This is a genomic window from Hoeflea sp. EC-HK425 (assembly GCF_902498795.1).
Lineage (GTDB): Bacteria > Pseudomonadota > Alphaproteobacteria > Rhizobiales > Rhizobiaceae > Hoeflea > Hoeflea alexandrii.
The window spans coordinates 1-57,671 of sequence record NZ_LR701571.1 but is presented as its reverse complement, the minus strand read 5'-3'; the positions used below and the strand labels follow the sequence as shown (position 1 = coordinate 57,671).

The window sequence follows — 57,671 nt, the reverse complement described above, 5'->3', positions numbered from 1 at the left end:
GTTCGGTATCTCGTCGCCGGTAGCTATTCTGAGGTCGAAGGCACCGAAGCCACGGCACTCGCTAAGCCAGAAGGCGTGTCGGAGGACGAACATGCGGCCCATCACGCCAAACCCGCAGCGGGGGCGATGCCCAAGGATGCCGCGATCAGCATTCTGACCATCCTCGACGCAAAGTCTGGTGAGATACTGCGTCGGATCGAAGTGCCCGGCGCGGTCCATCATACTGCTGTTTCGCCCGACGGTCGTTACGCTGCAGCTACTCATCCATCAGGTGACGGGATAAGCATAATCGATCTCGAAACCTTGGTTTTCAAGGCCTTTGTTCCAACTGGATCGGCACCGAATTATGCCGTATTTTCCGAAGACAGCGCTTCGGTTTTCGTAACGAATTCAGGCAACGGCACAATCAGTGAAGTCGATGTCGAGAAGGGATTTGTCAGACGCAATTTGCTTGTTGGTACAGCTCCCGAGCATGTGGTCATCTCCGACGACGGGGCAACGCTATATGTGGCCGACGCAGATATCGGCAAAATCCATGAGATTGCTGTGTCCGATGGTGCCATTCTCCGCTCATTCGAGATTGGAGGGGAGTTGCACGGGCTCGACTTGTCGGACGACGGAAGCATGCTCTTCGTCAGCGGAAAGAGCGAAGACAAGCTTGTCGCCATCGATCTGCAATCCGGTGCGATGCGAACCGCTTCATTGTCGCCCGCTCCGTATCATCTGACAACGATCGACGGCACTGGCAAGATTTACGTATCGAGCCGCGACGAACCCAAGATTTGGATCATCAACCAGATCGATCTCGCGGTTATCGGCGAAATCGCAGTTTCCGGCGAGGGCCATCAGATGGTTGTGCTGCCTTAATCCCTCACAAGGCCGTACTCAGGATAACATTCGAATTGGGAGAGCCGCCCGTTCTTCAGTACGGGCGGTGAATTCCTGACCAAGTGACGCCCCGAACTAGCAACGAGCCAGAAGGCTGGATGGCGAAAGACATTGCGGATCGGAGCGTGAGGATGCTGACAATGTCACCTGCCCACACAAAGCCAGTTATCGCAAACACGGACAGTGTCATACTGAAATCTATGACAGGGGCCAGATTAAAAGGCGCGACACCGATCAATTCTTCAACGACGTCATTGCCTATACGTTCGTTTGTTTTCGACGCTCGGAAAGGGCGCCGTATCCAAGCGTCGAGCAGGATGCGATGTGCATAACTGAGTGAACAAATTACCATCACCAGCCCAGAATTGGCCTACACCATGGGTTTTGTGCGTCGTACACAAACCCAAACACGACTACCTCAAAAGGAAATTGTATTGCTTCATCGCAGAACTCACCTTCTTGGATATTTTTCATCATGATGACGATTTACGATTTGATTGCAGTGTTCCTTGTGCTGACGGCAACGTTCGCTTGGATCAATCACCGCCTCATTCGTCTGCCGCACACGATCGGCCTGCTCGTCATGGGACTGGTAGCGTCGCTCGGTCTAATTTGTGTCGAACTCATTTTTCCCGGAGTGCTTCCATACGAAAATCTCGCAGGGATCATCCGGCAAATCGACTTTCAGAAAACGGTGCTGGACGGCATGCTAGCATTTCTGTTGTTTGCGGGCGCTTTGCATGTCGATCTCGGTCAGCTGCGTGACCGTGCCTGGGTTGTTGGCTCGATGGCAACGGTGGGGGTCTTGGTCTCCACAGGGATTATCGGTGTCGGCTTCTGGTTTGCAGCAGGGGCGCTTGGCGTTCCCATTGCCCTTTCGTGGGCCTTGGTGTTTGGCGCACTTATCAGTCCAACCGATCCGGTGGCGGTCCTGTCAACTCTTAAGACAGTTCGTGTTCCCGAGATACTCAAGGCAGAAATGATCGGCGAATCGCTGTTCAACGATGGAGTCGGAGTCGTAATATTTACCGTCCTCATGGCGACCGCAATCGGAGCCGCCGGCGGCGGTGTCGATGTCATTGAGATCAGCGAACTTTTCTTCATCGAGGCATTGGGAGGCGCTGTGCTCGGGCTTGCCACCGGCTACATTGCCTACAGGGCAATGCGTGCGATCGACGATTATCCGATCGAAGTCCTGATCTCGCTTGCGCTGGTAGCCGGCACTTATACACTTGCGGCCAAACTTCAAATGAGCGGTCCCATTGCAGTCGTCGTGGCCGGTGTCCTTATTGGCAATCGCGGCCCACAAGATGCGATGAGCGACCAGACAAAGCAGTATCTCTTTGGGTTCTGGACGCTCATCGATGAGATACTCAATTCGGTGCTTTTTCTTCTTATCGGCCTTGAAGTGCTCGTTCTCCGCCTCGACCCGTCTTTCAGTTGGTTGGTCGCGTTGGCGGTACCACTCGTCCTGTGTGCTCGCCTGCTAGCCGTAGCCATTCCGGTGATTGCATTGAGTGCGAACTATACTTTCATACGGGGTACAATTCCTGTTCTGACGTGGGGAGGGTTGCGGGGTGGCATTTCCATTGCACTCGCGCTTTCAATTCCGGAGGTCGCCGAAAAATCCGTCATTCTCGCCGCCACATATGCACTCGTTCTCTTTACCGTCGTCATTCAAGGCTTGAGCCTACGCGCTGTTGTCGAGCGCGTCGTAAAATCACTAGGCGTTTGATCCCATGGTTTGATGGTGCGATCCTTTCGAAGGAATGGAAGGAAGCGTTATGTGACAAGTTCGTCACGGGAGCGCCACGACCACGCACGCCGTCAGAGCTGCAATACAGCGATCGCAAACTTCGCGCGCTCAGCTGAGCCGGGAGCTGGGGATTAACCCCAAGACCGTTGCGAAATGGCGGAAGCGGACGACGATTGAGGATATGAAGACTGGCCCGAAAGAACCTCGCTCAACGGTCCTGACCGAAGCCGAAGAAGCGGCAATCGTGGCGTTCCGTCGCCAAACGCTGTTACCGCTGGACGATTGTTATTACGCCCTGTAGTCGTCGATCCCGCATCTGACGCGATCGGCGCTGCATCCATGGCCCGGCAGGCAAGTGTAGCGCCGCCGAGAGGGGCTGCCTGCAGCGGCATGGCATCTCTCGCCTGCCTGAAATCGAGGGGGACAAGCCGAAGCGCCAGAAGTTTAAGCGCTACCCCATCGGCTTCTTTCACATTGATACTGCTGAAGTCCAAAAAAGATTTTGACGGATGTTGCGCATGCTGCGGTCGGAAATCTCAAAGGCATTTACCACGCCACACAGGTCACCAGACATCAGGACGACGTCGGCTGGTTCGATCGCAACGTCTGTACCTGTACCGATGACGAAGCCCACGTCCGCATGGGACAATACCGGTGCATCGTTGATACCGTCCCCGACAAAGGTAACCCGCATCTTGGCGCCGCCTAGCTCGTCTAACGTTTCCACCTTGCCGTCGGGCAACACCCCCGGCGATTACGCGGTCTCACGCTTGTCCCCGGTTATCATGGCGACTTTCACAGCCAGTTTGTGCAGGTTGACTACAAAGTTACTGCCAGCCAAGCAAAAATGTCTTGAACGGCATCCAGACTCCCATCAACATCATCATAAGATTTTCGGTCAGCGATACGAAGCCTAGCGGCACATTGCTGCTCCCTCCTACACAGGCACATTTGAGTTCACGCCGGTCGAAATAGACCGCTTTGATGACAGATACTGCGCCAACTGTTCCGATAAACAACGCCGCAGGAGCTGACAGCCAGATTAGGGTACCGGCTAGCATCAGAATTCCGGCAACTGCTTCTACGAATGGATAGATGTACCCGTACCGGACCCAGCGACGAGCGAGCAGGTCGTAGTTGAGGAACATCGTTGAGAAGCTTTCGACATCCTGCAGTTTCTGGATTGCTAGGAGGCACATCGAGATCGCGAGGAACCATTCCAGTGCACGCAATGTCAGTATCGAACCGAACATGGCCCAACTCAGACCAAGCGCCATCAGGAAGGCCACCGAAAAGATTGCGATAACAGGTCGGTAACTGGTCTCGTCTTGGTCTGTCCGCCCCTTCCCGAAGTATTCACGCAGGTCGTCGTATCCGCCAATCCGCTGATTCTCGATCCATGTCTGGGGGGTCGTCCCGACGCCTTCCTTATTCAAGAACGCATCGGTTTCGTCGCGGGTGGTCAGATGATGGTCCGCTACTCTATATCCTTTTCGCTCCAACAGGTCCTTCGATTTGAGACCGTAGGGGCAGATATGCCCGGGCATTACCATGCGGTAAAGAACTGCCGTCTCCGCTGTAGTGTAGGCCATATCTCACGCCTCCTTCGATGTCGATTATTTATCGCAACTGTAGAAGCCACGGTAGCCTGCGGTCAGACCGGTTTCGAGTTCCAGAGACATGTCAGCTTCGGCAGGCTCCGCTCCAATAGAGCCGAGTGGGGCCGGGTTGTCTCCAGCGGCGTCGATGCGAATCGCCATACCTTCCATACTGAACTCAGTGGGTGAAGCTGCGTCTATGCTGACCAGATCACCGCTGAGCTTAACTAGGCCGACGGTTTGTCCATCTACTTCCCCTATGGCAAACGCAGGCGGGCTTCCGGTAGTGTAATTGAATGTGCAAGCTGGTCCGTTCGGGAACAATGCCGCAATCTCGGTATCGAACAGGAAACCGGGATCGATCACCGCGACATCTGCTGTTGAAAGCGCCCGTTCAAGGCTGACAAGTTGAGCGCGTGACTGCTGCTCCTGTTCAGGAACATCGCCAGATGTCTCAATACTGTTGATCAGATAGCGCATCTCCGCGATTTCTTTGTCCTGCGCATAAATAATTTCGTCAGCGAGCTTGCGAACACGTGAATCAGAGATGTTTGCGCGGCTCGAAGTCATGATCGCGATCGAGTGGTGAGGGATCATTGCGCGCATATAGCTGGTATCGCCAACCGTCACCTGGCTACGAACCAGCCATAGAGAGGCGGAGAACGCGATGACCGCAGCACCGAAGATTGCGGCATTGATCACTTTTCTGGAGTACATCGACAGCATGAAACCCAGCATGATGATCGCCATTGCCGCGCCCATCAAAAGCGCCATGTAGGCGCGGGTCTCTGACCAGAAAATGTGGGAGACAAGGTAGGTGTTGAGGTACATTAATCCGAACATCACGACCGTCGAGGTCGCGATCATCGCGGCGAATCTCCAATATGACATAGCTCACTCCTTCAACTAGGTTGTCAAAAAGGTAGTGAATAAACGACCTTCCAGCGCTGGAAGGTTCCAAAAAAAAGCCAACAAACGTTGCCTTCTTAATCTGCATCTCTCGTGACGACGTGAAAGATGGTGGAAGCCGAGCAACTAATCAGCAGGAAGCCGTTCAGTGCTTCAATGCCTGCAAGAAAACGCAAATGACCCGTGGGATAAATATCTCCAAGCCCCAATGACGAGTAATTGACAACGGAGAAATAGAAGACATCCATAAAAGAACCGACATTCCCTTGAGCAAAACCACCGATGCCTATGATCTCGCCCAAGTTGAACCCAACAGCGTAGAGTCCTGCTTCAAGGATGTGGGCAGTCGCCAGAGAATATAGGGCAAATAGAAGATTGCCAGACCGCGAAAGAGAGATTTGTTTGGTGACCGCCATCACGAGGCTCATAGCGCGAACATGGACGAGCCCGCTCAATCCGAATAGCAGTACTGCGAAAACGACAACCCAAGCCAACTTTGCTGACCCCTTTTAAGCTTATTGGTTTGGTTGTTCCTCGTCGCTTTGTTTCATAGCCAGGTCGGCTAGTATTGGACAATCCGGACGATGATCACCCGTGCAGGCGTCAACAAGAAACGAAAGCGTCACCCGCATTTCCGTCAGTTCTGCGATCTTTTTGTCGATCCGTTGGAGATGCTGCTCGGCGATCTCCTTGACCTCGGCACTGGCGCGTTTCTCATCTCCATAAAGTGCGAGCAAACTACGGCAATCTTCTATACTGAATCCAAGCGCACGCGCGCGGCCCAGGAAGGCCAACCTGTGTGCATCTCTTTCGCAGAAGGTGCGATAGCCGTTCGAACTGCGCAAGGGCTTCACGAGACCTATATCCTCGTAATAGCGGATCGTCTTGGCAGGCAGCCCCGACAGGATAGCGACATCTCCGATATTCATTGCACCTTTCCTCCGTATTCAGCGACAACGAGGGTAGCGGGGACAGCCCTCTCAACACCTGAATCTACTAAATTGGATTCATCCATTGCCGGCCTGACCCAACGCAAGCGCAGAGCGTTCGTCAGCACGAAGATCGAGCTGAGAGCCATCGCCCCGGCAGCCAGCACCGGCGACAGCATCAAGCCAAAGACGGGAAATAGCGCTCCTGCTGCTAAGGGAATGAGGGCAACATTGTATCCAAAAGCCCAAAACAGATTCTGACGGATGTTGCGCATGGTGCGGTCGGAAATCTCAAAGGCATTGACCACGCCACGCAGGTCACCTGACATCAGGACGACGTCGGCTGACTCGATCGCAACGTCTGTACCTGTACCGATGGCGATGCCCACGTCCGCATGGGCCAATGCCGGCGCATCGTTGATACCGTCCCCGACAAAGGCAATCCGCATCTTGGCGCCGCGTAGCTCGTCCAACGCTTCCACCTTACCGTCGGGCAACACCCCGGCGATTACGTGATCGATGCCAGTCTCGCGGGCAATGACTTCTGCTGTCTCGCGCTTGTCACCGGTTATCATGGCGACTTTCAGGCCCAGATTGTGGAGGGCGGCGACTGCTGCACGGCTGGCCGGTTTAACAGGGTCCGCAACTCCGATCACGGCGGCGACCAGCCCGTCCACCGCGACGTACAGTGCCGTTCGCCCACTAACGGCAAGGCGCGTTTCGGCATCCGCGAGTGCGCCAACGGAAAGCCCCTCCCGGGTCATCAGCCGATCCGCACCGACCAGAATCTCCCGACCGGCAACACGTGCCCGCACACCATAGCCCGTGATGGACTCGAAGCCTTGGACGTCCTGCGAAACAGACCCTTCGGCACGCCCAGCGCGTACGATCGCTTCAGCGATAGGATGTTCCGAGCGTGCCTCGACCGCCGCGACCAATGCCAACACCTCTCCGTGTTCGAAGCCATCGGCCAACACGAGGTCGGTCAATTCCGGGCGGCCCTCGGTCACCGTGCCGGTCTTGTCGAGCGCGACCACGTCCACGCCGGTCAATTGTTGCAATGCATCGCCCTTGCGGAACAGCACTCCCATTTCCGCCGCGCGGCCGGTTCCAACCATGATCGAGGTTGGCGTGGCCAGGCCCATCGCGCAGGGACAGGCGATGATCAGCACAGACACGCCTGCCACCAGTGCGTAGGAAAGTGCGGGCGAGGGCCCGACGACCATCCAGACCAGCACCGTGAACGCTGCGAGCGCCATCACCGCAGGTACGAACCAAAGTGTGATCCGATCCACCATGCCCTGAATCGGCAGTTTGGCCCCCTGGGCCTCCTCGACCATTCGAATGATCTGCGCCAGCGTCGTGTCGGCACCAACGCGTGTGGCGCGGAACTGAAAGCTGCCGGCACCGTTGACTGTTCCACCAGTGACGGGATCGCCGGGTACTTTGCTTGCAGGAACCGGCTCCCCGGTGATCATGCTTTCATCCACATGGGCACTGCCTTGGGTCACCTCGCCGTCCACTGCGATGCGTTCACCGGGGCGCACCACAAGAATGTCACCGGTTCGAATCCTCTCGATGGGCACGTCCTGCGGTTCGCCGTCCACAAGAGCCCGCGCTGTCCGTGCCTGCAACCCCATTAGCTTCTGGATGGCAGCACCGGTTCGGCCCTTGGCGCGCGCCTCCATCCATCGTCCCAGTAGGATCAGCACCACTATCACCGCTGCCGCCTCAAAATAGACGGCCCGCGTGCCATCGGGCAGCAAAGAGGGGGCAAAGAGTGCGACGATGGAATAGAGATAGGCTGCCCCAGTTCCCATTGCGACGAGGCTGTTCATGTCTGGTGCGCCCTTCAGGAGGGCTGGAAAACCTGCTGTGTAGAAATGGCGGCCAGGCCATGCAAGTACGATAGTAGTCAGAACGAATTGGATCATCCAGCTGGTTTGATGCCCGATCGTTCGCCCGATAAGTTCGTGCATGCCCGGCACAATATGCGCACCCATTTCCAGCAAGAAGACGGGAAGCGCGATTGCCGCAGCGAACGCTGTCCTTTTGGCAAACTCCCGCGCCTCGCTTTCCTTGCGGGTGCTGCGGTCCTCGATCACCGAGTCGTCTGCGCTCTGGGCAGGGTAGCCTGCATCTGCGGCCGCCTTCAGCAAGTCTGACAATTCGACCACACCCTCTGCAACGGTCACTTTCGCGGTCTCCGTCGCGAGATTGACGTTTACGTTGAGCACACCAGACACTGCCGCAAGTGCTTGGTCCACACGTCCCACGCACGACGCGCAGGACATGGACGACACATTCAGGCGGATGCTCCGGGTCCGGGCGGGATAACCAGCTCGTTCCAGCGCCTCGACAACATCTGGGATGACCGCGGAAGAACCAAGCCGGATCAGTGCAGTCTCGGTCGCCAGGTTCACATCAACCTCTTCAACACCGGGGATAGCCAATAGCGTGCGCTCGACTCGCCCGACGCAGGATGCGCATGACATGTTCTGGACAGAAAGCCGCAGATTTTGTGTAGCGGGCATGAAGATCTCCTCATAGCTCGCAACATAGCTAGAGCTTCCACTCGCTGGAAGGTCAAGCCTGTCAGATTGTTTTTGTTTGGCCCTTGACCTTCCCGTACTGGAAGCCCTCATGTGAAGGGTTGAATGAAGGAGAAAGACATGACGAGCTATTATATCCCAAGCATGAGTTGTGGACACTGCACTGCAGCAATCGAAAATGCGATAAAGGCAATTGACCCAACAGCAAGCGTTTTGTGCGAGGTGGCTTCGCACACTGTTTCGGTAGAAAGCTTTCTAACCGACCGTGCGATCTCGGTGGCGATCCGCGATGCGGGTTATGAAGTTGTCGCCCCTCCGCCTTCCTGACGTAGAAACAGCATCGGTCGAACACGGGTCTATAATAGTGGGCTGTGCCAGTCCGCCTATCCTACCGTTCAACCTGTCTATCAATAGATGACGTAGCCCTGCCGAATCCGACTAATTGTGGCTAGAAATTTCCATTTATGATCCCGTGAACGGGAGAAGGAGAACTCCATCAAAGCATCGAAGTTCAGCAAGGTGCCTGTTGCGTTTGACTTGGGTCATTGTGTGTAACCGTCATGTGCAATCATATTTCGCGGTGTAAATCGGAGTCGTAACAAGCCTCAAAATACGAAAGACGGTATTGTAATGGTCAAAAAGGAAAAAGCCAAGACATTGAACCTGGATGCAGGACCTGAGCATTCTTTGCTGGAAGGGCGGAGTGCATTCTTCGGTTTTTTGATGAAACGTCTCGGCAATCGGGCCGATGCGGAGGACGTCTTGCAAGAGTTTTCCATTCGGGTGCTCACTCGCAAAGATCAACTGCGCGAAGCAGACCGTATGGATGCTTGGCTCTATGCCATTTTGCGCTCGACCCTGAACGATCACTACCGGAGGTCGAAACGGCTGAACCGCTTGACCGACGCTGTCGCCCGCGAGCCCGCGGCGTGGATACAAGAGGCCCCCGAACAATTGGGCAAACTTTGCACTTGCCCGGGTGGATTGATCTCGGATCTCCGCCCCACCGACGCCCAATTGATCCAGCGGGTCGACTTTGGTGAGGATGATCGCATTGCTGTCGCTGCAGATTTGAAGATTAGCCGTAACGCGCTGGGCGTGCGCTTGCACCGGGCCCGTATGGCGCTACGCGAAGCACTCGTCGTACATTGCGGCACGTGTTGCGAAACTTCCCGCAACGACTGTTATTGCGCGCCAGAAGGCTGCGAGAACGAAGAACACGGCTCGAGTTGCGTTACAGAAATCAAGTCGTCCGACCATATCCGCCCAACCGTGTAAGAATAGTCGCTCTGCGACGTCTCCCTATGTGAACCTGCCCTTTGGGTGACAACGCAGGAGTATTCGATGGGACAGAAGACAGAGGCTCGGATTCGGCAACGAGGCAGTTTGCGTGCGACCGATGCGGAACTATCTGCGCTTGTAAGCCAGATGGCGTGCCGATGTGCGAAATGCACGAATTATGACGATGCACCCCTGGCACGGGCGATGTTTCAAAGCGTTGAGGAACGCGGCCAGACCTTGGACGCCGCTGCCGGATCGCTTGGGATCGATGTGGGGGACGGTGCCTATTTGCTGGCTGGATTGCGCCAAGACGTTGCGGTCGATTTCGCGTTGACACTACTGACTGGTCGAAAACCGGACCTTCTGAACCGGCAGGAGGAGCCTGTCTGATGTGCGCTCGAAACTCTCCCGCTAGAAGGCGCCTTCAAGGATGCTTCGGGCGCATGACGGCTTGTCCTTAAAGCTACAAGAGGCATTTTGGACCGCAATCGTCGCGGAGCGCCCCAAAAAGTAACGAAGTCCGGCTCGGATGCAGTGTGCCCTGTCCCCGCCCGCGCTGATAACGGTGGGGAATACCGCCGCCGCGAACTTGAAAAGGAAATTCCACATGCTCGCAAAAGACATCATGACAACGACGGTGATCTCGCTCTCATCCAATGAAACTGTTGAGGAGGCAGTGCGTCTGATGCTCGCTCATCACGTCAGCGCCTTACCTGTGCTGGATGCTGAGGGAGAGGTGATCGGCCTCATTAGCGAGGGGGATCTGATGCGAAGGGTCCGCAATACGGGCGACGTACGCCGATCGTGGTGGCTCGAGATTTTCGCTCGAGCGTCTGAAAACGTCGAGGAATTCGTCAAACTGCGTAGTCAACACGTCGCGGACGTCATGACGCGAAAAGTCTTATCGGTAGATGAAGAAACGCCAGTCAGTGAAATTGCGAAACTCCTTGAGACACATCGAATCAAGCGCGTCCCGGTGTTGCGTGGAGGCCTGCTGGTCGGAATAGTGAGCCGCGCAAACCTGCTCCACGCCCTGTCCAGGGCTGACCAACGCGGACTTCCTGAGCCGTCAGACGATGATCGTGAATTGCGTATCAGAATTGACGCTGCGCTGAAGGAAGTGCCAGTCGCGTGGTCCAATCTCATTAACTATTCGGTTGAAAACGGAAAAGTATCCGTGAGTGGCTTGGTAGACAGTCGGGCAGAAGAAAACGCGATCCGTGTTGCCATCGAGAATGTGCAGGGAGTGCAAAATGTGCACCTGCAGTTGGGGCTTGCACCTACCTGGGCTTATTATGGGATCTGAGAACGGGCCGTGTGCCGGCGCCAACTACAATCGAAGACGGGTGGGAGCTACAACCCGGTCCTGAAGACGTCGGCGGTGTTTTTCTAAGGAGTGCCCAATTGACCTGGATCACAAGAACGATCCTGCCTGAACTGTTTGCATGAAGAGACAGAAAAGGCGTCTCTTGTCGAAAGCTTGTCTGAACAATATTGCCTTTTTGTCACGGGCATGTTCGCTCTGGCACCGCAGTGCCGATGTTTGTGCTTTCGGCGGAATTCGACTTTCGTTTGAAACGATGGCGTCCCGTACGCACAAGCTCTTGGGATTGTGCAGACTGGTGAGGCCGGTATTGCGGCGGTCAGTTCCGACCAAGACTGGGTCAATCATTGCCAGTCAATTCCTGGCCGCCATACTGCGCTTTTGCCGGTATGGGAAACGGTTCTTTGGGTTTGCATCATTGAATGAACCGTTTGAAATAGCCCCTGACTGGTTTGCGTCATCACGAACGTCTGGTTTGCTCCGTCCCCGCGCAAACCGCCTGTCGCAGGCCTAGCCGCTTTCAGAGGTCGGCAGCATTCCCCTTGTTACCGCTCTGAGAGCGGGCCAACGAACGATTGCGGTCAATCTGTAATGGTTTGCCACCAGCAACGTCTAAAGCGTGAAACCCACAGCAAAGGAGGTCATCATGGATCTGAAACCTGCGAACTAAACCGAACACGGTTCCAAGGAAAAATTGGACGGACATTGCAACAGCACAGGCCGATCACAGCCAAGGTGCGCAGTAGCAGACATCAACGGATCGTCAGCAGAAGGCCAATTAGGTTTGAGGAGCGATGATTCAAACGAAACAATGGGTGATGACGGGAACCAAATTATGAGCGGCTAAACTCGACCTTTGGCCAGCACCTATCCAAAATGGACAGACAATCATTATGGCCTTGTCGATTAGATTTTACAGTAATTAGAATATTATTGCCTTTTTTTCGACGATTCTTCGCGATTAATCATGAAGATTCCATATTACAAATACGGCATGCAATAGCTATCTAAATATTTCACCAATTTAATATTGAGATAATTATAGTTAAAGACTACATAATAACTCTAACAGAATTTGCAAAATTGCTTGATCATTCGCATTTTTAACAGTGCGTATAGTTAAAGAAAGAGGAAAACGGGTATGTCCACAATTTGGGACGACAAAGCAAAATCGAGCAGACGTGATTTTCTCTATGTGGCGACCGGAACTGCGGGTGTAGTTGGTGTAGTTGCGGCGATGTGGCCATTTATCGATAGCCTAAACCCATCGGCCGACGTCCTGGGGCAAGCTAGCATTGAAGTATCGCTAGGGTCTATCGAGGTGGGACAGCGCGTAACTGTCAAATGGCGCGGCCAACCAATTTTTATCGACCGACGTACACCTTCCCAGATTGCTTCCGCCGTTGCAGATGATTCAGCCGAATTGCGCGACCCGCAAACGGACAGCGAAAGGGTCCAAGACGCTGAATGGTTAATCGTTGTTGGTATTTGCACGCATTTGGGGTGTGTGCCTTTAGGGCAACGGAAGGGTGATCCGCAAGGTCAGTGGGGTGGTTGGTTTTGTCCCTGTCACGGGTCTCATTATGATACATCCGGACGCATTCGAAAGGGTCCAGCGCCAAAAAACCTGGTTGTCCCGCCCTATCGATTGGCGTCATCCGGTACGGTTATCATTGGGTAGCGTTGCATCGAAGAGGACCAAGATGATGTCAGCAAACTATAAGAAATCGCTTCGTTTCCTCGGTGCTGCAGGGACCGTCACTGGCTCGCGGTATCTGGTCGAAGCGGGGAAGCGCCGCATTCTTGTCGATTGCGGATTGTTTCAAGGCTTCAAGTCTCTTCGAGATCGCAATCGCAAACCGTTTCCGGTACGTCCCGCGTCGATCGACACCGTTCTTCTCACTCATGCTCATCTGGATCATTCCGGCTATCTTCCAGCACTTGTTCGTGCTGGCTTTTCCGGAAAGGTTCATTGTACTCAGGCTACCGAAGACCTGTGCGGTCTGATCCTGCCTGACAGCGGACATATCCAGGAAGAAGAGGCGCGCTACGCGAAACGCAAAGGATACGCCAAACATAAAAACCCGACCCCTCTTTATACGCTGAACGATGCTAAAGCCGCACTCAAAAGACTGACCCCGCACCCTTTCGGACGGCGGATCGATCTTGGTGACGGCATCACTGCCACTTTTATCCCTGCTGGCCATCTGCTTGGTGCCGCACAGATCCGGTTGGAACTTGGCGACAGAATTGTGCACTTCAGTGGCGACCTTGGTCGCCAAGCCGATCCGATGATGGCCCCCCCCGAGCCTTTTCACGGTGCAGATGTACTGGTTTGCGAGTCAACTTATGGCAACCGGGCTCACGCGAAAATCGACGCGGAAGCCGAACTCGCCCCATTTCTAAAGCGCACTTTTGCCCGCGGGGGTACGGTGCTGATTCCCGCTTTCGCTGTCGGACGCGCTCAGGGAATTCTCTATCATGTAGCCCGGCTGATGAAACGCGGTGAAATCCCCCACGTTCCGGTCTTCCTGAATAGTCCGATGTCGGTTAACGCCACTGCCATCTACCACCGTCACCACGAAGAGCATCATGTCACATGGGAAGATTGCAAGGCGATGTTCGATATCGCCGAGCGAGTTAACTCGGTCGAGCAATCAAAGGAACTGAACACCCGCCAGGGACCAATGATCATCGTTTCTGCCAGCGGAATGCTGACTGGAGGGCGCATTTTGCATCATATCGCAAGCTTCGGCGGCGACCGGCGCAACGCAATCTTGCTCTCAGGCTTTCAAGCGGGCGGTACGCGTGGCGCTGCGCTAGCCGAGGGTGCCAAGACGCTTAAAATGTTTGGGCGTGAATTCGCAATTGAAGCTGAAGTGGTTCAGTTGACTGCGTTCTCAGGCCACGCTGATGTAGGTGAAATACTTGACTGGATGCGCCACGCTGACCGTCCGCCTCAAATGACCTATCTGACGCACGGGGAACCATCCGCGTCGGATACCTTGCGATCGCGCGTTCAAGACGAACTGAGCTGGAAAGTGCGTGCCCCGGAACACCTAGAAACCGTCAATCTGGATCGACCCCGATGACCAACACCCTGTCACTCATCCCATCGGGTATTGATACGTATCGTCAGGCAGTCGTTTACATGAACGAGGATTGCCATATTTGCCGTGCGGAGGGCTTCTCAGCCCAAGCACGTATTCGTATTGATCTGAGTGACCGCTGGATAATCGCGACGTTGAATGTGGTGGCGCGAGGCGGGTGGTTGGCGGTCGACGAGGCTGCGCTCTCAACTTCGGGCTGGGAGGCGCTGGGCGCGCAGCTGGGTGCCCGCGGGCATTTTTCCCATGCCGACGTGCCTTTTTCTGCCTCGTCCATACGCGCCAAGGCTTACGGCCGCCGTCTTGATCAGAACAGCTTTTCTGCCATCATCCAAGACACACTCGACAATCGGCTTTCGGATCTTCACCTTGCCGCTTTCATCACCTCTTGTGCAGGTGACCGCCTGAGTGAGAGCGAGACAGTAGCTTTGACCCGTGCCATGCAGACTGCAGGCGAAACGCTTGACTGGGGCGGAGCAGTGGTTCTTGATAAGCATTGCGTGGGCGGCCTGCCAGGAAATCGGACGACGCCCATTGTCGTTGCCATAATAGCCGCAGCAGGGCAGCTTATTCCAAAAACCTCGAGCCGTGCGATTACGTCACCTGCCGGAACCGCAGATACGATGGAGGTAATGGCGCCCGTGGCGCTCGACGCCGACGCTTTGCGAAAGGTAGTAGAGCTCGAAGGTGGATGCATCGTATGGGGGGGCGGGTTGAACCTCAGTCCTGCCGATGATCATTTCATTCGCATCGAACGGCCACTCGATTTCGATAGCACCGGACAAATGGTTGCGAGTGTGTTGTCCAAAAAGGCGGCAGTCGGCGCAACGCACGTGCTTATCGACATGCCGGTGGGTCCAACAGCCAAGGTCCGCTCAACCGAGGCCGCCGCGGCGCTGGGCGTAAGACTGAAATTGGTGGGAGCGGCAATCGGCCTCAATGTTACGCTGCATCAAAGTGACGGCTCCTCCCCGGTTGGACGTGGCATCGGCCCTTCGCTCGAAGCACGGGACGTGTTGGCTGTACTCAGGCGCGCGCAGGAAGCGCCGCTGGATTTGCGCGGACGCGCGCTAGATTTGGCAGGCAAACTCCTCGATCTAGCACCCGGTGCCCGCGCCGGGCGGGGCCGTAGAGAGGCAGAAGCGCTTCTTGATAGCGGGGCCGCAGAAGCTAAGTTCTTGGCTATCTGTACCGCGCAAGGTGGATTCCGCGAACCTGACGCTGCAGCGCAGCGCATCGAAATAACCGCAGGGGTATCGGGGCAACTTATCGCTATCGACAACCGCCTGATTGCCCGGATCGCAAAACTGGCCGGCGCACCCCGCCAAAAGAGCGCTGGTGTTCGGTTGCTTGCACGAACTGGCGACCAGGTCATCAAGGGGCAACCGCTCTATGAAATCCATGCCGAGACACCCGGCGAACTTGCTTATTCGGCCGGCTATGCGGAAAGCCACTCCAATGTCCTGACGCTTTCGGAGGCGGCAAAATGATCCTGATCCCCTTCCCTGAGATGTTGTCGCTCGCGCAAGCGCTTGCACCAGAACTTGGCGGCGAGTTACGTCATCTCGACTGGCACCGTTTCCCCGATGGCGAGAGCCTCTTGACCCTGCCAGGTGATCTGGATGGAAGCGATATTGCGCTGCTCGCCACCCTCCGCGACCCTGACCGGTTGGCATTACCGCTGCGCTTTGCCGCGACAACAGCGCGGGAAATGGGCGCACGTCGTGTCGGGCTAATCGCGCCCTATCTCGGTTACATGCGTCAGGATCGCCGATTTCAAGTTGGTCAAGCAGTCAGTGCGCAACTCTTCGCAAAGTTTCTCGGCGAAAGTTTCGATTGGCTGATGACAGTCGATCCGCATCTACATCGTATCGCTCGGCTCGACGAAGTGTTTCCGATGCCAACGGTCCGTGTGGCCTCAGCTCCACTGCTCGCAGACTGGATCAGGGCGAACCTGCCTGACGCCGTTCTTTTAGGCCCCGATAGTGAAAGCCAGCAATGGGTGGCTGAGGTGGCGAGGCTGGCCGATCGGCCCTACGAAGTCTTGCGCAAGACTCGAACGGGCGACAAGAGTGTTGAAGTCAGTGTGCCGAGGAGTATCACGCTGAATCAGGGTACACCGGTTATCCTGGACGATATTGCCTCTTCGGGCCGGACCATTGTGCGCGCCATCGAACGGCTTGCTGCTACAGGCACCCGCCCACCGGTTTGCATCATCATTCACGCGGTATTTGCAGGCAGCGCATATGAAGACATTCTTGCTGCGGGTGCCGCCCAAGTGGTTACTACCGACACCATACCGCACCCGTCAAACGGTGTATCGGTCGCAACATTAGTGGCGCACGAGATGCAATCGATACTTAGCACATCTATAACGGAGCAGAACTCTTGAAGAAATCAAGCAATATGGCGAGAAACCTGGTTCTCGGGTTCTTCGGTATCGCCGCAGTGGTCGGGCTATACAAGACATTCGCGCCGTCAAGTGCCCCTATGTCTGGATCGATTGCCAGTCAATTTGTCGAGCCAACGTTGTCAGCGGCCGCGCAGGAAGGGGAGGCCCTGTTCAACAAAACCTGCGCCGCCTGTCATGGGCAAAACGCCCTTGGTACCGAAAAAGGGCCACCCTTTATTCATGACATATATAATCCAGGCCACCATTCCGACGACGCTTTTTTCTTTGCGGTCCAAAACGGGGTGCGTCAGCATCATTGGCCCTATGGCGATATGCCCGCCCAGGCGCAAGTCAGTCGGGATGATGTCGCGAAAATCGTAACATATGTCCGGGAACTGCAGTCCGCTAACGGTATCGCTTACCGTCAACACAAAATGTAGGTGCTTCCATGCCAGATCATCATCCCACCGCTGCGGCCGCCGCCCATTCTTCACCTGCAGGCTCTCCGAAGTGGTTCGTCTGCCCGATGCATCCTGAAGTCAGGCAGGCAGGCCCCGGCGACTGCCCGAAATGCGGCATGCACCTTGTGCCAGAGGAGGAGGTTGCGGGGTCTTCCGGCCATCATCATAATCACATTGATCAACATTCCCAGCACGCGCATACGCACCGCCCTGCCGCCATGAACGGGAAGTATGACACAGTGCCTGCGAACCATTCTGGCGCGGTCTATACATGTCCCATGCACGCACAGGTACGTCAAACCCGTCCCGGCTCGTGCCCGATTTGCGGTATGGGACTGGAATTGGAAACTGCGGCGATGGCCGAGGACGGGCCTAACCCTGAGCTGGTGGATTTCACTCGTCGGTTCTGGGTTGGTACCGTTTTGACGATCCCGTTGCTGGTTTTTACGATGGGACCCTATCTGGGGTTCGGCAGCGTGCGCGACATCTTTGGCGAGCGCATGACACTGTGGATCGAGCTAGTGCTCGGGACGCCAGTTGTCCTGTGGTGCGGCTGGCCCTTCCTGGTGCGCGGTTGGAATTCCTTCCGCCACATGAACCTCAATATGTTCTCGCTAATCAGCATGGGAGTGCTCGCGGCCTGGCTTTTCAGCATCGTGGCAGTGCTGTTCCCTTCCATTTTCCCCGAGGGGTTCCGAGACAGCGAAGGCCATGTTGGAGTCTATTTCGAGGCGGCGGCAGTAATCGTCACACTCGTATTGCTAGGTCAGATAATGGAGCTCCGTGCGCGTGAGGGCACCGGCAAAGCAATCCGTGCTCTTCTGGATATGGCAGCGAAGACTGCGAGGGTGATCCGCAAGGACGGATCTGAAGAGGAGATACCACTTGAAGATGTGCAAGTTGGAGACCGCTTGCGCGTTAGGCCCGGCGACAAAGTACCTGTGGACGGTGTCGTTGTGGATGGGCGCTCGTCGGTTGATGAAAGCATGATTTCCGGGGAACCGGTACCGGTGGAAAAAACACTCGGCGATATGCTGACCGGAGCCACGATTAATGGCACTGGCAGCATGATCATGGAGGCCAAACGTGTCGGTTCAGATACTATGCTCAGCCAGATCGTCCAAATGGTCTCAAATGCACAACGTTCGCGCGCGCCAATACAAAAATATGCAGACCAAGTAGCGGGCTTCTTCGTCCCGGTGGTCATTGGCATCGCTGTTCTGTCATTTATCGCCTGGGCGATCTGGGGACCCGCGCCGGCATTGTCCTACGCGCTGATCGCGGCTGTGGCAGTACTGATCATTGCATGCCCCTGTGCGCTAGGCCTCGCCACGCCCATGTCCATTATGACTGCGACGGGGCGCGGCGCTCAGGCGGGTGTCCTAATCAAGAATGCTGAGGCGCTGGAGCTGTTTGAAAAGGTGGACACGCTCATCGTCGACAAGACGGGGACGCTAACAGAGGGTAAGCCGAAGCTGGTCGCAGTCCTGCCGGAAGTCGGCCACGATGAAGCGGAAGTGCTCAGACTTGCGGCATCGCTCGAACGGGGTTCAGAACATCCGCTTGCCGAGGCTATCGTTCGCGGTGCCGTGGAACGAAATGTTAACATGACCGATGCGACCGACTTTGAGGCGGTGACGGGCAAGGGTGTAAAGGGAAAGGTTGACGGCAGGTCTGTTGCCCTGGGCAACCTCGCCCTGATTTCCGACATGGGGTTGGACGGCGGTGACCTTGCAGTAAAGGCCAATGCCCGTAGAGACGCAGGTGAAACAGTTATGTTTGTGGTGCTGGACGATGCAGTCGCCGGACTTGTCAGCGTCGCCGATCCAGTCAAGGAGACGACCCGAGAGGCGCTCAAAGCGTTGCGTATGCTCGGATTTCGCATCATCATGGCGACCGGCGACAACGAGCGGACCGCGAAAGCAATCGGAGCGCAGCTCGGAATTGACGAAATACGCGCCGATGTACTTCCCGAGGACAAGGCGCGAATCATAAAAGAGTTGCAGGCTCAGGGTCGTAAAGTCGCCATGGCTGGCGACGGCGTGAACGATGCGCCGGCACTCGCACAGGCGGATGTCGGGATAGCGATGGGCACAGGCGCTGATGTCGCTATAGAGAGTGCCGGCATCACCTTGGTCAAGGGTAATCTCGATGGTATCGTGCGTGCCCGCCGCCTCGCACGCGCCACTATGGGAAATATCCGCCAGAATCTCTTCTTCGCGCTCGTCTACAACGCTTCCGGGGTCCCTGTAGCAGCCGGTCTGTTGTTTCCATTTTTCGGCATTTTGATCAGCCCGATGTTTGCGGCCTTTGCAATGAGCGCTTCATCAATTTCGGTAGTGCTTAATGCGCTCAGACTACGTAGTGCAAAAATCTGAAGGAGCGATTCACAAAATGAAATGTATCTGAGGACATTAGATGGCCGATACCCGTAATCGCTTCGGAGATACTGGGGACTGTCGCGCCCATCGAGTGCCCGCTTTCCTGCAGGCCATGAGACGTTAGATGCATCCGGTTTATTCAGACTCAAACTAAACCAAAATGGAGGCAACCCAATGAAACTTGCAACTCTACTGATGATCACGGCTACTGTATTGGCAGGTATGTCGACGGCCAATGCACAGCAAGCTGAACGGGACATGTCGATGATGTCCGGCGGACTGCTCTTGCCCCGGATGGACGCACCGGGCGCAAACTGTTTGCTTCCAAAGGCTGCGTTGTCTGCCACTCGGTCAACGGCGTGGGCGGCGAAGACGCCGCAGCACTGGATGCCGAATTCATGGAATTGCCGATGAACCCCTTTGATTTTGTTGCCAGAATGTGGCTCGGCGCCCCAGCGATGATTGAAGCGCAGCGGAATGAGCTCGGTGAGCAGATCGTGTTTACCGGCGAGGAACTGGCCAACATCATCGCTTTCGTTCACGATTCCGAGGAGCAGCGCCTGTTCTCAAAGGACGATGTTCCCAAACAGATCGCCGAGATAATGGAACATATGGGAGCAGAAGGTGATGCCCATTCCAAATGAGCCACAAATTACACCAAAGGGGCAAAGAAGGGCTGGCCCTGAAATCTGGCTAATTGGGGGAGCGGGTGATGTTGGCAGCCGTCTGACCTCGCTCCTTTTGGACCGTACGAAGGCTGCAATTACTATCATCTCCCGCTCGGATAGAAATTCCGATGGTCAGAATCCGGATCGCCTTTGCTTTCGTACTGTCGATATCCGAACCAAAGGTGCGGCAAGGATGATCCCTCCCAAAGCGCTGGTGGTTAACCTTACGGAGGCAACACCGCCGGAACTTGTGGCCGAAATGGTCGCAAATGGCTGTACATTTCTCGAGACTTCGGCCTCTCCTGCTTATGTAAACGCCCTCCGCGACGGTATTCGAGGCCGCGATGTCGGCGGCGTTTTGATTACCTGCGTTGGCATGGCGCCGGGCCTGATCGACTTGATGGCTGAGTTTATTGCGCGGAACGAACATATTAACGCCGTTGATATCGGAATCGAGATGGGATTGGGCCGGCATTATGGAGCGGCGGCGACAGAGTGGTTTCTAGCAACCGCGGGCACGAATTATTTGCTTTTCCACAATGGAAGCCTGGTGCAGACGCCTGCGGGAGCCTTGCAACGGCTCTTCGTCTTTGATGCTTCTGAAAGTGGGCGCCTTGCCCTTGGTTTCGGTTTCGCCGGACGGGAGATATTGACGGGAAAACCAGCGGGTGCCTTATCAGGTAGGAGGTATTTTGTGGCTATTGACCCACCTCTTGTTACCCGTTCGCTGAGTTGGGCACTTAGCCTCGGGCTTGGGCCTTGGATTGCCCGCAATGCTCAATGGCTATCCCGGCAATTGTCACGGTTTCCAGGAATTGGGCAAATCCGCACGCGTATGATTGTGGAAGGTTTGTGTGACGATGGAATGCCAACTGCGTATGCGCGCGTGACGACTGGCGATCAGGCTGACGCAACGGCGACAATGATTCTGGCTACCCTCAACACAATCATGAGTGGCAACGTATCGCGAGTCGGTCTAGCAACAATTATAGACTATCTGACGCTGGCGGACTCTATTGCCGCTCTTAAAGAAATATTACCGGAAACCCGTATGGACATTTCCGGCATTGAGGCCAAAGCATCGTGACTGATCTTGTCCTCGATTATCTGTTGGGTCTTTGGAGAAGTCCGGCGCGGGCTATTGTATGGAACAGTTCATCACATTCCGTGCAGGCCATGAAATCCGCCAGTCACAACGATCGGTACGAGGAATATAGCCGAAATTGCCAGGGTCAACGCCTTTTCCCACAGGCGTCGCAATCGAAATACCAGCATTATTGTCAAGACGAAAACGAGCAGCGCCTCGAGCGGCGCAACAATACTTCCAAAATATGCCGGATCCCAATATGAAAATGGGCTCGCAAATTTCCAGTCGGTGAAGGGCCACAATTGCTGTCGCGCATCGTCGTGGTGGGTCAGAAAATCCACAGCCGCATGCGCAAGTCCCGATCCGGCAAAGGCGGTCAGTGTAAACACGCGAAGCAGATACCCGGCAGCCAAGACAAGTCCCCAAACCAAGAAGCTGTGATCGATGGCAAATACTCGTTGCCACCCATCAGAGAAATAAAGGATACCGTACACGTCCTGTTCCGGCACTCCCGTCACTTTGGTCGCAAAGAGTACCATGGCGATCATGGGCAGGTCGGGGGCAAGGCCTCCCGCAAAAGCAGCGATCAGCGATCCTGGCCGATCTTGTTTTGCCCAAAGTGCACCGCCGATGATCATATGTGTAGGCGTATTCATCTTGCGGGACTCACATCTTCCTCAGATAACTCGTGTCGCAATCATAGCCAGGTCTACAAAGGTGGCAATTGAGATGACCATTTACTCAGGCACCCCTCGACTCGTAGAAATCCTAGCATCTTTGATCCGGGAAATACGCGCTCTTTGGCGCTATGACCCTTTAGTCGATGATCATCGCGCTTCGGAGCCGTTCGCGCGAGAACACGTGACACTCATTACCAAATTCGGGCAGGTCTAAGCACCCGGCGGGGGGCTTTTTGCCGCGACATTTATCGGCTGATTGGCAGAACGTGCGTCCATTGGTGAAGTCGTCACTGACGAATGCCAGGCTCCGACCGTTCGTTGGCTCGTAATGGGCCGAGCATGCAATAACATTGAATCCGGATCACACCTCGGAGGCAGGCCAAGCCGAATCAGCGTATTCTTACAATTAAATTCTAAGTGACATGAAGAATCGTGTCCATCCTGTCGTGATGGTAGTTGAGTGGATTGTGAATTCGAATGACACAGAAAGCATAAAGAACTTGTCGGTGATTTCGCCGATGCCCGAAAATCGCGGCCGCGACAATGCTCGCCCTTTCCTTCGAAGCAGAGGTATTCAGCGTTGCGTTGGATAATTTGACGCCATCGCCGGCCTTGGGCGCCGCTTGCTCAGGGCTTCGAACCCAGCGATGATGTCGAGAAGTTCAGTTGTGATTTCGGATTGCCGAACTGATCTGGTCTCTGCTTTCAGTTCCTCAAGCCTGTCATCGATCGATTGTTCGGCCTGTTGCATCAAGGCAAGCCGGGCGGCGTTCTCGGTCACCATTGCCTCGGCCGAGGCGCGGAAGAGGCTTGAGAAAAGATGCCCAATAACCAGTTCGGCAAGCAGATCCGAGGCAGGCATCGTGAAGCAAGGCAGGGACCTCGAAACCCATGGTTGATCCACAAGGTCCGCAATCATTTTCGAATCGAGGGGTAGCAGCCTTCGTAATACAGGTTCTTGCGAAGAACCCGCGGTCCGCTCTGTAAAGGCAAGATCGACTGCGATTGGATCCGGCCCTGATTGGCGCGTGATGTCCTCAATTTGGGTGGCAAGAATGCCGGCAAGCCGGCCAATGCCATCGGCCGACGCGGGTGGCAACGATGTTTGCTCTGTCAAAATGCCCCGCGCGACCAGCGCATCTTTCATCCGTGTGCCGACACACAAAACACGAGCAGGGATCGCATCAGGGCCATGCCTTTCGAGCTGCTTGAACAATTCGTCAGCCAGCCGTTCATTGTAGCCTCCGCACAGGCCGTGATCGGAACCGAACACAACAACCGCGCGCTTCGCTGGTATTTTCGTGGAAAGCAATAGCGCACTGTTGTGGTGAACAAACGCCCGGAAGCCTTCCAGAATGGTCCGATGATACACTTCGATGGCCTGGGCGGCATGTTCGTAAGGCAAAGCGTTGATGGCGGACAGGGTCTTCATCGTGTGAACGATCCCGCGAATGCTGGTCAGCGTGTCCGTGCGGTGTGAAAGGATCTCAAGCGTCTGGGCCATCTCCGCCTCCGATCGTCTCGCCCGCCCCGCGCGCAAGTTCGATGATCCGCTCGCGGTCTTCGTCACGCAGGGGTTCATTGGCAGCGATCCGCGTTGCAATATCGCCAAGCGCGCCTGCTGCAGCCGCTCTCACACGTCCCATCGCGGCAATTGCTTCGGCCTCTGGCAGACCATCAAACAGCCCCTCCATAGCCGCGATCAGAACCGCCAATTGTTCAGCAGCCGCAATCGGATCGCGCTCGGGCTGCCTGAGGGCTGCGCGGACTGCGGCACCGCGTGCCAGGCGCGCCGTTGTCGCATCGTCGAGCCGCGTACCGAACCGGGCAAAGTCCTCCAGCTCTTCAAATTGTGAAAGCGTGACCCGCAGGTTGCCAGCCACGTCCCGAAACGCGCGCAATTGCGCCTTGCCGCCGACACGCGACACCGACACCCCCAGATCGACCGCGGGAAACTGGTTCTTCCGCACCAGTCGCGGCGACAGATAGATTTGGCCGTCGGTAATAGAGATTAGGTTAGTGGGGATGTAAGCGGACAGATTCTCGGCTTGGGTTTCGACCACCGGTAGCGCCGTGATCGAGCCGCCGCCCGCCTGTTCCGTGAAATTTCCGGCACGCTCCAGGAGCCGGGCATGCAAATAGAAAATGTCGCCGGGAAAGGCTTCGCGCCCTGGCGGACGCCGCAGCAGCAGCGACAGTTCACGATAAGAACGCGCGTGATGGGTCAGGTCGTCCATCACCACAAGAACATCGCGGCCCTGATCGGCGAAATACTCAGCCATGGTCATGGCGGCGAAAGGCGCGATGAACGATAGGCCCGGCGGATCCTCGTCCCCAGCAGAAATAACGATGGTGTTCTGCGTCATGTCGCCAGCCTTGATGGCCCCGATGACCTTGGCCACCGCATCGCCGCGTTGACCGATGGCACAATAGATGCAGATGACACCGGTTTTCTGCTGATTGAGGATCGCGTCCACGGCGATCGACGTCTTGCCGGTTTGCCGGTCACCAACGATCAGTTCGCGTTGGCCCAAGCCCACAGGCACCGCCGCGTCAATCGCCTTTATCCCTGTTGCCAGCGGGCGTGTGATGGCGGAACGGTTGAGGATTTCGGTAGCTTCCGCCTCGATCGGGCGCCTTGCAACGGCGGTGATCAGGCCGTCACCGTCACGGGCCCGGCCAAGCGCATCGACGACACGGCCCAACAGAGCCGGTCCCACCGGCACGCTGACAACGTGCCGTGTACGCCGTACACCTTCGCCGACTGTTATTCGGTCGGAAGCGCCAAGCAAGACAACCCCCAGACGGTCGGGTTCGAGATCAAAGACGACCCCGCGCACACCGGACGCGAATTCCAGCAATTCATCGGACAGCGCACGGGCAAGGCCGGTCACGATGGCAATCCCGTCGCCCACCTCGCTGACCCGGCCGATTTCGGTCAGCACAGGCGTCGGAGAGGGCCCGTCCAGCAGCGCCTTCAGCAGGATGTCGTGATCTGTGTTGGTATAGGTACTTTCAATGCCCATCGCTATCCACCTTCACGATGGGATCTTGGACCAGTCGTTCTTCCAGCATGGTGTCCAACTCCTCGATGTAGCTGTCCACGGTCCATGCGACATGCACGGCACCCATGCGCAAGACCAGGCCGGCTGACTGCGCAGGGTCGGTTTCAAACTGCAACTTCTGACCCGGAATCAAGCCCTTCATATTCGCCACCAGCTTCGCGCGGGCAGCATCGGGCAGGACGTAGCGTGTCGTCACAACAGCCGGAGTGCCGGCATCAGCCGCCTTGCGCAAATCTGCCGCCATTGGCTTCAACTGACGCGCAACATGGGTGACAACGCGTTCCTCCAGCGTCTCATCGGCCAGATCATGCAGCGCCTTTCCGGTCAGCGACACCAGCAACGCCGCCCCTGACCGATGCAGATGCGCGATATATTTGCTCTTTTCCTGGGCCAGATGCGCTTCCCAGTCTTTTCTCTCTTGTTCCAGCCTCGCGCGCGCCTCCGCTATAAGGGTATCCCGTTCCGCCTCGGCTTTTTGGCGCTGGTTGTCGATCAGCGTGGCCTCGTTGGTGCGAAAAGTGGCCGCCAAGTCGTTGTAGCGGGTTTCCGCGGCTTCGGCCTTTTCCCTTGCTCTGGACGCTTCCAACATCCGTTCGGCGATCTCGGTCTCACGGGCATCGATGCCACTCAGGATTGGGCGGTACAGAAACCGCTTCAACAGCCACACCAGCACCAGAAAATTGATGAGCTGGGCGGCAATGGTGATCCAGTCAATAGACATGGCCTATTGACCTGCGGTCTTTGCAAGTTCGAGCGCCGCGTTCCAGAACGGGTTGGCGAAGATCAGGATCATGGCCACCACAAAGCAATAGATAGCGGTCGATTCGATCATCGCGAGACTGACAAACAACGTCCGCGAAAGCGTTGGCCCGGCGTCTGGCTGCTGCGCAATTGCGCTCAGCGCCTGAGCCGCCGCACGGCCCTCACCCAGCGCGGGGCCGATCGCGCCGAATGCAACAGTAAGTCCGGCAGTGAAAATCGAAATGGCGGCAATAATGGCAAGATCGGTCATTGGGTTTTCTTTTCTGTCTTGGATGTGCTCGGGTCCGCCGTCGCCGAAGAAATGTAGACCGTCGCGAGGATGGCAAAGATGTAGGCCTGGATCAGCCCGGTCAGCAGGCCCAGCACGTCCATCACCACGGGGAAGAAAAACGGCGCCACGCTGAGCAGGATTGCCGCGATGACTGCACCGCTCATGATATTTCCATAAAGCCGGATGGCGAGCGATATGCCACGGGAAAACTCGCTGATGATGTTGAAGGGCAGCATGATGACCGAAGGTTGCATGTAGGTCTTCAGATACCCGCCGACGCCCCGGCTTGTCATACCAAAAAGCGGAACCGCAATCAGGACTGAGAACGCAAGTGCTGCCGTTGTCGAAAGCGAAGCGGTCGGCGGATCAAAGCCTGGCATCACGAGCATCAGGTTCGATGTGGCGATGAACAGGAAAAGCGTGCCTACGAAGTAAAGCAGGTTGCGCGACGGCCGTCTGGAAATTTCCTCGATCTGGCTCTGGATACCCTGCACGATGACTTCCAGGATGGTGCGCCATCGGTTCGGCGGCACATCCGGGCGCAGCTTGCGGGTGATCAACATGGATATGCCGGTTAGCACCGCCATGATAATCCAGGTGTTGACGATCGTGGCATTGACGGGAATTCCCCATGCTTCAAAGACAATCGTGCTATCGGGTGTCAATTCCATCCCTTAGGCTCCATAGGCAGGCGGCGGGCCAAGGTCACGACGACAAGGCGCACAATGAGGAATGCCAGCGCATAGCCGACAAGGGTCCATGTACCGGTCTGTCCGACCGCCCAGCCAGCGGCTAACAAAAGTGCGATCCGCATCGCCGCGCTGAGCATCAGGGTCGTCGTTGGCCCTGCCGAAGCAAGGGCTACCCGCATGCCAAAGGCCAGCCCGACAAAGTAGAACGCACCCATCGCCGCCCCGATGGCCAGCCCGGTCGTCAACGCTCCCCAGTCCATACCCGTCATTCGCCGTCTCCCTCCTTTTCGATCCATGTCCATGCGATCAGACCGCCCACAACGACTCCGCAAAGGATCAGTGCGATGGTCCACGAGAAATCCTGTGGTGCCACACGGTCCAGCCAAATGCCCAGAAACGCGCCTCCGACCGTCGGAACGGCGACCGACCAGCCGATCATGCCGAACGCACCGAGCCCACGCAGCGGGCTGGGCGCCGGATGATCGCGCGTGTTTTTCATCCTCTTAGCCCGCCGCGCGATGTCTTCTGCTGTCTTGTCGGGTTTTTCAATCATGGTTGCGGCCTCCGTAGATCGGCAAAACGGCGTACGATATTGGCCTCAAGCCGCGACAGTGCAGTGCGCGCCACACGCTCATCCTCATCGATCTGGACGAACGTGTTTTCAACGGTTTCGCGTAGCGTCTCGAGGCTTTCACCCTGAACACCGCGCCGAATCGCGACATCAACCGAATGCCCTTTCTTGACCAATAGCCCCTCATCGATCCCAAAAAACAGTTCCTCTCCGCCCGGTACCGTCAACGTCAGCACAGAGGGCACCAGCGCCGTCACGAAATCCGTGTGGTTCGGCAACATCCCGAAGGCCCCGTCTTGTGCCACCGCGGCCAGTTCTATTGCACGCCCGTCGAACAAGGTCCGCGTCGGCAATCGCAAGGTAACCTGCATATCCGCGGCCATGCTCATGATACGGCCTCCAGATCCTGAAGTCCGCCAATCATGTAATAGGCGCTTTCGGGGAGGTTGAACTCGGTCTGATTCAATATCGTTTCGCAACCATCCAGCGTGTCCGTGACTGACACCAGCTTGCCGTCCTTGCCAGAGAACGACGCCGTCGTGAAGAACGGCTGTGTCAGAAAACGCTCCAACCTTCTGGCGCGTGCGACGGTGGCGCGGTCAGCCGTCGAAAGCTCCTCCATCCCGAGCATCGCGATGATGTCGCGCAGCTCTTCGTATTCGGCCAGCGTCCGGCGCACGGCGCGCGCAATGTCGTAGTGGCGCTGCCCAACCACCGCAGGGGTCAACATGACCGAGGCTGAGGTCAGCGGATCAACCGCGGGGTAAAGCCCTTCGCTTGCCCGTTTGCGCGATAACACGACCGTTGCGGAAAGATGCGAGAAGATATGCGCCGCCGCAGGGTCAGTGAAATCGTCGGCAGGAACATAGACCGCCTGGATCGAGGTGATGGCACCCCGACGGGTCGAGGCGATACGCTCCTGCAAAGCGGCCAGCTCGGTAGCCAGGGTTGGCTGGTAGCCAACACTCGACGGCATCCGCCCCAACAAACCCGAAACTTCCGCGCCCGCCTGAACGAAGCGAAAGATATTGTCGATCAACAGCAGCACGTCCTGCCCCAGGTCATCGCGAAAATACTCGGCCATTGTCAGTGCAGTGTTGCCCACCAAAAAGCGCACGCCGGGCGCTTCGTTCATCTGGCCAAACAACATCACCGTCTTGTCGCGCACGCCGGCATCGCCCATTTCGCGGTACAGTTCTTCGGCCTCGCGGGATCGCTCGCCGATGCCGCAAAACAGACTGACACCCTTGTGATGCTGCACCGTGTTGTTGATCAGTTCGGTGATCAGCACGGTCTTTCCGACGCCCGCGCCACCAAACAGCCCGGTCTTTCCGCCGCGCTCGATGGGTGACAATAGATCAATGGCCTTGATCCCAGTTTCCAGCATCTCGGCGCGCAACACGCGGTCTTCAAGCACGGGCGGGGCTTGATGGATCGACCTGCGGTCGACTGCTACGGGTGCCGGCATTCCGTCGATTGGCGCGCCAAAGACGTTCAACATCCGACCCAGCATCGTGTCACCAACCGGCACTTCGATCGGGGTGCCGGTGGCACGGACTGGCATTCCCAACCCGAGGCCACGGACCGGAGCCAGCGCGATGGACCGTACGACCCCATCGCCCACCAGCGCCGCGACTTCGAGCGCGACTTGGCCTGCAAAAAGCAATTCGTGGATCTGCGGCACCGGATCCGGGAAGAATGCATCGACCACTCCGCCGCGAATGGTGACAATCTTGCCTTCGCTACCGGCGACTTTATCTGGCTTCGGGACCTCCACCGTGTTCATGACCTATCCATTCTCTTGCTCAAAACTTCTGATCGGGAAACCAAGATTTGGCGTTTATTGCCATCCGGGTGAGACGCTCCGGGCAAGACGTTTCGATAGTGAGGGCAGAGCGCACATCTCCTTGTTTGGATAAGACGCTTGCCGCGGGCAAAGATTACAGCCATCGTTGGCAAATCGGCTGCTTGTGCCGCACGCATTGGTGTCAGAATGCACATGCTTTCTGGCTATGGCGCTAAAATCCAAAGACGAATCTCTCCGCGCTATGTGAGCCCCTGAGCATTCCTACCTACTCAAAGGCAGTGAACCATTTCTCTGGTGGGCTTGATAACTTGCAATCTTGGGCGAGATTTATTGCCCCGGGATTGTAATGCTTCCCGGCACAGCGCGTCTACAGAGATAGAAAATACGTGCGAGACAGCTAAAGAACGCGGGGATCAAATCATGCCGCAGGAACACGAACTTACCGGCTCAATGGGCGTCACCGCCGGGCGACTATCGATCTATGCAGTTGGGATGAGCACGGGGATATTCCTCGCGATATCCTTCGTCTTGTGCGTCGGCTTCGGCCTGATCTTTCCTTCGATGACGATGTATCAGGCCTGGGTCCCACTTCTTCCTGGCTTTGTTTGGATCAGCCTGTCGGGCTTTGTCATCGGGCTGGCCGAGGCCTTCGCCTACGGCTGGTTTATCGCGATCGTATTCGTGCCGCTGTTCAACTACTTTTCCCAAAGGGCTGCCAAATGAATGATGTTCACCACATGCACGCTGCGAGACCGAAGGCGTCGACCATGGACAAACCACCGGTCGTCTCACCGACAGCGCCCGTAGGATCGTCAGTTTCCTACCACCAGGATCTCTGGGAGCGTTCGATCCTGTTCTTTGACACTCTGCGGCAGCGCGCCGACAACATGCGCGACCATGAACGGGCCGGAATGCCACCGTTGCTGGATTTCAAGTATGAGACTGTGCTGGATGCGCGCCGGTTTGACACTCCGGCGAACTATGCCCTGCTGAAGATCACCGAGATCGATGACGACTGTCTTGTCGACTGTCTCGACCCCGAAAAACCACCGGTAATCATCATCGATCCGCGCGCCGGGCATGGTCCCGGCATTGGCGGCTTCAAACGCGACAGCGAAGTAGGCATGGCGATGCACGAAGGCCACCCGGTCTATTTCGTAGTGTTCTTTCCCGAACCGATGCCCGGCCAGACGCTGGCGGACGTGTTGCACGCGTCGCGCCGCTTCGTTGAGGAAGTCGCCAAGCTTCACCCTGGAAAGCCGCCTGTACTCTACGGCAACTGTCAGGCGGGCTGGGCGGTAACACTGCTGGCCGCCGATTGCGAAGGCTTGGCGGGACCGGTGGTTCTGAACGGCGCGCCGCTGTCCTATTGGGCGGGCGAAGATGGCGTGAACCCGATGCGCATATCCGGTGGCCTGCTGGGCGGTGCCTGGCTGACGCACCTGATGGGCGATCTGGGCGATGGAAGGTTCGATGGCGCCTGGCTGGCGCAGAATTTCGAAAGCCTGAAGCCGGAAAAAGCGATCTGGGAAAAACACGCCAATCTTTTGGCCAATATCGACACCGAAGCCGAACGCTTTCTGGATTTCGAACGCTGGTGGGGTGGCTATTACACGCTGAGCAGCCCGGAAATGATGTCGATTGTCAAAAACCTGTTCATCGGCAACAAGCTGGAGCGGGGTACGATGGAAATCTGCGACGGCTGCACCGTGGATTTGCGGCAGATCACCAGCCCTATCATCGTCTTTGCGTCTTACGGCGACAATATTACTCCACCGGCGCAAGCGCTGGGATGGGTTGCCGAAGTTTATGTCGATACCGCCGACCTGATCGCGGCGGGACAGCGAATCGTCTATCTGACCAACCCCCATGTCGGGCATCTGGGCATATTCGTCTCGGCCAGCGTGGCAAAGCTGGAGCATCGGGCCATCCTGGAAAGTCTGGACGAGATCGAGGCGCTGGCGCCGGGCCTTTACGAAATGAAGATCGAAAACCCCACAGGCGATCCCGACTGCCACAAGTCCGATCTGATCGTGACCTATGAGCCGCGCGAAGTGTCTGGTCTGAAGGCGGCTTATCCGCACGAAGCGTTCGAAAAGGTAGCCGAAGTCTCGACGACGCTTGACAGCTTCTACAGCGCCTTCGTCAGCCCCTGGGTGCTGGCGATGATCACGCCGGCCAGTGCCGACTTGCTGAAATCACTGCATCCAATGCGGACAAGCCGGTACATGTTTTCCGAGGCGTATAATCCATGGATGCGCGGTGTGCGGATGATGGCGGATTCCCTGCGCGACACCCGCCAGCCATTGCCCGCCGATCATCCAGGGATCGTCGCGGAACGCAAGGTGATGTCCAATGTGGGGCAGATGATTAAAGGCGCACGCGAACGCCGTGACGCAACCTACGAACAAGTCTTCCGGCTGCTCTATGGTGGCGGCTCCAAACCTGCCCAAACGCCGCCGACTGTGTCTGGTGCAGTCAAATCAAAGGCCAGCCCGAATAACTCCAAACCTGGCAAAGAAAAACGCCATGCTGTCGGGAAGTGAGGTTGTGTTGAGCGTCTTCATCGGCAGTCGCTTGCCGGCCATGTCGCTGTTCTCGCGTCTGCGCAAATACCCAACCGTTCTGGCTTTCGGGACGCCCGTGATCAATCAGAAAGTTTGCCCGGATGTCAGATAGCGCCGTCCTGACTCTCAACGCCGGCTCATCCAGTCTGAAGTTCGCGATCTTTACCAATGTCGAACGGCCTCGCCGGCTCTGGTCGGGCGCGATTGAGCGCATCGGACTGCCGGGCGCCCGGTTTCGACTTTCGGATGCCCGAGGCGCGGTTTTTCGGGAAGAGACCGGAACCATCGCCGACCATGATACCGCTCTGAAACGGCTGCTCCTCGCCATTGAACATGAGGCAAGCGGAGTCAAACTGGTTGCCGTCGGTCACCGGATTGCGCATGGCGGACCTGACTGCGACTGCCCCGAACAAGTGACGCCCACACTACGGGCGCGATTGCAACAGCTGACGGCGCTTGCCCCCCTGCATCTTCCCGCCAATATTGCCGGGATCGATGCGGTGCGGATCGCGCGACCCGATCTCACTCAGATCGCCTGCTTTGACACGTCTTTCCATCGTGATTTGCCGCCCATTGCCCGCCTGTCGGGCTTGCCGCGTGCGCTTCAAGATGAAGGGCTTCGACGCTTTGGTTTCCACGGGTTGTCCTACGAATACATCGTCAAAGCGCTGCGCGACGCTGGTGTAGCTGTAGATGCCGAACGGATCGTCGTGGCGCATCTTGGCAACGGTGCGTCGATGTGTGCGATCCGCGATGGAAAGAGCCTCGAGACGACGATGGGGTTCTCGACGATCGCTGGGTTGCCGATGGGTACGAGGTCGGGCGATGTAGACCCCGGACTGCTGTTACACCTCCTGATCGACAAGGAGATGACGCCTGAGGCGGTTTCTCAGATGCTCTACGCCGAAAGCGGTCTTCTTGGCCTATCCGGCATCAGCCGCAACATGCAGGAATTGCTGCAACGCCCTGATGACGCTGCAGCAGAGGCTGTGGCGTATTTCTGCTACCATGCCCGGCGGCATCTGGCGGGCCTGACTGCGACCTTGGGTGGGGTCGACCGTTTGGTGTTTACCGGCGGCATAGGTGCCAATGCGCCGCAGGTTCGGGCCGGGATTTGCGACCGCCTCGGCTATCTCGGCATTGAGCTGAACAAATCCGCAAATCTTCGCGGCGATCTGGTGATTTCGACCGGGTCAGTGGGTGTTACGGTCGAGATTCGTCAGATTGATGAGGAAGCAATAATCGCTGGCCATGCCCACCAATTCATGGCCAGCCAACCGATGGCGCGGGAGGCATGAGCAATGAAAGATAACTTCGAACCGTTTGAAGCCCTGGCCACGGCGGCGTGCAAGGCAGGCCCGGTCCGCGTTGCGGTTGCCGATGCCGCTCAGACAGTGGTGCTGGAAACGCTGCGCGATGCCGAACGTGCCGGTCTGGTTACGCCGCTCTTGGTCGGCGACCCGAATGCCATCCGCACAATCGCCGCAGATCTGGGCTGGACGGTTGCGGAGGACGCGATTATCGCTGTGGCCGACGATGCTGAGGCGGCGGCCCGTGTGGTCGCTCTGGTGCATGAGGGCCGAGCAGACGTGGTGATGAAGGGCAACCTGCATACCGATATCTTCATGCGCGCGCTTCTCGACAAGACCCTCGGACTGCGACTTCCGGGACGACGCGTCAGCCATGTCTTTGTAGTGGCGCTGCCCAGTCATGACCGACTGCTCGGTATCACCGACGCAGCAATCAACATTGCGCCCGAACTCACCGCCAAGGCGCAGATTTGCCAGAATGCGGTCGATCTGTTCCGTATGTTGGGGGTGGTGAGGCCAAAGGTTGCAGTGCTGTCGGCAGTAGAGACCGTGACGGTCGATATCGCCTCGACGCTGGATGCCGCCTCTCTCATTCTAATGTCCCGACGCGGCCAGATCACTGGGGCCGAGATGGATGGGCCGCTGGCGCTCGACAATGCCATCTCGGCGCGCACTGCAACCGAGAAAGGTGTTTTGTCTGACGTCGCAGGCTCTGCCGATATCTTGCTGGTGCCAGATCTTGTCTCGGGCAATATTCTGGCCAAGACGCTGGAATATTTTGCCGGGGGCGTTGCGGCGGGGATTGCGATCGGGTTGGCAGCGCCAGTGGTACTGACTTCGCGCGCTGACCCGGCACCGGCGAGACTGGCGGCCCTGGCGATTGCTGCCCTGATGTACCACAGCAGACCGCAGGTTGAACCGCGACCGGGTCCCGCTGAAAGCAGCATTGCCACCGCACCGCAACTGGAAGATGCCTGCTGTCCCCTTCCCGTCGTGTTAAACCTGCAACCAGTTTCGGTCGGCACCCAGCCACAATTCGAGGTAGCCGCGCAATGACCATTTCCGTCAGACCGATCAATCCGGCTGAAGCGCTCGACCTTTCAGCAAAGAAGGGTCTTGTCGTGGGCATCGCCAATGAACACAGCCTCGCCTGGGCCGCCGCACAGAATTTCCACGCTGCCGGCGCTGACCTGGCCCTGACCTACTTCAACAACAAGGCCCTGGCCTATGTCGAACCTCTGGCAAAGTGTGTCGCCGCGCCGATTTTCATGCCCTGTGATGTAACGCAGGAGGGTTCATTGGAAGCGGTTTTCGCAACCATAGAGAAAACATGGGGCCGTCTTGATTTCCTCCTGCACTCGATCGCTTGGGCACCGGCAGAGGATCTGCACGGTCGATTGACGGACAGTTCAAGCGCAGGGTTCGCCCAATCAATGCTGGTCTCGTGCCATTCATTCATCCGGATGGCCAAATTGGCCGAGCCGCTTATGACCAAAGGCGGCAGTCTGATAACGCTCAGCTTTCTAGGTGCCGAAAAGGTTGTGGACCACTACAACGTCATGGGGCCGGTCAAAGCAGCCCTTGAATCATCAGTGCGTTATCTTGCGCACGAACTTGGCCCAAAAGCGATCCGGGTCAACGCTATTTCTGCTGGCGCCATACGGACGCGGGCATCATCTGGAATCGAACATTTCGACGAACTGATCGACGAAACCATCAAAAAAGCTCCCTTGCGGCGAACAGTGACACCGGATGAGGTTGGCCGCGCAGCCCTGCTACTGGCCAGCGACTACACGACGGGCACGACAGGCGAAGTTATGCATGTTGACGCAGGATTCCACGTTGCCAGCATGGTGTTTCATTAGGCATCCCAACAAGGAAACTCTATTAACTGCAGAAGTGACATCTTAATCACAAAGCTGCGCTTGAATACAATGTTGCGTTCGGAGCAGACCGACAGACGGCACTCGGGAGCAATCCGACGACACCGGGAGGTCAGTATTCGGAACTGCGAGCCAATATCTGTAATATCCGAAGCGGACCTGCGTCTAGATTCCTGCAACACGTCACCAAGGGAATGGCAAGCATCAGGTGCCAGCGTTGAATTCCTTGGCTCCTGCAGTCCGCGATTACTGAAAATCAAAGCTCTAGATGTCGGCTGTAGAGGCTGAAACACCATTGACGAGATAGCCTAACGCCCAAGGTCGAAGACCGCCAAAGGAACAGATGATGAAAACAAGCGTGATCAAAGTTGATGACATGTTGTCGGTATGGAGCCTTGATGAAGTGGAGCGTCGGATCGGCGAAGTACCCGGCGTTGAAAGCGTTACGGTGAATTTCGCCGCGAAGAACGCCACCGTCCGCTATGACGAAACCCGGGTTGCGGTTTCCGATATCAAATCAACCGTGCACGAGCTTGGATTGCAATCCAACAGACCCGCTGAGGATGAACCTGCCGAGGATCATCAAGGCCACATAGACGAGAGCGAGCCGGCCGCCGCATCCGCCGCGCCGAAGTCAAAATCAGACGTCCCTGCCGCCACGCATGACGCGCATGCAGGACATGAACAACACGACGGCACGGTGCCGGATGCGTCGAAGTCCTCATCTGGCAGTCAGACCGACACTCCGGAACCCTCATCCGACCATGCGGGTCACGATAGCCATGACAAACATCAGGGCCATTCTCCTGAGAAATTCCGGGACCGGTTTTGGCTGTCGCTCGCTGTCACCATTCCGGTTGTCATCTGGTCTGCCCCCATCCAGGATTTGCTTGGCTATCAGGCTCCGGCTTTTCCCGGATCGGATTGGATGGCACCAGTGCTCTCAACGGCCGTCTTCCTCTACGGCGGTCTGGTTTTCCTACAAGGTGCGTGGCGCGAGCTCAGAGACCGGCTGCCGGGGATGATGACCCTCATCTCACTCGCCATCACGGTCGCCTTCATCTTCTCCTGGGTGGTTCAGCTTGGGTTGATCGACTCGATGCCACTGTGGTGGGAGCTGGCAACGCTAGTCGCGATCATGCTGCTCGGCCACTGGATAGAAATGCGGTCCATCAATCAGGCTCAGGGTGCTTTGAAGGAACTGGCGAAGCTTTTGCCAGACACGGCAACGCGGATCACCGATACGGGTGAGGAAACGGTCGACATCAGCGCCTTGCGCAATGGCGACCTGTTGCTGGTGCGCCCTGGTGAAAGCGTTCCTGCGGACGGCGTCGTGCGCAAGGGCATGAGCGCCATTGACGAGGCGATGATCACCGGTGAATCGCGACCCGTGAAAAAGGGCGAAGGCGATGAAGTGATCGCCGCCACGATCAACGGAGAAGGATCCCTGCGCATTGAGGTCACCGGAACGGGCGACAAGACCAAGCTGTCCGGCATCATGCGGCTGGTGGCCGATGCGCAGACCTCCAAATCGAGATCTCAGCACCTGGCGGATCGCGCAGCCCGGATGCTTACCGTCGCAGCGATTGGCGCGGCGGTGCTAACATTTGTGGCGTGGCAATTGCTTGGCGCTGAGCTGGATTTTGCCGTGGTGCGAATGGTGACGGTTCTGGTGATCGCCTGCCCTCATGCCCTCGGGCTGGCGGTGCCGCTGGTGGTGGCCATCTCCACGACTCTGGGCGCTCGTAACGGCCTTCTTGTCCGGGACCGCCGTGGGCTCGAGGAGGCCCGCAATCTTGACACCGTAATTTTCGACAAGACCGGAACATTGACGCTGGGCGAGTTCCGGATCGTTGCCAGTTCCGTCGCGGAAGGCCTGCAGGAGGACGAGGCCCTTCGCATCGCGTCTGGTATTGAAGCTGAATCCCAGCATCCTATCGCCCGGGGGATCGTCAAAACTGCGGAAGACAAAGGCATCGCGGTCCCATCAGCCGACGGATTCCGCGCGATCACCGGCAAGGGCGTTGCAGCCACAATTGACGGGGTCGAGTACCATATGGGAGGGCCGGCGCTGCTCAAGGCGGAAAACGTCGATGTTCCACCAGCGCTTCAGGCTGCCTCCGAAGCCGCAGCCAGCAATGGCCAAGCAGCGATCTATCTCGTCCAGGCGGGCAAGGCGCTGGCTGTCTATGCCGTGGCGGATGCGATACGCGAGGAAAGCCGTGAAGCCATCGCGGCGCTGCATGAACGGGGCATTGAGGTTGCCATGTTGACGGGCGACGCACAGGCGGTGGCCGATGCGGTTGCAAAAGAGCTTGGCATCGATACAGTTTTCGCTGAAGTGCTGCCCGATGACAAAGCGTCCAAGGTCCGCGAGTTGCAGGCCCAAGGCAAGAAGGTGGCTATGATTGGAGATGGGGTGAATGACGCACCCGCCCTTGCCACCGCAGACATCGGGATTGCGATTGGCGCCGGAGCCGACGTGGCCGTCGAGGCAGGGCATATCGTGTTGGTGCGATCGGACCCCCGCGACATCCCCCGCATCATCACGCTGAGCCGGGTCACATATCGCAAGATGAAACAGAACCTCTGGCTGGCAGCAGGCTACAACATCTTTGCCATTCCGCTTGCCGCAGGAGTGCTTGCGCCTTGGGGTATCCTGCTCACGCCCGCCGTGGGTGCAATACTCATGTCGGCGAGCACGGTCTTGGTGGCGATCAACGCGCAACTCTTGAAGCGAGTAAAACTTTGAACGTGTCAGCGGCCAGTCGCATCGCCTCCTGCGGCGCAATCGTCTGTCTTGTCAGGAACAGCCCGATCCTCCGCGGTGTCTTTCGGGGTCTAGATGCGCGACCTGCGCCTCATGAATTGAAAGGGTTTGGGTGCCTGCAATGAGCAAGAAAACGAAAAGGAAGGCCGCACCGGAGCCCGAAGGCTACAAGCAAACCCTCCACAGCCTTCAGGTTGAGCTGGTGAAACTGCAGCGACACCTGATCAAAAACGATCTCCGCATCCTGATCCTGCTCGAAGGTCGTGATGCTTCAGGAAAGGACGGCGTGATCAAGCGCCTTACCGCGCATCTCAGCCCGCGCGACACCCGGGTTGTTGCTCTCGGCAAACCCTCCGACCGCGACCACAACAGCTGGTACTTCAAGCGCTATGTCGCCAGCCTGCCTGCCAGCCAAGAAATGGTCGTCATGAACCGCAGCTGGTACAACCGGGCCGGCGTCGAAAAGGTGATGGGGTTCTGCACGGATGCAGAACACGAGGAGTTCATGCGCTCCGTTTTGCCATTCGAGCGCATGCTCACTGGCTCCGGAACGCAGCTTTTCAAATATTATCTCGACATATCGAAATCCGAACAGAAGAAAAGACTGGCAGATCGGCGGATTGATCCGCTCAAGCAATGGAAGATCAGCCCCATTGACAAGAGCGCGCTGCGGCGCTGGGACGATTACAGCGACGCGCGCAACGAAATGCTCACTCGGACCCATAGCGAAGACCTGCCCTGGCACGTCGTGCGGGCCGATGACAAGAAGCAGGCCCGGCTCAATGTCATCCGCCACCTCATGGCCCGCGTCGACTGCCCGGACAAGGATGCACACCTGGCCCAACCGGATCCGGATATCGTGTTCGACTTTGCAGAGGAGCAAATCCAAAGCGGCAGGATCGCACCATGAGTTCCAAGCTTGAAGCAGCGTTTACACCCCCTGCAGGACACTTCGATGAATAGGCCTGTGAACAGCCCGCTTTCGCTCGACCTCATCCAGAAGATGGACGCCTATTGGCGTGCAGCCAACTATCTCTCGGTTGGCCAGATCTATCTGTATGATAACCCGTTGCTCAAAATTCCCTTGAGTCTTGAGCACTTGAAGCCACGACTGCTCGGCCACTGGGGTACCACGCCGGGGTTGAACTTCATCTATGTCCATTTGAACCGCATTATCAACGAGCATGACCTGAACATGATGTATGTCACCGGCCCCGGGCACGGCGGCCCGGGTCTCGTGGCCAACACCTATCTCGAAGGCAGCTATAGCGAGCTCTATCCGGACATCTCGCAGGACGAACCGGGCATGAAAAAGCTGTTTACGCAGTTTTCATTTCCCGGCGGCATTCCCAGTCACGTGGCGGCGGAGACCCCGGGCTCCATCAATGAAGGCGGTGAACTCGGCTATTGCCTGTCGCACGCCTACGGTGCCGCCTTCGACAATCCCGACCTCCTGGTCGCCTGCGTCGTGGGCGACGGCGAGGCGGAAACCGGTCCACTCGCCACCAGCTGGCATTCCAACAAATTTCTCAATCCGGTGCACGACGGCGCGGTCCTGCCGATCCTGCATCTGAACGGCTACAAGATAGCAGGCCCCACCGTGCTTGCCCGCATTCCCCGTGACGAGCTCGAATCGCTGTTTCGCGGCTACGGCTACACGCCTCACTTCGTCGAGGGCGACGATCCGATGGAGATGCATCAGCTCATGGCTGAGACGCTCGATACCGTGGTCGAAAGCATCCGCCACATCCAGCAAGATGCCCGCGCCAACGGATTCAAGAAGCGTCCGCTCTGGCCGATGATCATTTTGCGGTCACCGAAAGGTTGGACTGGCCCGAAGGAGGTCGACGGCAAACCGACGGAGGGAACCTATCGCTCGCACCAGGTGCCCATGGGCGACATGAGCCATCCCGGGCACGTAAAGGTTCTGGAAGAGTGGCTGGAGAGCTATCGCCCGCGAGAACTGTTCGACGAGACCGGCAGGCTACGGCCCGAACTCGCTGAACTGGCCCCGTGCGGCCCGCGGCGGATGGGCGCCAATCCGCATGCCAATGGCGGCCTGCTATTGCGCGACTTGCACCTTCCGGATTTCCGAGACTACGCGGTGAAGATTCCGAAACCCGGTAGCGTGAGTGCGGAAGCTACGCGCGTCCAAGGCGAACTGATCCGCGACGTGATCAAACTGAACCCCGAAACCTTCCGCGTTTTCAGTCCGGACGAAACGGCGTCGAACCGCTGGGGTGCGGTATTCGAGGTGACCAACCGTTGTTCGACCGCGGAAATAGTTCCCGGCGACGACCATGTTGCGCCGGACGGCCGGGTGATGGAGGTCTTGAGCGAGCACCAGTGCGAAGGATGGCTCGAAGGATATCTGCTCACGGGCAGACATGGCTTTTTCTCCTGCTACGAAGCCTTCATCCACATCATCGATTCGATGTTCAACCAACATGCCAAGTGGCTCGACGTTGCAAACCACATTCCATGGCGGCGGCCGGTTGCTTCCCTGAACTACCTGCTTTCATCACACGTGTGGCGCCAGGACCACAACGGTTTCAGCCATCAGGATCCTGGCTTCATAGATCACGTCATGAGCAAGAAGGCGGAGGTCATCCGCGTCTATTTGCCGCCCGACGCCAATACCCTGCTCTCCGTTACCGATCATTGCCTGCGCAGCCGAAATTACGTGAACGTCATTGTTGCCGGCAAGCAACCGTCGCCGCAGTGGCTCGATATGGATGCCGCCATCCGGCACTGCACCACCGGACTGGGCATCTGGGAATGGGCCAGCACCGACGAAGGTGGCGAGCCGGACGTGGTGATGGCCTGCGCAGGCGACGTGCCAACTATTGAAACACTGGCTGCGGTCGAAATCTTGCGTCAGCATTTCCCAGTGCTCAGGATCCGGGTCATCAACGTGGTCGACCTGATGACATTGCAGTCACGGAGCGAGCATCCGCACGGCATCAGCGACGAGGATTTCGATGCCCTGTTCACCAGGGACAAACCCGTCATCTTTGCCTATCATGGGTACCCCAAACTGATTCACACGCTGACCTATCGCCGAGCCAACCATCACAACCTGCACGTTCACGGGTTCAAGGAAGAGGGGACGACCACGACACCATTCGACATGGTTGTGCTCAACGAGCTTGACCGGTTCCATCTGGCCAGGGCCGTCATTGACCGGGTGCCGGGATTGGGTCCAGGCGCCGAGAACCTCGCCCAATTGATCGACGACAAACTCATCGATCACACGCGCTACATCCGGCAGCACGGCGAGGACATGCCAGAAATTCGCGATTGGAAATGGGGTGCAAATGGAGCGAACTCCGATAGCTCCAAGCATGCATGAGCACCCCGTCTTACAGGGCAAATGAGCAAGCGATGAGCAAGCACGAGGGTACGATCGGGAACAGCCGGGTTCACTGGCGCATCATGCGCTGGATCTTGTGGCGCTTTATCCGCACCGCCGCTCAGCGTGTTCTCATGGATAGAAGCCTGAGGAACAAGACGGGCGGTGAAATCCGTTGGTTGCGGAAAGACATCAATTCCTTCTTGAGCGAAGTTTCGACGAGCGTGGCACTCCTGCGTCCGCTGGCGCAGCTTGGCGCATTACCAGATTTCGGCAGTCGCCTCATGGTCGAGCTTGCAATCTTTACAGTGGCGGCGGACCGGACGCTGCGTGACAGCGATCTTGATCCCCAAAGCGCCCGGGACGCCTTGGCGGACATCGGTTGGTCCGTCTATCGCAGGCAGCTTGCCTTCTCGTCCTTGCCAGCTCGCCTCGTCACGCGCGACCCGGGAAAACGATTGCGGTGGAGCATCCGTGGGCTGCTCATATTCCCCTTCCGGCCCGTGGGCGCGCCCGGCTACGCCGCCGAGGTCTTTCGCGAGGGCGAGGACATCCACACGCACTTCACGCACTGTCCCCCGCAAAGCTTTGCCCGGCGCATTGCCGACGAGACCGGCGATCCTGAAGCGCTGGCCGGCTTCGCAAACAGCTGGTGCAAATATGACTGGCCTGGCGCCGATCTGATCGCCGCCGACGGACATCGGGGACACTATATCCGGCGGCAAACACTCTCGGCCGGGGATCCGGTCTGCGACATGTGCTGGGCGGCGCGGACACCCCGCGAGACCAGCGAAAACAACAATGAAGACGGCAAATGAGGCCGGAGCGTGAAAGATCCAGAAATCGCTCTGCGGAGATGAAAGTATGAGAAACGGGTCGATAGCGATCCCATGAAGAACAGGCACTGTGCCCAGGCTGTGGACAGGCGGACCTTATGATGCAGCGGCGATCGCATGTGAAACCGCCCAACTCCGGAGAAACGAGGCTGGATGGGTTGCAGCGGCATGCCTTCGATTACTTCCTGAACGAAACCAATCTCGCCAATGGCCTCGTAGCCGACAAATCGCAGCCGGGCGCGCCCGCGAGCATCGCAGCCGTGGGTTTCGCCCTGGCGGCCTACCCCGTCGGTGTCGAGCGCGCATGGATCTCACGCATAAGTGCAATCGACCGGACTCTGGCGGCATTGCGGTTCTTCAGCAACGCCCCGCAGGGCACGGACCCTGACACGACCGGGCACAAGGGCTTCTTCTATCACTTTCTCGACATGACGACCGGGCGGCGCGCGGGCATTTGCGAGCTGTCCACCGTCGATACCGGATTCCTGCTGGCCGGCATGCTCGCCGCCGCTGCGTATTTTGATCGGAACAGTGAAGACGAGCAGGAGATACGGTCGCTCGCCGACGCGCTTTACCGCCGGGCGGACTGGCAATGGGCCTGCAACGGCGGCGCGACGATCACCCACGGATGGACGCCTGAGGGCGGATTTCTGCCTTACCGCTGGGAAGGCTATGATGAGGCCTCTCTTCTGTATGTGCTCGGGTTGGGCTCGCCAACCCACCCCCTGGCTACGGAGAGCTACATAGCGTGGACCTCGACCTACCAATGGAAGGAAATCTACGGCTACGAATTCATCTATGGAGGCCCGCTCTTCATCCACCAGTACTCGCACATCTGGATCGACTTTCGCGGAATCCAGGATTCGTTCACGCGAGACAAAGGCATCGACTATTTCGAGAACAGCCGCCGCGCCACCTACGTCCAGCGAGAATACGCGATCCGCAATCCGCTCAACTTTGCGGGTTACGGAGAGAACTTCTGGGGCTTAACCGCGAGCGACGGGCCCGGCTGGACGACGCGGCGCGTCAACGGCATCGAGCGCATCTTCTTTGACTATGCCGCCCGCGGGGCGCCGTTCGGTCCTGACGACGGAACGGTCGCGCCGTGGGCCGTGGTGGCGTCGTTGCCGTTCGCACCGGAAATCGTGTTGCCGACGATTGCGCATTTTCAGGACGTATATCCGCAAGTCACAGGCGCATATTGCTTTCGGTGCAGCTTCAATCTGAGCTTTCAGGACGAGGCGGACGCCGATGCCGGCTGGACGTCGCCCTATCACTTCGGGATCAACCTCGGTCCCGTGGTGCTGATGTGCGAGAATTTCCGAACGGATCTGCTTTGGCGCCTTATGCGCGCATGCCCCTACGTGGTCACAGGGCTGCGGCGGGCGGGATTCACCGGCGGTTGGCTGTGACGGCCACGGAGGCGTGCAAATCATGAAGGCCATATCGATCGTCGGTAGGGCGAACGGACAGCTGTATGCGCCTTTGATGAGCTGGAACGACCCGCTGTGGGCGCTATTCTGATGTCGGCAAGCACGGTCGCGGTCGCGATCAACGCGCAACTATTGAAACGGGTCAAACGATAAGCCCATCAACAATGGGCCCGACAGACCACAGAGGAGACATGGCGTAAGGCATAAGACCAGATTTTGGAGGAGAATCCTGTCCGGACCAGGAAAGCAGCATATCCAAGACACGGTTTCTGTAAGCGCCCTGACCTTGGGACGGATCGTGCTTTCCTATGTGCCTCGATTGAGCAACGTTCTGATCTGATCACCGGACCGGCGCACTGCCATGGTGCCCGACGCAATGCATTGCCGCTTGTAGCGGAACTCCAGTGTTCCTATGGTATTTCTAAACTTTGGCCTGATGACCATATCGGCCTGACCGAAACGCAGCCGGGCATGCTCGTTCTGACAGATCTCGATTGATCTTAGCATCGCTTGTACTCCGTTGCGGGGAGCTATCCCAGCTTCGGGTTGGCTTGGATCAACAGCGATCACTACATCGACACCGGTGCTTCGCGCCACATCTATAGGCGCGATGTCCGCATAGGCACCATCCATCAGGACGTGAGATCCGTCAATCAGCGGTGGTAGGATACCTGCGAGCGCAGCACTGGCATAAACGTAGTTAGCAGCTGACCCTCGGTTGTGGACAACACGTTCCCCCGACAGCACATCCGTCGTGCAGACAAAGACAGGGATGGAACCATCCTCCAAGTTTTTGCCCTTGGTCAAGGCGGCAAGGACACCCCGGCCCCAGCTCTCGGTGCGCGCTCCGGCGCCCCAGCCAAAATACATGTCACGTGCCGCAAGCAGCGCAATCGCCAGGCCCCTCACTCTTTCGGCAATGCTTCGGCCTCGAAAGTTCGGCGTTGACGGGAACCCGCTGGTGTCCATTTCAACAAGATCTCGATACCAGTTTGGGTTCAGCGAATAAGTTGCGCCAACCACCGCGCCCATTGACACACCGACAATTGCACTGGGGAAATAACCCAAACTGATCAGGGCTCTCAAAACTCCCACATGCGAAAGACCTCTTGCGCCACCACCACTAAGGACAAGGGCGAAGGACTTGTGTTGGCTGGTCATCAGAGTATTCGCGCCCATCATACGCCGCCCTTCAGTGCGCCTATCGGTTACAACAATCGTGGTGCATACAGCAACGTCCAGAAATCTGAACTCTGCCAGAGTCCCATCGCCGAACATCAGGACCTTCGGTCAACACCTCGGTGAGTATTACGCCAAGCATTACGCTGAAACGCCAAAAAGTGTCGGCGGTGCAATGCCCTTTCGAATGACCATCATGACGCCGACAAGGGAAAGAGACGTGCCGATCAATTCCGGCCAGCCCAGGGACTCGCCATAGTAGAGCAAACCCATTGTCAGCCCGAATATCGGCACAAGAAAGCTGAACGCATTGGCCTTGCTCAGCGGCACTTCTGCAAGAACCGACATCCAGATGACATATACCAGCGCGGAGCCAAAGACCGCTAAGCCAACCAGCGCAAACAGAAATCCGGGAGACCACTCGATCACAGTGAAGTCTTCAGTCACGACGGCAATCATCGCCAGCGGGATACTGCCGATCAACAATTGGACACTGATGGCCATCAGTGGATCGACCGTATCCGCAATCCGTTTCAGCATCACATTGCTGATAGTGATGCCAAGAGCCGCCAGAATGATATACGTGATGCCGATTAGGTAGCTCTCCTGACCACCTCCGAACAATCGTGGTGCAGCGATGACGACGATTCCCAGAAACCCCAGAACAAGACCCGATTTACCCCAGACCGTCAGCCGCTCTCCCAAGACGACACCCGCGAGGGCGGCAGCCATTAAGGGCTGGGTGTTTGTGATAACTGTCGCAATCCCAGGCGACACGAATTCGGCCGCATGAAACATGCCAAAATACCCCAGGCTGGTGGCCCCAAACCCGATTGCTGCAAGGGTGATCCACGTCTTCCAACTGCGCGGAAACGGGCGGCGCAAAGCCAGCGCGATCGCCAGCAGGGTAACGCCTGCGATCACTGCCCGCAAGGTTGCAAACGACAGGTGCGGGGCATAGGCGATGCCAATCGTTATCAACGGATAACAACTCGCCCAGAGAAACATCGCGAAAATGATCTTTGCGGTGGTCAGTATTTTCACGAGTTCATCAATTCATTGTCCTTTTGGCTCCTGGTGAGCGGCCATTTAATTCTTGATCAATAAAGAACCATGGCGACGCATCATTGAGTGGCGCTGGTCCAAATTCTCCAACGGCCTGAGTATCAAAATGACAAAGCGATACATATGATTGCGCTTCGCAACTGCGCCTCCACCGTCAGATATAGTTTGCCCGATCTCCTGCATTGGTCGCCATGGCAATTCACTCATATTGCCAGCGCTCGTGAGCGTATATCAGCGGCCTGCATATCGGAAAAACTCAGCGGGGCTGTAGTCATTCGCCGATGAACTCGAACCACCCAAACCCCCAATTTCTCTTGTTCAGTCCGACACGAAAGGTGCTGCGCATCTTCAAAGTCGCTATGTCTGCAAATCGTCAATTTTTCTCACACATGTCTCCGCCGTTCACGTGCGCGGTCAGTTTTTCGCTACTGCCTCCAGCGCCGTCCAGCGCTTCAGGTATATCCGTTCGTAGATGAACACCGCTGAAATCGCGGCACCTGCATATAGAACGATCATAGGATCGGATCCCAATTTCATTGTCGTGAATGCTGCCAGAACAAATCCGTCGAAGGCAATCGCACAAAGCAGTACAGCCCCATGCGCGCCAATCTCGTGGCGCAAATGCCGAAACACGCCCCAATGCACCAGCATGTCCATTATCAAGTAAAAGAATGCCCCTAGCGATGCGATCCGGCTCAGATCAAAAAACACCGCAAGCGCCGAAGCAAGAACGACCGTGTAGACCAGAGTGTGGCTGCGGATCGGGCCCGACATACCAAAATGGCTGTGAGGTATCATTTTCATATCCGTCAGCATTGCGAGCATGCGCGACACCGCAAATACACTCGCCAACACGCCTGACGCGGTGGCGACAGCTGCCAAGACGACTGTCAAGTAAAAGCCAGACTGGCCCAATGCCGGCGATGCGGCTTCGGCAAGTGAGTAATCCTTGGCGGCAACAATTTGATCAATCGACAGATTGGACCCGACCGCAAAAGCGACAAGCAGATACACTACCGTGCAAATGGCAATCGATATCATGATGGTGCGGCCTACATTGCGATGCGGGTCGGTGATTTCTGCACCACTGTTGGTGATAGTTGTGAAGCCTTTGAAGGCCAGTATCGACAGGGCTACAGACGCAATGAACCCGGTCAAATTAAAGCCGCTATTGGTACTGCTTGCAGCTGCGAACGTGAAGCCGCCCGACCAAAGCGCGACGATGCCAAAGAGCGCAATTCCTCCGATCTTGATGACCGCCATGATGATCGACAAAAGACCGACAGACCGGTTGCCCGAAGCATTCACGATAAAGGCAAACAGGATGACTCCGACCGCCAATACTGGCACCAGCGGGCCCCCTGCGATATCAAAGGGTCGCAATACATAGGTTGCAAATGTCCGCGCCACGAGGCTTTCCGAAATGACCATGGACAGCGCCATCAACAATGCCGCAGCTGCGGCGATGGCGCCTGGCCCGTAGGCTTTCTGCAAGATCATCGCAATCCCGCCAGAGGACGGCCAGGCATTCGACATCTTGATGTAACTGTACGCGCTGAAGGACGTCACGATGGCACCAAATACGAAAGACAGAGCAAAATAGGGTCCGGCCAATTGCGCAATTTGCCCCGTCAGCGCAAAAATACCCGCGCCGATCATCACGCCGGTTCCCATCCCAACGGCACCGGCCAAACTGATTGAGCCCTTGTTCAGGGTGTCATCACCATGTGAATGTTTCAAAACTTTGTCTCTTTCTCAATAGCTTGAACGATGCTCAACGGATCAGCAGCAGTGGACCACAAAGACAGCGTGCCAAACGGGGGCAGAAACGTTCTCTTGCGGCCTCCGAGGAACGGGTCAAGGCAGCGCCACCATCTTGTGCCCCTGACCTTCTATCACGAATTCTCCTTTGGCCATTATCACCGCCTCATCAATGATCCGTATCTTTGGCTCGGCACCGGTAGAAACGAAGAGCGTGCCGGTGCCACGAATTTTGGTCAACTGGAAGTGTTCCAAGGACAGTTCAGAGACCTGGATCTCAACATCGGCAAGGTTGATCGCCGCGATCTTGCCGTCACCGCTACCCGCGATAAAATTTTACGGTCACCCGATAGATCTATCGCGTGCAACTCGACTGCAACGGCAAAGCTCCGCATACACCGTCGGCGTAAAACTCATCAGGTCGATTACGGATGTTCCATTGCCCGAGCGATGGATCGCGACAGCACAGCGCTCATCGGAGGAAATGGCGGTTTGATGCACTGCTCCGGGGACTTCAATCCGCCACACAATCCCGCCAGATGTCGCATCCGGAACGCTGAGAATGCTGATGCCCGCATCCGAGGGTCCGATCGGTTTATCCTCGGCCAGTGAATTGTGAGCAGCATGCTCTATCTCGGACACACTCTCGGTTTTGGTCGGTTCCTGCATCGCCTCAAGTCCGATGATCCGCTTTCCTGCTTCGCCGCCTTCGGCATTGACCATGAGCACCGAAAAGGCGCTATTTTCCGGTGCAATCACGACAGGCTGAGCTGTCGTGATTGCAATCGAAAGCATCAACGCCGCCAATATGGCGACATTCAATACTATCAAGAGGAAATTCCCTCCGATGTTCTCCGTAAATCATGGACTGCGCTTTCATCGGCGTCCAACGCGACTAATTCGGAGCGCTGCCGGATCACTGAGGCCGCGAATATCAGCAGCATGCCGGATGCAAGCCCTACCAGGATGAGTGTCATTTTGTTTCTCCTCATAAGACGAAATTCTGCAACATACACCGGGATGTGGCGGATCAGCTCGCGCCGCAGCATCCGCCGGTTTTGGTGCCTGTGCCATGGTCAACCTTTACGACTGCAGGCGGGTCCATACTTGGCACAGCAACATTGGCCTCTTGAGTTTTGGACGTAGACCCGCAGCAGCAGCCTTTCGGTGATTGATCGGGCGTTACGCCGGTCGGGATGATCTTTGTTTGCATTTTGGTTTTCTCCATGAAAAATTGTCTCCTGCAAGTATAGACGCCTGCGCCGCGCCGGCATTACGCAGTCCCAGACACCCTCAGAGGTCTGCCCAGTTCGACAGAGTGCAATCGCAGCCTGACAGGCCATGCTTTGGGCAGATCCGGGTCATCTCTGCGAACCTCTCCTTCAGAGCCTGTCTTCCACATCCAAGTCGATCGTCTATCGTACTCTCGCTGAGCCCCAAGCTGTGCGCGACGCCCTCCCTCCGCTCTCCATCGACATCGATGCGCCGAACAATATTGGCCTGTTCAAGCGGAAGCGTGGACAGGAGCATGTCGATGCAGTCACGTATCAGCTCGTCGAGTTCAGTGTCACTTGTCGGATCAGAACTAGGCTGACGTTTCACATGCTCATTCCTTGATACGCTTTTCAGAGTTGCACACATCGGCACCCCTGATTGAGCTCCTCCGATGACCAGGTGGAGTTTCCAGTTATCTGTGGCTTAGGCCTGTCTTTCGACCTCCCAAGCATGCCAACCCTCTAGATGAGAAGACGCGCATCGGGGTTGGACATTACACTCGGTGGGGCATCGAGCTGGCGAGGTGTCGACGATGGCCGATCGCCCCGAGAGTGATCGCAGTCACAAATCATGAAGCCGCCTTCCCCACAAACTTTGCAGACCTCGGCTATTTTTTTCCTCAACGCTGTTCTCGCGCGATGGACCCGAACTCCCAAAGAGTTCGAGTTCAGCCCCAGTTCATTTGCGACAGCCGTGCGCGGCTCGTCTCGTAGATCAATCCGAGCCAACAATTCTGCCTGAGACGGCTGAAGCATCTTCATCGCCGCCGCGATGCAGGTACACGCGGGCTCCGCAACATCGATGTCCTCCTGCTGGGTCACCTTGGTCTCGATCGCATAGGCCTCTGCGCCGCGATTTCGCGCCGCTTGCCGCCGGTAGTGATCCGTCAAGGTGTGGTTCAGGGTGACGCCGAGCCAGGCATCCAGCCTCTCATCGTCCTCAATCTGGGCATGGTGGCGCAGTACCTTTACGCAGAAATCTTGAAAGACATCCTCGGCATCCTGTGGCCTGCTCAATCGCCGGCGAAGAAAGCCGAGGAACCGGTTGCGGGATTCGACGAGTTTTGCCTCAACGACTCGGCGCGAGATCGTTGTTGCACTGTTGTTTTGTTCAGCAAACATTCCTGTTCCTTTCACATGACTTTGTGCAGCACCGACATGCGATGCTGGCAGTGAGACCTGTGAAAGGAGTCGTGGTGGTTGAAAGATCAGGTACCGCACTTCACGCAGCGTGAAGTGCGCATCAAACTGGCGCTCTGATGAACCCACCCAGCCCACCGGCACCAGGCTGCTCTTCGGAAGAATTCCCGCTAGGCAGTGAAGCCCGAGGTGGCAATCTACGCCGGGAACAGCTTTCTCCGCATCATCGCTGACACCCGCAACATGGGTGACCAATTCGTTGGTGGACTGCGTCGACGGATTGTGATGGTCAAACTCAGGGGTAACAGCCAGAGCAGAATAAAGTAAAGCCGCGACTACCGCGATGATAGTCACCACACGCAACCTAATCGTGCATTTTGCAACCTTCAATCTGAGCATGCGCACAATTTTTCCCAGACTCTACCCATCTTGTTTAGAGCTTCTTCGCACTGCTCGCCTTGACTTGGATCAAGCGCCGAGGTCCCGCCGGGCGGCGTTTACAGAACCGGGATAGACCTTCTTTGCGTCCTGATGTTAGCCTGGCCTTAATAGTTGCTGCAGTATTTGGCGGCATGGGGCCAAACACACCAACCGACGTTGCGACGCCCCGCCATAAGTGTCATCGGTTTCCCGCTACGAATAGACTCATCTGTGGAAGCCGGTCGAAACCATATCTGTAATAATCGGAGCCGTGGCAGAGCTAGACCGACAGGAAGGAATGCGCATTGGAGTATACCGCAACGCTTTTGTCGCTCATGGCCTTCCCGGACATTGATCCGGTCATCTTCGCCATCGGCCCGGTTCAGGTGCGCTGGTATGGTCTTTCCTATGTCATCGGCATCCTGTTGGGCTGGCGGTACGCCCGCAAGCTCGTCGAGAACGAAAAGCTCTGGCCAGCCAGCGGTCCGCGCATGACAGCGCTCGACATCGATGACTTCCTGCTCTGGGCCACTGTCGGCATCGTTGCAGGCGGGCGCATCGGTTACATCCTGTTTTATGACTTTGCCGCGGTATCAGCCAATCCTGTCCGCGCCCTGGAAATATGGAATGGTGGCATGTCGTTCCATGGAGGGTTGCTCGGAACGCTTGTTGCCATGCTCCTGTTTGCCCACAAACGAAGCATCCCGGTCTTTAACCTGTTTGATGTAGTTTGCGCTGTCGTGCCTGTGGGCCTGTTTTTCGGCCGGCTGGCCAATTTCATCAATTCCGAACTCTGGGGCAAACTGACCGACGCGCCGTGGGCATTCGTGTTCCCCACCGGTGGCCCTTTCCCGCGTCACCCGACCCAGCTGTATGAAGCCGCACTCGAAGGCCTGCTGCTGCTCTCGGTGCTGGCATGGCAGATCTACCGCCGCCAGGCTCTCAAACATCGCGGCCTCATCGCCGGCATTTTTGTGTCTGGCTATGCACTGTCTCGGATATTCGTCGAGTTCTTCAGGGAACCTGACATCCAGATCGGGTATCTCGCCGGCGGCTGGCTGACCATGGGTATGGTGCTATCGCTGCCGATGCTGGCTGTCGGCCTCTGGGCCGTCGCCACCGCCAAATCGCGCGCCTGAGCAAGACCGGGAAGGTTTCCGCGCCCGGCCTTGCTTTGCCTGAACTCGTGATCGAGCTGTGCCGCGGACGGCACTGTAACGTTACCCGAGAAACGATGAAAATATGGGAACTGGCGGCATGACCAGATCTGCATGTGATCCTCTCTATCGTCGCCATCGTTTTCTAGCGGAAGTGATTGCCCATGCCGTATGGCTCTATTTCCGGTTTCCGCTCAGCCTGCGCATGGTCGAGGATATTTTGGCAGCTCGAGGTATCATCGTCTCTCACCAGACTGTGAGACTGTGGGCGGAGAAATTCGGCAGGCAGTTCGCAAATGATATTCGGAGGCGATCAGCCGGCAGGCTCGGTGGCAAATGGTACCTCGACGAGGTCGTCATCACCATTGGCGGGAAGAAACACTGGTTGTGGCGCGCCGTCGATCAGCGTGGCTTCGTCCTCGACGTTCTGGTCCAAAACCACCGCGATGCCAGAGCTGCCAAGCGGTTGATGCGCAAGCTTCTGAAAGGCCAAGGTTCTGCCCCGCGCGTTATGATCACCGACAAGCTTCGATCCTATGGTGCGGCGAAGCGGGAGATCATGCCCGGCGTCGAGCATCGTTCGCACAAGGGCCTGAACAATCGGGCGGAGAATTCTCATCAACCTATCCGGCGACGGGCGAGGATCATGAAGCGGCCCAAGTCACCGCGCCAACTTCAGCGCTTCGTCTCAATCCACGACCCGATCGCCAACCTCTTCCAAATTCCTCGCCACGACATGCTATCTCACCATTATCGACAGCTGCGAGGGGCCGCGATGAAGATGTGGAGCGAGATCGCCCATCTTCAGGTAGTCTGATCGCAGACGTCATGCCCTACCTTGACCCACTGCTGTCCGGTTTAAATTGCTGGACTGAGCGCATGACTTTAATTCTACTCGCATTCAGGCGTTTCGCGACGGTCTGGACACGAACAGGAGATCAATGTCATGCGGCACCACAATAGCGTCTTTCATCAGATTCAAAAGCATGTTCCCTGGGGCGTGTTCGACAGGCTTGTGGACGAGTACAAGGCCGATTACCGGGTTCGCAAACTGACCACCAAGAGCCAGTTTCTGGCGCTGTTGTTTGGCCAGCTTGCCGGCGCGGTCAGCCTGCGCGAAATCGAGGCGGGGCTTTCGAGCCAGCAGTCGCGGCTTTACCATGCGGGCGGGCGCTGCGTCGCCCGCACCACGCTGGCCGAGGCCAATGCCCGGAGGCCGGCGGCGGTGTTTTCAGGCCTGTTTGCCCATATCGCAGCAACCGCCAGCCGCCGCACCCGCCGTCATATCAGCGAAGCAGTGCGCATACTCGACGCCACCCGTGTCGAGCTCTCGTCGTTGCGCTCGGGATGGGCCGACATGGTCAGCGGCCACCGGGCGATCAAGCTGCATGTGAGCTACGATCCCCATGCCGATGCCCCTCTCGGGGCCACTGTCACCGGCCAGAAGACCAACGACATCACCCCGGCCAAAACCATCCAGATCGAACCTGGCATGACCTATGTCTTTGATCTGGCTTACTATGATTTTGGCTGGTGGGCTGAACTCGACGCCAAGGGCTGCCGCTTCGTCACAAGGCTGAAGACCCACACCAGACTTGAAGTGACGCACGTGCGGCCGCTTTCGGCAGACAATGACGCCATTCTCTCTGACCGCATCGGACTGCTGCCGCAGCGCATGGCCCGGTCGCGCAAGAACCCAATGGCCGACCCGGTGCGCGAGATTACTGTCAGCATCTCCACCGGCAAGACCATCCGCATCCTGACCAATGATCTCGACGCCCCCGCCAGCGAGATCGCCGAGCTCTACAAGCAGCGCTGGCAGATCGAGCTGTTCTTCAAATGGATCAAGCAGAACCTCAAGATCCGCCATTTCCTCGGAACCTCGGAGAATGCCGTGCGCATCCAGATCTTCGTGGCGCTGATTGCCTATCTGTTGCTGCGCATGGCGCAGGCCTGCCAGGACAAAGTCAGCCAACCTCTGGCATTTGCCCGACTGGTGCGGCTCAATCTCATGCACAGGCGCCACATCGGCGAGCTCAGCCAACTCCAACGAAGACCCGTCACAAACCAAGATCAGATGCTGCTGATATGAACGCCGGGGCTAAACCGGACAGCAGTGACCTTGACCCGAGGCCGATAAGTTTACAGTGCCCATAGACCTCATACCAACCGGTATCAAGCCATTGAATTTACTTTTTTATTAGCGCCTTGTTAGTTTCCGATACCATCAAAGCGAGTTCCATGATGCAGACATGACTACAGAAAGTTGTCCTTTCTGTGGCTCTCTCTAAAGCCAAGAGACAACAAGTCCTCGCGGCGCTCGGCATCGTGCTCTACTACGCCGTAGTAGCACTTGAGCGAATTTTCGCATGTTGTGCCGACCGCCCGCAGGGTTGACGCTTGGCCTCAATGCGGGCCGGTATGTGGCCGGATCGCGGACGCCGGTGAGGCCGGAAAAGCCCGGCGGCTGGCCGCATGGCGACCCGGCCCCGGCTTCCGCAGCCATTCAATCCATTGAGCCCCTCGCCTCGCTCCGCAACCTGCCAGAGACTCTCAGGCGCGGCGCGCATCCGGCGTTTCCGCACCCGAGGCGGCACGGCGATTCACCAAGCCCCAGACACATTAGTATTAATGAATGTTTTTCGGATTAAGAAAACATAAAGGGCTCCCCGGTTAAGTATAATTCGGCAATGAATTTGCATTTCGCTCAGGAGATGCGTTTCCTGTTGCACATCGAGACATGGGAGCGGATGATGAACTGGAACGTCGTGAAACGATTTGCAAATGCTGCTTCGACCTATCCTGACAGGCCAGCGCTGGTCGCCGGTACGACCAGGCTAAGCTACAACAGCCTTCAGCAATTGGCACAAGGCGTTTCCGCACAACTCCGACCGGCCTTGCGCCAAGGTCGCGTTGGCGTCCTCGGCACAAGGAGCATCGAAGTCTGTGCGGCGTTCCTTGGAACCGCGTGGGCCGGAGGCACCTATGTTCCGCTCGGCCTCAACCATCCCGATGCAAGACTGATTTCCCTGTTCGAGCTTCTGGAACTGGACGCTTTGATTGTCGATCGCGCCGGCTTCATGCGCCTCTCACCTGAAATCCGCCGCGCCGCACCACCGCTGATCCTCGTGCCCGAGGACGAACCCGGCACGTTTGCGCCATTGGAAGAGGGATCGCCCGCCGCCGAGCAAGACACATCCGGCAGCCCGGCAGTCGTTGGCCCCGCAGTCGTCGGCCCCGATCACCTCGCCTACATCATCTTCACCTCGGGCACGACCGGCATGCCAAAGGGCGTCATGGTGAATTCACGGTCCATCGGACTTTATCTCGACGCCATTCATCCCTGGTACGAGCTCGGGCCGGAGGACCGCGCGGCGGAAACCTGCGAGGCAAATTTCGACCTCTCGATCCACAACATGCTGACCGCATGGTCCGGCGGCGCCGCACTGCATATCATGCGCCCTCTAGACATGGTTTCGGCCGCGCGGTTCATTCGCGCTAACGAGATCACGACATGGCTGTCGGTACCCTCCGTCGTTGCCCTGATGCGCCAGGCGGGAGGACTTGCGGCCGGCAGCCTGCCGTCACTTCGCCTGACCTGGTTCTGCGGCGAGCCTTTGTCCGTGCAGGCGGTGCGCGACTGGTCGGCTGCAGCGCCCAACAGCGTGATCGAGAATTTCTACGGACCGACCGAGATCACCGTCGCTGTCCTTCGGCAGCGCTGGGACGGCGAAGGGCCGGTCACAAGAGAACGCGGCATTGTCGCCATCGGCCAGCCAATTGACGGGGTCTCCGCGACGATCGTCGATACCGCCGGCAATCCGGTTCCGGATGGAATTCCCGGGGAAATCGTTCTGGCGGCCGAACAATGCTCGCAAGGCTACTTCAAGCTGCCCGAGCTGACGGCGGAAAAATTCCGCACGTTCGGCGGCAAGCCGGGCTATCTGACCGGCGACCGCGGCTACAAGGATCCTGACGGCGTCTTCCACCACCTCGGGCGGCTCGACAACCAGATCAAGTTCAAGGGCCACCGGATCGAGCTTGAAGAGATCGACGCCCGCCTGCGAGAAGCCGCGGAAGCGGAACTGGTGGGAACGGTGACCTGGCCGATGACCGGCGATGTGGTGGGCGGCCTGGCTGCCTTCTACAAGTCCGGCACGGTGGAGCCCGAGCAGGTGAGGGCAAGACTGCGCCAGTTGCTGCCCGCCTACATGGTGCCCGATCATCTCGAGGCCATTGCCGACATGCCGCTCAGCAGCAACGGCAAGGTGGACCGCAAGGCGCTTGTGGCGATGCTCGACAACCGTGACCAGGCGAGGGCTGCAAGCTGATGACTTTGCTATCCACTGCCATCCCGGGACACCGCCAGGCCTCCCGGTTCAACCCCTTTGAGTGGCGCCGCCGGTGGCTGACGATCGACAGCAACGATGCGGTCATTGCCTGGGCGCAGACATTGCCCGGCCAGACGGTTCTGCATGTGGTGCTGCTGGCAACGCTGCTGCTGATTCCGATCCTCAGGACAAGCCACGTCGCGCTGATGACCGTCGCGCTCGGACTGTGCTGGGCGTTCCCGCACCGCAGGCTCCTCGTGCTGACCGTCACCGGCCTCACCTATTTCCTGCTGCGGCCCTTCAAGATGGGCCCGCATTACGACTATTTCGAACAGGTTGCGGCTCCGCTGATCCCCTTGCTTCCGGCTGCCCTGATCTCGGTGCCGTTCGGGGTGCTGTTTCTGGTCTTCGCCGTCGCCATGGTGCGAAATCAAGACCGCAAGCTTCTGGTTTTTGCCAGCAACCGCCCGCTCCTGTTCATGTTCCTGATCGGCTGCGGTCTTGCAGCCGCCACCCTCCTCCTGCCGCGCGAGCATGGACTGTTCGCCCCGGTCTGGATCGCTCTGGCCTATTTGACGTCGAGCTTCTTCTTTCTCGGCTACGTGCTGCTCGATAACCGCTCGAAGACCAAGGTCCCGGTCCACGCCCAACTGGGCTTCATGCGCCCGTTCTGGGCCGGCTTCGCGCCGCCGATGAAAGGACCGGCCTTCATCCTCAAGGCGGAAGCGAAGTCGGACGCCGACCTGGCCGTCTCCCGGCTCAAGGGCGTGAAGCTGGCGGTCTGGGCGCTCATCCTGTTCCTTGTCTGGGAATGGGTGTTCAATCGCCTGATCCATGCACAGTGGGCATTCCCGCGCCTTGATGATCTGATTGCCGCTTCGGCAGCGGGCGCACAGGCGCCGCTTGCCATGCGCTGGGGCGCGGTCGCGGTCGAGTTCATGGCAATGGTGATCTACATGGGCGCCGCCATTCATGCGCTTGTTGCGGTGGTCCGCGTTGCCGGTTTCTGCATTCCGCGCGGCATGGTCCGCCCGCTCAGCTCGCGCACGATTGCCGAGTTCTGGGGCCGCTACCTGTTCTATTTCAAGGAAATTCTGGTCGATTTCTTCTTCTATCCGACATTCCGCCGCTATTTCAAGAATCACCCCCGTCTCCGCATGGCGTTCGCGACCTTCGCCGCGGCCTTCGTCGGCAACGTGCTGTTCGATTTCATGCACACCATCCCCTCGGTCGCCTTCGAGGGATCGGAGCGCTACCTGAACGGCCTTATCAGCTACTGTGTCTATGCCGGCGTTCTGACCGCAGGCATCATCTGGTCGCAACTGGCCCAATCAGCGCCTCGCAAGGAAGATGGATTTGTCCGCTACAGCCTCCTTCCCCGCGCTCAGGTCATCTTGTTTTTCGCCCTGCTGCAGGTGATCGACGATTCAAGCGCAACCGTGCTGATCGGCGACCGCCTGAGCTATCTGACCGGACTATTCGGAGTGAGCATATGAACAACGAGAAACTCGACAGCCTTCGGCAAAACATTAGTGACATGCTCGTAAGGCGCGGCCAGTCGCCGCATTTCGCCGATGACGAATCCCTGTTTGACAGCGGCCGCCTGGATTCCGCCTCCGCAGTCAATCTACTGCTTGAGCTGGAAACGATCTTCGGCGTGGATCTCGCCGACCCGGACTTCGACATTTCGCAGATCGACAGCTTTGCAGAGATTACAAGGCTCGCTCAAAGCCAAGGCTAGATGTTTGTTCCCAGCATTTGATGGGTCGGATCAAGGATGAACCTTTCGGGTTCAATTGTCCACCGTTTGTGACATCGCCCACAGTCAGCCCGTTTATTGTATAGATAAGGCATCGAAGAAACCAATCTCCCATTGCGGTCAGAGTGAGAGCGGCGGTGCAAAAGTCGGCCATGGTAGCGGCGGAATAGTCCGGCCGCGGGCGGAGTAAAATCCGGCCACCTATTTTCCTTCTGCGACGAATGCAGGAGGGCTTGGGGATCTACACCGTGGA

Annotated in this window: 51 protein-coding genes and 3 pseudogenes (1 of these 54 running past the window's edge); 31 read left to right on the top strand and 23 right to left on the bottom strand. The window is 57.4% G+C overall.

Annotation, left to right across the window (positions count from 1 at the left end):
* From SPHINGO391_RS02645 to SPHINGO391_RS25175, 3 genes and pseudogenes are all read left to right on the top strand, one after another.
* A protein-coding gene (locus tag SPHINGO391_RS02645) for a YncE family protein (protein WP_152007373.1) crosses the window boundary here: on the top strand, positions 1-867 show its 3' portion. Its footprint begins 195 nt before the window's first position; 867 of the gene's 1,062 nt are visible here — the last part of the coding sequence; the start codon falls outside the window, past its left edge; its stop codon occupies positions 865-867.
* Between the two features lie 499 nt (positions 868-1,366).
* Positions 1,367-2,623, top strand: coding sequence for a sodium:proton antiporter (locus SPHINGO391_RS02640; RefSeq protein ID WP_152007410.1), 1,257 nt, complete (start codon positions 1,367-1,369; stop codon positions 2,621-2,623).
* 103 nt (positions 2,624-2,726) lie between these two features.
* A pseudogene (locus SPHINGO391_RS25175) lies at positions 2,727-3,138 on the top strand (IS481 family transposase); the annotation flags it as partial.
* On the opposite strand, the pseudogene SPHINGO391_RS02630 reads toward SPHINGO391_RS25175, so the two are convergent.
* The 6 genes and pseudogenes from SPHINGO391_RS02630 to SPHINGO391_RS02605 all read right to left on the bottom strand — a co-directional run.
* A pseudogene (locus SPHINGO391_RS02630) lies at positions 3,135-3,458 on the bottom strand (HAD-IC family P-type ATPase); the annotation flags it as partial. The pseudogenes SPHINGO391_RS25175 and SPHINGO391_RS02630 overlap by 4 nt on opposite strands.
* Positions 3,459-3,471: 13 nt before the next feature.
* A complete protein-coding gene (locus SPHINGO391_RS02625; protein WP_210385746.1) occupies positions 3,472-4,236 on the bottom strand; it encodes a glutaredoxin family protein in 765 nt (254 codons plus the stop codon).
* Between the two features lie 24 nt (positions 4,237-4,260).
* Positions 4,261-5,109, bottom strand: coding sequence for a DUF6692 family protein (locus tag SPHINGO391_RS02620; protein WP_244615093.1), 849 nt, complete (start codon positions 5,107-5,109; stop codon positions 4,261-4,263).
* Positions 5,110-5,228: 119 nt separating this feature from the next.
* Positions 5,229-5,567 (bottom strand): potassium channel family protein, encoded by a 339-nt coding sequence (locus SPHINGO391_RS02615; RefSeq protein WP_244615092.1) that lies wholly within the window; start codon positions 5,565-5,567, stop codon positions 5,229-5,231.
* Between the two features lie 99 nt (positions 5,568-5,666).
* Positions 5,667-6,080, bottom strand: a complete 414-nt coding sequence (cueR, locus tag SPHINGO391_RS02610) for a Cu(I)-responsive transcriptional regulator (RefSeq protein ID WP_035521362.1) — start codon at positions 6,078-6,080, stop codon at positions 5,667-5,669.
* Positions 6,077-8,614: a heavy metal translocating P-type ATPase gene (locus SPHINGO391_RS02605; protein ID WP_152007370.1), complete on the bottom strand. Its 2,538-nt coding sequence runs from the start codon at positions 8,612-8,614 to the stop codon at positions 6,077-6,079. The genes cueR and SPHINGO391_RS02605 overlap by 4 nt, the downstream gene beginning before the upstream one ends.
* Before the next feature lie 138 nt (positions 8,615-8,752).
* Here SPHINGO391_RS02605 and SPHINGO391_RS02600 point away from each other — a divergent pair, with 138 nt between their 5' ends.
* The 12 genes from SPHINGO391_RS02600 (at position 8,753) to SPHINGO391_RS02545 (ending at position 21,333) form a co-directional block, all read left to right on the top strand.
* Positions 8,753-8,959, top strand: a complete 207-nt coding sequence (locus tag SPHINGO391_RS02600) for a heavy-metal-associated domain-containing protein (RefSeq protein ID WP_152007369.1) — start codon at positions 8,753-8,755, stop codon at positions 8,957-8,959.
* Between the two features lie 303 nt (positions 8,960-9,262).
* Entirely contained in the window at positions 9,263-9,910 is a 648-nt protein-coding gene (locus tag SPHINGO391_RS02595; protein WP_152007368.1) for an RNA polymerase sigma factor, read from the top strand.
* Between the two features lie 66 nt (positions 9,911-9,976).
* Positions 9,977-10,303: a hypothetical protein gene (locus SPHINGO391_RS02590; protein ID WP_035521358.1), complete on the top strand. Its 327-nt coding sequence runs from the start codon at positions 9,977-9,979 to the stop codon at positions 10,301-10,303.
* A 217-nt stretch (positions 10,304-10,520) separates the two neighbouring features.
* On the top strand, positions 10,521-11,219 hold the full coding sequence (locus tag SPHINGO391_RS02585; protein ID WP_035521355.1) for a CBS domain-containing protein: 699 nt from the start codon (positions 10,521-10,523) through the stop codon (positions 11,217-11,219).
* 1,159 nt (positions 11,220-12,378) lie between these two features.
* Entirely contained in the window at positions 12,379-12,918 is a 540-nt protein-coding gene (gene petA, locus SPHINGO391_RS02580) for a ubiquinol-cytochrome c reductase iron-sulfur subunit (RefSeq protein ID WP_152007367.1), read from the top strand.
* A 22-nt stretch (positions 12,919-12,940) separates the two neighbouring features.
* Positions 12,941-14,329, top strand: a complete 1,389-nt coding sequence (locus tag SPHINGO391_RS02575) for an MBL fold metallo-hydrolase (protein ID WP_244447007.1) — start codon at positions 12,941-12,943, stop codon at positions 14,327-14,329.
* A complete protein-coding gene (locus SPHINGO391_RS02570; protein ID WP_152007366.1) occupies positions 14,326-15,834 on the top strand; it encodes a thymidine phosphorylase family protein in 1,509 nt (502 codons plus the stop codon). Before SPHINGO391_RS02575 ends, SPHINGO391_RS02570 begins: the two co-directional genes overlap by 4 nt.
* Positions 15,831-16,736 carry a ribose-phosphate diphosphokinase gene (locus SPHINGO391_RS02565; protein ID WP_152007365.1) on the top strand — a complete coding sequence of 302 codons (906 nt, stop codon included), beginning with the start codon at positions 15,831-15,833 and terminating at the stop codon, positions 16,734-16,736. The genes SPHINGO391_RS02570 and SPHINGO391_RS02565 overlap by 4 nt, the downstream gene beginning before the upstream one ends.
* Positions 16,733-17,176, top strand: a complete 444-nt coding sequence (locus SPHINGO391_RS02560) for a c-type cytochrome (protein ID WP_244447006.1) — start codon at positions 16,733-16,735, stop codon at positions 17,174-17,176. Before SPHINGO391_RS02565 ends, SPHINGO391_RS02560 begins: the two co-directional genes overlap by 4 nt.
* An 8-nt stretch (positions 17,177-17,184) precedes the next feature.
* Positions 17,185-19,575, top strand: coding sequence for a copper-translocating P-type ATPase (locus SPHINGO391_RS02555; RefSeq protein ID WP_193217166.1), 2,391 nt, complete (start codon positions 17,185-17,187; stop codon positions 19,573-19,575).
* A gap of 362 nt (positions 19,576-19,937) precedes the next feature.
* Positions 19,938-20,222, top strand: coding sequence for a hypothetical protein (locus SPHINGO391_RS02550; RefSeq protein ID WP_244615091.1), 285 nt, complete (start codon positions 19,938-19,940; stop codon positions 20,220-20,222).
* A complete protein-coding gene (locus SPHINGO391_RS02545) occupies positions 20,206-21,333 on the top strand; it encodes a hypothetical protein (protein WP_152007364.1) in 1,128 nt (375 codons plus the stop codon). The genes SPHINGO391_RS02550 and SPHINGO391_RS02545 overlap by 17 nt, the downstream gene beginning before the upstream one ends.
* A 71-nt stretch (positions 21,334-21,404) precedes the next feature.
* On the opposite strand, the gene SPHINGO391_RS02540 is transcribed toward SPHINGO391_RS02545, so the two are convergent.
* The 10 genes from SPHINGO391_RS02540 to atpD form a co-directional block, all read right to left on the bottom strand.
* On the bottom strand, positions 21,405-21,989 hold the full coding sequence (locus SPHINGO391_RS02540) for a cobalamin biosynthesis protein CobQ (protein WP_152007363.1): 585 nt from the start codon (positions 21,987-21,989) through the stop codon (positions 21,405-21,407).
* A 598-nt stretch (positions 21,990-22,587) separates the two neighbouring features.
* A complete protein-coding gene (locus SPHINGO391_RS02535) occupies positions 22,588-23,517 on the bottom strand; it encodes a FoF1 ATP synthase subunit gamma (protein ID WP_152007362.1) in 930 nt (309 codons plus the stop codon).
* Entirely contained in the window at positions 23,501-25,039 is a 1,539-nt protein-coding gene (locus SPHINGO391_RS02530; protein ID WP_152007361.1) for a F0F1 ATP synthase subunit alpha, read from the bottom strand. Before SPHINGO391_RS02530 ends, SPHINGO391_RS02535 begins: the two co-directional genes overlap by 17 nt.
* Positions 25,029-25,799 (bottom strand): F0F1 ATP synthase subunit B, encoded by a 771-nt coding sequence (gene atpF / locus SPHINGO391_RS02525; RefSeq protein WP_152007360.1) that lies wholly within the window; start codon positions 25,797-25,799, stop codon positions 25,029-25,031. Before atpF ends, SPHINGO391_RS02530 begins: the two co-directional genes overlap by 11 nt.
* Before the next feature lie 3 nt (positions 25,800-25,802).
* Complete coding sequence (locus SPHINGO391_RS02520; protein WP_035521332.1) at positions 25,803-26,090, bottom strand: F0F1 ATP synthase subunit C; 288 nt, start codon at positions 26,088-26,090, stop codon at positions 25,803-25,805.
* Positions 26,087-26,782 carry a F0F1 ATP synthase subunit A gene (locus SPHINGO391_RS02515; protein WP_152007359.1) on the bottom strand — a complete coding sequence of 232 codons (696 nt, stop codon included), beginning with the start codon at positions 26,780-26,782 and terminating at the stop codon, positions 26,087-26,089. The genes SPHINGO391_RS02520 and SPHINGO391_RS02515 overlap by 4 nt, the downstream gene beginning before the upstream one ends.
* Entirely contained in the window at positions 26,773-27,072 is a 300-nt protein-coding gene (locus SPHINGO391_RS02510; RefSeq protein ID WP_152007358.1) for an ATP synthase subunit I, read from the bottom strand. Before SPHINGO391_RS02510 ends, SPHINGO391_RS02515 begins: the two co-directional genes overlap by 10 nt.
* The gene (locus SPHINGO391_RS02505; RefSeq protein ID WP_035521326.1) at positions 27,069-27,356 is read right to left on the bottom strand and encodes an AtpZ/AtpI family protein; all 288 of its coding nucleotides are present in this window, start codon (positions 27,354-27,356) and stop codon (positions 27,069-27,071) included. Before SPHINGO391_RS02505 ends, SPHINGO391_RS02510 begins: the two co-directional genes overlap by 4 nt.
* Positions 27,353-27,763 carry an ATPase gene (locus SPHINGO391_RS02500; protein WP_052161099.1) on the bottom strand — a complete coding sequence of 137 codons (411 nt, stop codon included), beginning with the start codon at positions 27,761-27,763 and terminating at the stop codon, positions 27,353-27,355. The genes SPHINGO391_RS02505 and SPHINGO391_RS02500 overlap by 4 nt, the downstream gene beginning before the upstream one ends.
* The gene (atpD, locus tag SPHINGO391_RS02495) at positions 27,760-29,160 is read right to left on the bottom strand and encodes a F0F1 ATP synthase subunit beta (protein WP_152007357.1); all 1,401 of its coding nucleotides are present in this window, start codon (positions 29,158-29,160) and stop codon (positions 27,760-27,762) included. The genes SPHINGO391_RS02500 and atpD overlap by 4 nt, the downstream gene beginning before the upstream one ends.
* Before the next feature lie 441 nt (positions 29,161-29,601).
* On the opposite strand from atpD, the gene SPHINGO391_RS02490 reads away from it, so the two are divergent.
* The 10 genes from SPHINGO391_RS02490 to SPHINGO391_RS02445 all read left to right on the top strand — a co-directional run bounded on the left by SPHINGO391_RS02490 (position 29,602) and on the right by SPHINGO391_RS02445 (position 43,311).
* The gene (locus SPHINGO391_RS02490) at positions 29,602-29,904 is read left to right on the top strand and encodes a DUF5676 family membrane protein (RefSeq protein WP_201772285.1); all 303 of its coding nucleotides are present in this window, start codon (positions 29,602-29,604) and stop codon (positions 29,902-29,904) included.
* Positions 29,901-31,727, top strand: coding sequence for a DUF3141 domain-containing protein (locus tag SPHINGO391_RS02485; protein ID WP_152007356.1), 1,827 nt, complete (start codon positions 29,901-29,903; stop codon positions 31,725-31,727). The genes SPHINGO391_RS02490 and SPHINGO391_RS02485 overlap by 4 nt, the downstream gene beginning before the upstream one ends.
* A gap of 122 nt (positions 31,728-31,849) precedes the next feature.
* The gene (locus tag SPHINGO391_RS02480) at positions 31,850-33,046 is read left to right on the top strand and encodes an acetate/propionate family kinase (protein ID WP_152007355.1); all 1,197 of its coding nucleotides are present in this window, start codon (positions 31,850-31,852) and stop codon (positions 33,044-33,046) included.
* 3 nt (positions 33,047-33,049) lie between these two features.
* The gene (locus SPHINGO391_RS02475) at positions 33,050-34,114 is read left to right on the top strand and encodes a bifunctional enoyl-CoA hydratase/phosphate acetyltransferase (protein ID WP_152007354.1); all 1,065 of its coding nucleotides are present in this window, start codon (positions 33,050-33,052) and stop codon (positions 34,112-34,114) included.
* Positions 34,111-34,923: an enoyl-ACP reductase FabI gene (fabI, locus tag SPHINGO391_RS02470; protein ID WP_152007353.1), complete on the top strand. Its 813-nt coding sequence runs from the start codon at positions 34,111-34,113 to the stop codon at positions 34,921-34,923. Before SPHINGO391_RS02475 ends, fabI begins: the two co-directional genes overlap by 4 nt.
* Before the next feature lie 364 nt (positions 34,924-35,287).
* Positions 35,288-37,693: a heavy metal translocating P-type ATPase gene (locus SPHINGO391_RS02465; protein WP_193217164.1), complete on the top strand. Its 2,406-nt coding sequence runs from the start codon at positions 35,288-35,290 to the stop codon at positions 37,691-37,693.
* Between the two features lie 139 nt (positions 37,694-37,832).
* On the top strand, positions 37,833-38,621 hold the full coding sequence (ppk2, locus tag SPHINGO391_RS02460; protein WP_152007351.1) for a polyphosphate kinase 2: 789 nt from the start codon (positions 37,833-37,835) through the stop codon (positions 38,619-38,621).
* A 45-nt stretch (positions 38,622-38,666) separates the two neighbouring features.
* A complete protein-coding gene (locus SPHINGO391_RS02455) occupies positions 38,667-41,063 on the top strand; it encodes a phosphoketolase family protein (RefSeq protein ID WP_152007407.1) in 2,397 nt (798 codons plus the stop codon).
* Between the two features lie 32 nt (positions 41,064-41,095).
* A complete protein-coding gene (locus SPHINGO391_RS02450; RefSeq protein ID WP_152007350.1) occupies positions 41,096-41,881 on the top strand; it encodes a hypothetical protein in 786 nt (261 codons plus the stop codon).
* A gap of 119 nt (positions 41,882-42,000) precedes the next feature.
* Positions 42,001-43,311 carry a glucoamylase family protein gene (locus tag SPHINGO391_RS02445; RefSeq protein WP_193217167.1) on the top strand — a complete coding sequence of 437 codons (1,311 nt, stop codon included), beginning with the start codon at positions 42,001-42,003 and terminating at the stop codon, positions 43,309-43,311.
* Between the two features lie 327 nt (positions 43,312-43,638).
* Here the strand turns inward: SPHINGO391_RS02445 and SPHINGO391_RS02440 are convergent, their stop codons facing one another.
* The 7 genes from SPHINGO391_RS02440 to SPHINGO391_RS02410 all read right to left on the bottom strand — a co-directional run bounded on the left by SPHINGO391_RS02440 (position 43,639) and on the right by SPHINGO391_RS02410 (position 50,150).
* Positions 43,639-44,493 carry a patatin-like phospholipase family protein gene (locus SPHINGO391_RS02440; protein WP_193217163.1) on the bottom strand — a complete coding sequence of 285 codons (855 nt, stop codon included), beginning with the start codon at positions 44,491-44,493 and terminating at the stop codon, positions 43,639-43,641.
* Between the two features lie 159 nt (positions 44,494-44,652).
* Positions 44,653-45,555 (bottom strand): DMT family transporter, encoded by a 903-nt coding sequence (locus SPHINGO391_RS02435; RefSeq protein ID WP_244615089.1) that lies wholly within the window; start codon positions 45,553-45,555, stop codon positions 44,653-44,655.
* Between the two features lie 435 nt (positions 45,556-45,990).
* Entirely contained in the window at positions 45,991-47,316 is a 1,326-nt protein-coding gene (locus SPHINGO391_RS02430) for an APC family permease (protein ID WP_152007347.1), read from the bottom strand.
* A 117-nt stretch (positions 47,317-47,433) separates the two neighbouring features.
* On the bottom strand, positions 47,434-47,577 hold the full coding sequence (locus SPHINGO391_RS02425; protein WP_193217162.1) for a hypothetical protein: 144 nt from the start codon (positions 47,575-47,577) through the stop codon (positions 47,434-47,436).
* 102 nt (positions 47,578-47,679) lie between these two features.
* A complete protein-coding gene (locus SPHINGO391_RS02420; RefSeq protein WP_152007346.1) occupies positions 47,680-48,168 on the bottom strand; it encodes a hypothetical protein in 489 nt (162 codons plus the stop codon).
* Entirely contained in the window at positions 48,165-48,314 is a 150-nt protein-coding gene (locus tag SPHINGO391_RS02415; protein ID WP_193217161.1) for a hypothetical protein, read from the bottom strand. Before SPHINGO391_RS02415 ends, SPHINGO391_RS02420 begins: the two co-directional genes overlap by 4 nt.
* A gap of 759 nt (positions 48,315-49,073) precedes the next feature.
* Entirely contained in the window at positions 49,074-50,150 is a 1,077-nt protein-coding gene (locus tag SPHINGO391_RS02410; RefSeq protein ID WP_152007345.1) for a sigma-70 family RNA polymerase sigma factor, read from the bottom strand.
* Positions 50,151-50,476: 326 nt separating this feature from the next.
* Between SPHINGO391_RS02410 and lgt the strand changes: the two genes are divergently transcribed.
* The 6 genes and pseudogenes from lgt to SPHINGO391_RS02380 all read left to right on the top strand — a co-directional run bounded on the left by lgt (position 50,477) and on the right by SPHINGO391_RS02380 (position 57,400).
* Complete coding sequence (gene lgt / locus SPHINGO391_RS02405; protein WP_193217160.1) at positions 50,477-51,310, top strand: prolipoprotein diacylglyceryl transferase; 834 nt, start codon at positions 50,477-50,479, stop codon at positions 51,308-51,310.
* Positions 51,311-51,428: 118 nt separating this feature from the next.
* Positions 51,429-52,145 carry an IS6 family transposase gene (locus SPHINGO391_RS02400; RefSeq protein WP_152007344.1) on the top strand — a complete coding sequence of 239 codons (717 nt, stop codon included), beginning with the start codon at positions 51,429-51,431 and terminating at the stop codon, positions 52,143-52,145.
* A gap of 129 nt (positions 52,146-52,274) precedes the next feature.
* Positions 52,275-53,357: pseudogene (locus tag SPHINGO391_RS02395) on the top strand (IS4 family transposase); the annotation flags it as partial.
* A gap of 661 nt (positions 53,358-54,018) precedes the next feature.
* Complete coding sequence (locus SPHINGO391_RS02390; protein WP_152007342.1) at positions 54,019-55,659, top strand: AMP-binding protein; 1,641 nt, start codon at positions 54,019-54,021, stop codon at positions 55,657-55,659.
* Positions 55,659-57,155: a hypothetical protein gene (locus tag SPHINGO391_RS02385; protein WP_152007341.1), complete on the top strand. Its 1,497-nt coding sequence runs from the start codon at positions 55,659-55,661 to the stop codon at positions 57,153-57,155. The genes SPHINGO391_RS02390 and SPHINGO391_RS02385 overlap by 1 nt, the downstream gene beginning before the upstream one ends.
* Positions 57,152-57,400: a phosphopantetheine-binding protein gene (locus SPHINGO391_RS02380; protein ID WP_152007340.1), complete on the top strand. Its 249-nt coding sequence runs from the start codon at positions 57,152-57,154 to the stop codon at positions 57,398-57,400. Before SPHINGO391_RS02385 ends, SPHINGO391_RS02380 begins: the two co-directional genes overlap by 4 nt.
* Positions 57,401-57,671: the final 271 nt, after the last annotated feature.

Excerpts from the sequence above, each read along its gene's own strand:
- SPHINGO391_RS02640 (WP_152007410.1), top strand. The coding sequence starts at position 1,367 with ATGACGATTTACGATTTGATTGCAGTGTTCCTTGTGCTGACGGCAACG.
- SPHINGO391_RS02625 (WP_210385746.1), bottom strand. The coding sequence starts at position 4,236 with ATGGCCTACACTACAGCGGAGACGGCAGTTCTTTACCGCATGGTAATG.
- SPHINGO391_RS02620 (WP_244615093.1), bottom strand. The coding sequence starts at position 5,109 with ATGATCGCGACCTCGACGGTCGTGATGTTCGGATTAATGTACCTCAAC.
- SPHINGO391_RS02615 (WP_244615092.1), bottom strand. The coding sequence starts at position 5,567 with ATGGCGGTCACCAAACAAATCTCTCTTTCGCGGTCTGGCAATCTTCTA.
- cueR (WP_035521362.1), bottom strand. The coding sequence starts at position 6,080 with ATGAATATCGGAGATGTCGCTATCCTGTCGGGGCTGCCTGCCAAGACG.
- SPHINGO391_RS02605 (WP_152007370.1), bottom strand. The coding sequence starts at position 8,614 with ATGCCCGCTACACAAAATCTGCGGCTTTCTGTCCAGAACATGTCATGC.
- SPHINGO391_RS02600 (WP_152007369.1), top strand. The coding sequence starts at position 8,753 with ATGACGAGCTATTATATCCCAAGCATGAGTTGTGGACACTGCACTGCA.
- SPHINGO391_RS02595 (WP_152007368.1), top strand. The coding sequence starts at position 9,263 with ATGGTCAAAAAGGAAAAAGCCAAGACATTGAACCTGGATGCAGGACCT.
- SPHINGO391_RS02590 (WP_035521358.1), top strand. The coding sequence starts at position 9,977 with ATGGGACAGAAGACAGAGGCTCGGATTCGGCAACGAGGCAGTTTGCGT.
- SPHINGO391_RS02585 (WP_035521355.1), top strand. The coding sequence starts at position 10,521 with ATGCTCGCAAAAGACATCATGACAACGACGGTGATCTCGCTCTCATCC.
- petA (WP_152007367.1), top strand. The coding sequence starts at position 12,379 with ATGTCCACAATTTGGGACGACAAAGCAAAATCGAGCAGACGTGATTTT.
- SPHINGO391_RS02575 (WP_244447007.1), top strand. The coding sequence starts at position 12,941 with ATGATGTCAGCAAACTATAAGAAATCGCTTCGTTTCCTCGGTGCTGCA.
- SPHINGO391_RS02570 (WP_152007366.1), top strand. The coding sequence starts at position 14,326 with ATGACCAACACCCTGTCACTCATCCCATCGGGTATTGATACGTATCGT.
- SPHINGO391_RS02565 (WP_152007365.1), top strand. The coding sequence starts at position 15,831 with ATGATCCTGATCCCCTTCCCTGAGATGTTGTCGCTCGCGCAAGCGCTT.
- SPHINGO391_RS02555 (WP_193217166.1), top strand. The coding sequence starts at position 17,185 with ATGCCAGATCATCATCCCACCGCTGCGGCCGCCGCCCATTCTTCACCT.
- SPHINGO391_RS02545 (WP_152007364.1), top strand. The coding sequence starts at position 20,206 with ATGCCCATTCCAAATGAGCCACAAATTACACCAAAGGGGCAAAGAAGG.
- SPHINGO391_RS02540 (WP_152007363.1), bottom strand. The coding sequence starts at position 21,989 with ATGAATACGCCTACACATATGATCATCGGCGGTGCACTTTGGGCAAAA.
- SPHINGO391_RS02535 (WP_152007362.1), bottom strand. The coding sequence starts at position 23,517 with ATGGCCCAGACGCTTGAGATCCTTTCACACCGCACGGACACGCTGACC.
- SPHINGO391_RS02530 (WP_152007361.1), bottom strand. The coding sequence starts at position 25,039 with ATGGGCATTGAAAGTACCTATACCAACACAGATCACGACATCCTGCTG.
- atpF (WP_152007360.1), bottom strand. The coding sequence starts at position 25,799 with ATGTCTATTGACTGGATCACCATTGCCGCCCAGCTCATCAATTTTCTG.
- SPHINGO391_RS02520 (WP_035521332.1), bottom strand. The coding sequence starts at position 26,090 with ATGACCGATCTTGCCATTATTGCCGCCATTTCGATTTTCACTGCCGGA.
- SPHINGO391_RS02515 (WP_152007359.1), bottom strand. The coding sequence starts at position 26,782 with ATGGAATTGACACCCGATAGCACGATTGTCTTTGAAGCATGGGGAATT.
- SPHINGO391_RS02510 (WP_152007358.1), bottom strand. The coding sequence starts at position 27,072 with ATGACGGGTATGGACTGGGGAGCGTTGACGACCGGGCTGGCCATCGGG.
- SPHINGO391_RS02505 (WP_035521326.1), bottom strand. The coding sequence starts at position 27,356 with ATGATTGAAAAACCCGACAAGACAGCAGAAGACATCGCGCGGCGGGCT.
- SPHINGO391_RS02500 (WP_052161099.1), bottom strand. The coding sequence starts at position 27,763 with ATGAGCATGGCCGCGGATATGCAGGTTACCTTGCGATTGCCGACGCGG.
- atpD (WP_152007357.1), bottom strand. The coding sequence starts at position 29,160 with ATGAACACGGTGGAGGTCCCGAAGCCAGATAAAGTCGCCGGTAGCGAA.
- SPHINGO391_RS02490 (WP_201772285.1), top strand. The coding sequence starts at position 29,602 with ATGCCGCAGGAACACGAACTTACCGGCTCAATGGGCGTCACCGCCGGG.
- SPHINGO391_RS02485 (WP_152007356.1), top strand. The coding sequence starts at position 29,901 with ATGAATGATGTTCACCACATGCACGCTGCGAGACCGAAGGCGTCGACC.
- SPHINGO391_RS02480 (WP_152007355.1), top strand. The coding sequence starts at position 31,850 with ATGTCAGATAGCGCCGTCCTGACTCTCAACGCCGGCTCATCCAGTCTG.
- SPHINGO391_RS02475 (WP_152007354.1), top strand. The coding sequence starts at position 33,050 with ATGAAAGATAACTTCGAACCGTTTGAAGCCCTGGCCACGGCGGCGTGC.
- fabI (WP_152007353.1), top strand. The coding sequence starts at position 34,111 with ATGACCATTTCCGTCAGACCGATCAATCCGGCTGAAGCGCTCGACCTT.
- SPHINGO391_RS02465 (WP_193217164.1), top strand. The coding sequence starts at position 35,288 with ATGAAAACAAGCGTGATCAAAGTTGATGACATGTTGTCGGTATGGAGC.
- ppk2 (WP_152007351.1), top strand. The coding sequence starts at position 37,833 with ATGAGCAAGAAAACGAAAAGGAAGGCCGCACCGGAGCCCGAAGGCTAC.
- SPHINGO391_RS02455 (WP_152007407.1), top strand. The coding sequence starts at position 38,667 with ATGAATAGGCCTGTGAACAGCCCGCTTTCGCTCGACCTCATCCAGAAG.
- SPHINGO391_RS02450 (WP_152007350.1), top strand. The coding sequence starts at position 41,096 with ATGAGCAAGCACGAGGGTACGATCGGGAACAGCCGGGTTCACTGGCGC.
- SPHINGO391_RS02445 (WP_193217167.1), top strand. The coding sequence starts at position 42,001 with ATGCAGCGGCGATCGCATGTGAAACCGCCCAACTCCGGAGAAACGAGG.
- SPHINGO391_RS02440 (WP_193217163.1), bottom strand. The coding sequence starts at position 44,493 with ATGACCAGCCAACACAAGTCCTTCGCCCTTGTCCTTAGTGGTGGTGGC.
- SPHINGO391_RS02415 (WP_193217161.1), bottom strand. The coding sequence starts at position 48,314 with ATGACACTCATCCTGGTAGGGCTTGCATCCGGCATGCTGCTGATATTC.
- SPHINGO391_RS02410 (WP_152007345.1), bottom strand. The coding sequence starts at position 50,150 with ATGCTCAGATTGAAGGTTGCAAAATGCACGATTAGGTTGCGTGTGGTG.
- SPHINGO391_RS02400 (WP_152007344.1), top strand. The coding sequence starts at position 51,429 with ATGACCAGATCTGCATGTGATCCTCTCTATCGTCGCCATCGTTTTCTA.
- SPHINGO391_RS02390 (WP_152007342.1), top strand. The coding sequence starts at position 54,019 with ATGAATTTGCATTTCGCTCAGGAGATGCGTTTCCTGTTGCACATCGAG.
- SPHINGO391_RS02385 (WP_152007341.1), top strand. The coding sequence starts at position 55,659 with ATGACTTTGCTATCCACTGCCATCCCGGGACACCGCCAGGCCTCCCGG.
- SPHINGO391_RS02380 (WP_152007340.1), top strand. The coding sequence starts at position 57,152 with ATGAACAACGAGAAACTCGACAGCCTTCGGCAAAACATTAGTGACATG.